This is a genomic window from Caulobacter sp. UNC279MFTsu5.1, from assembly GCF_900114015.1.
Classification (GTDB): Bacteria; Pseudomonadota; Alphaproteobacteria; order Caulobacterales; family Caulobacteraceae; genus Caulobacter.
In genome coordinates this window covers 1-55,384 of sequence record NZ_FORN01000032.1, presented here as the reverse complement: position 1 = coordinate 55,384, position 55,384 = coordinate 1, and the positions used below count along the sequence as shown (strand labels likewise).

The window sequence follows — 55,384 nt, the reverse complement described above, 5'->3', positions numbered from 1 at the left end:
CCCCGCAGCGGCTGGGCCCAGACGATCCACCATTCGTCGCCGCGCCGATAGAGCTCGGCCGCCCCGTTGGCCGCGAAGTCGTCGGCGTCGAGCACGATGCGGTCGCGGCAGGCCGGCGGAACGGCCGGCGCGGCGCCGCGCAGGACGACGATCTCGGCCCCCGCGCACATCGCCGCCAAACCGTCGGCGTCCGGCGCGGCCTTGCTCCACGACAGGGCCAGGGCGACGGGCGCGCCGGCTGCTGGGACGCAGGATCGCCGGTCACAGGCGTAGAGCGGACTGGGCGCGGCGCTCTCCGGCACGCTCAGGCCCCGGCGGCGGCCCCATAGCTCGGCTCCAAACCGGCGGGCGTCCGGACGCAGCAGCACCGCTTCGCGGCCCTGGCGCACGGCCGCCGTGGTCCCATCCGGGGCGATCCAGACGTCGGGCGGCGCCGCGCGCGGCCACAGGGCCACCGCCAGGGCCAGGGGCGCGCCCAGCCAGCGCAGGCGGCCGCGCCACAGGCACAGCAGCATCAGGCCGACGAAGGCCAGGGCCAGGGTGAACGGCGGGCCGCTGGCCACCACCCGCTGGGCGCCGCCGGCGCTGGCGAAGCCGTCGGCGATCCCCATCATCGCCGCGATGCCCCAGCCGGCGATCGCCAGGAACGGTCCGCCCAGGCCGAACGGCTCCAGCGCCGCGCCCAGCGCCAGGAACGGCATGATCACGAACGACGACAGCGGCGCGACCAGGAGGTTGGCCGGCAGCCCCCAGACGGCCACGCGGTTGAAGTGCTGCATGGCGAACGGCCCGGTGGCCATGCCGGCCACGAAGCTGGCGCCGATACTGACCGCCAGCCAGCTCAGCGAACCCTGGATGGCGCGGATCCACCACGGCGCCGAGATCTCGCGCACCGGACGCGGCCAGGCCTCGGACAGCGCCACCAGGGCGGCGGTGGCGGCGAACGACATCTGGAAGCCCGGCGCGCCGGCGGACTCGGGCTGGACCAGCAGGATGATCAGGGCCGCCACCGCCAGGCCGTGCAGGGTGATGGCCTGGCGGTCGAACAGGATGGCGGCGAAGGCCACCGTGGCGGTGATCGCCGCCCGCAGGGCCGGCGGCGGCGCGCCGGAAATGACCAGATAGGTCCCGACGGCGGCCAGGCCGGCCAGGGCCGCGACCTTCTTGCCCGGGACCCGCAGCGCCGCCCACGGCCAGGCGGCGATCAGCAGCCGCACCAGGCCGAACGCGAAGCCGCCGACGATGGCCATGTGCAGGCCCGAGATCGACAGGATGTGGGCCAGGCCCGAGGCGCGCATGGCGTCGGTCTGCTCCGGGGTGATCCAGGCCTCGTGGCCGGTGACCATGGCCGCGGCGATGCCGCCGCGCGCGACGCCCATGTCCTGGACGATGCGACTGGCCAGGGGCCAGCGGAAGGCATTGACCGCCATGGCCGCCCGCAGCCGCCACGGCGGCGGGTCCAGCACGACCGGCTCGGCCCCGCCGATCGCGAAACCGACGCCGCCCACGCCATGGAACCAGGCGTCGCGGGCGAAGTCGTAGGCGCCCGGCGCGGCCGGCGGCGGCGGCGGCCCCAGCATGGCCCGCAGGCGGATCGCCTGGCCCGGCGCGGGCAGGTCCTCGGCCTCGACGGTCACCCGCACCCGCTTGGGCGTGTCCTCCGGCGCCAGGCGGCTGATCCGGACCGGCGCGACCAGCAGGCGCGGCCCGCCGGCCCCGGGGCTGATCACATCGACCACGAAACCGTCGATCGTCATCACCGCCCGCTCGCCCGCCAGGATCGGCGCGGCGACCGCGTGCGAGCGGACCTTGCCGGCCAGCGCCCCCGCCGCCAGGAAGGCCGCCAGGACCAGGAACACCGACAATCCCGCGCCCGAACCCCGGGCCAGGCGCCGCCCGGCCAGGACCGCCAGAATCGCCAGTCCCGCCGCCAGTCCGGCCAGCAGCGCCCAGGACGGTTCGGCCCTCAGCTCCAGGTAACCGGCCGCCCCCAGGCCGAACGCCACCGGCGCCCACAGCATCCAGCGCTCGCGATTGGCGTCGATCTCGCCGATCAGTGAAGCTGTTACCGCTCCCACGCTAGGACGGGCGCGAATCCGCGTGCTAAGACGCGCCGCCCAGCCACCGGATGCGTCCGGTGACGTCCTCGCCACGGCCGTGGCCTCCAGTTCGTCAGCCTTGATCCCGATGACCCAATCCCCCTCGCCCGCTTCCGGCGTCGTCACCCGCTTCGCCCCGTCGCCGACCGGCTTCCTGCACATCGGCGGCGCGCGCACCGCGCTGTTCAACTGGTTATATGCACGCCATACGGGTGGAAAGTTCCTTGTTCGCGTTGAAGACACAGATCGCGAGCGTTCGACCGAGGCCGCCGTCGCCGCCATCTTCGAAGGGCTGGACTGGCTGGGCCTGAAGTCCGACGACGAAGTGGTCTTCCAGTACAGCCGCGCCGACCGCCACCGCGAGGTCGTGCAGCAGATGCTGGCCGCCGGCCGCGCCTATCGCTGCTGGATGACCGTCGAGGAGCTGGCCGCGGCCCGCGAGGCCGCCCGGGCCGGCGGGCCGGCCCTGCGCTCGCCCTGGCGCGACGCCCCGCCGCCCGCCGATCCCAGCCTGCCGCACGTCATCCGCTTCAAGGGGCCGACTGAGGGCACGACCCTGGTCGACGACCTAGTCAAGGGTCCGGTGACCTTCAACAACGCCGACCTGGACGACCTGGTCCTGCTGCGGGCGGACGGGGCGCCGACCTACAACCTGGCCGTGGTGGTCGACGACCACGACATGGGCGTCACCCACGTGATCCGCGGCGACGACCACCTGAACAACGCCGCCCGCCAGACCCTGATCTACCAGGCCAACGACTGGGCCCTGCCGGCCTTCGGCCACATTCCGCTGATCCACGGCCCCGACGGCGCCAAGCTTTCCAAGCGCCACGGCGCCCAGGCCGTCGGCGAGTTCGCCGACATGGGCTACATCCCCGAGGGCATGCGCAACTACCTGGCGCGCCTGGGCTGGGGCCATGGCGACGACGAGGTGTTCACCGACGAGCAGGCGATCAGCTGGTTCGACGTCAAGGACGTGGTCAAGGCGCCCGCCCGCCTGGACTGGGCCAAGCTGAACTTCATCAACGGCCAGCACCTGCGCGTGGCGCAGGACGACCGCCTGGCCGACCTGACCCTGAAGGCCCTGCAGGCCCAGAAGGCGCCGCTGCCGGCCGACGCCGCCGCGCGCCTGCTGGCGGTCGTCCCGCAGGTCAAGGAAGGCGCCAAGACCATCCTGGAGTTGGCCGAGCACTGCGCCTTCGCGCTGAAGGTGCGTCCGCTGGCCCTGGAGGAAAAGACCGTCAAGCAACTGACCGACGAGACCGTGGAACGGCTGTGCCGCCTGCGCGCCCAGCTGGCCGCGGCGCCGGTCTGGGGCGTGTCGGAGCTGGAGACCCTGTTGAAATCCTTCGCCGAATCGGAGGGCGTGGGCTTTGGCAAGTTCGGGCCGTCGCTGCGCGGCATCCTCACCGGCGGCTCCCAGGCGCCGGACCTGAACAAGATCATGGCCGCCCTGGGCCGCGACGAGTCTCTGGGGCGCCTTGACGACGCCCTGGCGTCGCGCGCATGAGGCGCTATAACGCAACCGCGAAATCAAAACTGGACTGATCGTTCCATCATTGAAGGGGTCTCTCGCATGACCGACAAAGCCACGCTGACGATCGGCGACAAGAACTACGATCTGCCGATCCTCAAGGGCAGCACGGGTCCGGACGTCCTCGACGTGCGGAAACTGTACGGCGACTCCGACCACTTCACCTTCGATCCGGGCTTCACCTCGACGGCGTCGTGCGAGAGCAAGATCACCTATATCGACGGCGACGCCGGCATTTTGCTGCACCGCGGCTATCCGATCGACCAGCTGGCCGAGAAGTCCTCGTTCCTGGAAGTCTGCCACCTGCTGCTGAACGGCGAACTGCCGACGGCCGACGAATTCGCCAAGTTCGAACGCAACATCACCTACCACACGATGCTGCACGCCCAGTTCGATAGCTTCTTCCAGGGCTTCCGCCGCGACGCCCACCCGATGGCGGTGATGACCGGCGCGGTCGGCGCCCTGTCGGCCTTCTACGCCGACAGCCTGAACGTCGATGATCCCAAGCAGCGCGAGATCAGCGCCCATCGCCTGATCGCCAAGATGCCGACCATCGCCGCGCGCGCCTTCCAGTACTCGCAGGGCCGTCCGTTCGTGACGCCGCGCAACGAGCTGAGCTACTCGGAAAACTTCCTGCGCATGTGCTTCTCGGTGCCGGCCGAGGACTGGGTCCCCAACCCCGTCCTGACCCGCGCCATGGACCGCATCTTCATCCTGCACGCCGACCACGAGCAGAACGCCTCGACCTCGACCGTCCGCCTGGCCGGCTCGTCGGGCGCCCACCCGTTCGCCTGCATCGCCGCCGGCATCGCCTGCCTCTGGGGCCCGTCGCACGGCGGCGCCAACCAGGAAGCCCTGGAGATGCTGGAGGAGATCGGCTCGGTCGAGAACATCCCCGCCTATGTGCAGGGCGTGAAGGACCGCAAGTACAAGCTGATGGGCTTCGGCCACCGCGTGTACAAGAACTTCGATCCGCGCGCCAAGGTCATGCAGAAGACCTGCTACGAGGTGCTGGAGCAGCTGGGGATCAACGACCCGCTGCTGCACGTGGCCATGGAGCTGGAGAAGGTGGCCCTCAGCGATCCGTTCTTCATCGACCGCAAGCTCTACCCGAACATCGACTTCTATTCGGGCATCACCCTGCGGGCGATGGGCTTCCCGACCAACATGTTCACCGTGCTGTTCGCCCTGGCCCGCACCGTCGGCTGGATCAGCCAGTGGAAGGAAATGTTCGAGGACCCCTCGCGCAAGATCGGCCGCCCGCGCCAGCTCTATACGGGCGCGACGCAACGCGACTACGTGCCCGTCGACAAGCGCGGCTGAGCGCTTCGGCGTCGCTGAACTGGAAGAGGCCTCGCGAAAGCGGGGCCTTTTTCTTTACCGCCCCTCGGCGGACCGCAGGATGAAGCCCAGGATCTCGGCGACGGCGACGTAGAGCGCCTCGGGGATCTCCTCGTCGAGCTCGATGGTCGACAGGGCCTGGGCCAGGGCGGGGTTCTCCTCGATCGGCACGCCGTGCTCGCGGGCGGTCTCGATGATCTTGTCGCCGACCCAGCCGCGGCCGGAGGCGACCACGCGCGGGGCGTTGGGCTCCTCGTACTGCAGGGCCACGGCGATGCGCGGCCCGACGGAGCGGATCGCGCCGGTCATGTGGCCCCTCTCATGTCGCCTGGTCCAGGAACTGTCCCGGCGCGGCGGCGGGGGCGCGCGGCTGGCCGGCGTGGAAGGCGATTTCGGGCTCCAGGGCCGCCTCGCGCAGGGCGCTGCCCAGGCGCTCCTCGCCAACCCGCAGCCGGGCCATGGCGGCCGGGCGCTCGGCCCACAGAGAGACCCGGGCCCGATCGCCGGTCAAGGCCACCTGGGCGTGGACCGGGCCCATGGGCTCGACGTCCAGCGAGAAACGGGCGCGCCAGGTGCGGCCTAGGCCGCGGCCGCCCTCCCCGCCCGAACCGCCCCCGTCGCGATAGATGTCGCGGCTGATCTCGAACTGGGCGGCGGCGGGCCCCTGCGGGGTCATGAACGGCATGTCGAACACCCAGCGCTGACCGTGCTCCTCCACCGGCCGGCCGGCGACCGACGGCTCCGGCAGCGAGGCGATCTGCAGCAGTTCGGTGCGGGCCAGGGCCGCGCCGGTCTCGGCCAGCAGGCGCTGGGCGACGGCGTGGGGTCCCGCGCCGGCCGGCCGGCCCGGCTGGGCGGCGGCCTGGGCGTGGGTCGGGGCGCCGGCATAGGGCGGCGGGGTCTGGGCGGGCGGACCGGGCGCGACCTCGGGTCCGCCATAGGCCATCACCGCCGCGGAGGCCGCGCGCGGGGCCGCCAGGGGCATGGCGGGAAAGTCGTCGGCCACGATGGCCCCGAAGGCCGGCAAGGGCGGCGGTTGCGGCGCGGGGGCCGGACGGGCGGCCTGCGACGGCGCGTTGACGTTCGGCCAGCCGCCGGGCGGCCTGGCGATCGGCGAGCCAGCGTCGCGGGTCGGAACCGCGGCCAGGGGGGGACCTTCCGGATCGACGGCCATGGGGTTGGAAGACGGGCCCGCCGGACTTGGGGTCGATGAGGCCGCAGCGGTCAGGGGCCGCGATGCGCCGTGATCGACCAGTTGAGCCGAGGAGGCCGCCGCCGTGGCCGCCGGGCCCGGCGTCGCGGCGCCGGCCGTGGCGTTCAGTGTAGGACCTGCCTGGGCGGCCATCGGCGGCAGGGCGTCGGCCCAGGATTTCACCACTTCGCGGAACACCAGCAGCGCGGCCTTCAGGTCGCTGTTGGGCGTTGGGGTCGGGACGACCCTGGGCGGCGCGGTCAGGGTGCCGGTCTGCGGGCGCGGCGGCAGGCCGTCGGCGACGGTCGCCAGCCGCGCCTCCAGGAACAGGCCGGAGCGCTGCAAGGCCTGGCGGATCTCCGGACCGCTGATCTGGCCGTCCATCCGCGCGCCCAGGGCCATGACCTGGGCGATGGCCGCCTTGACCTGGCGCGGGGTGTCGGGCTCGGCGGCGGCTTGGACCATGTCGGCCATCAGGGGCGCCAGGCCGGCCTGGCGGGCGGCGGCGCGGCCTGCCGCGACGGCGACCGCGCGAGCGGGGGTTTCGACCTGGGCTTCGGGTCCTGCGGCGACGGCGCGGGCCTCAGCGGCCTTGACGCGCCCCGCCTCGCCCTCGCCCACGGCGTCCTTGGCAAGGTGGGCCAGGTCGCCCTGGGGCTGGGACTGGGATTGGTCAATCATCGCGCCCAGGGTCTCGACCGTCTGGATGACCGCGATCCGGGCGAGCGCCTCGGCCGCCTGGTCGGCCCGACTGACGGGGGCGGACGGCGTCAGGGGCGACAAAGGGGCGACCGAAAAGATCGTCACGCCAGGGCTCCAGCCGGCGACGAGAGGATCGCCAGGAGTCCCAACCTAGCCGAGAGCCGTGAAGCGGATCTTAAAGGCTTGCTTAACGCTCAGGGGATGACACCGCCTAGACGGCCCGGCCGCGCGCCCTCAGGAAGTCCAGCAGCGCCGAAGCCGCCGCCTCGGAAGGATCGGGCATGCCGCGCCCCATCTTGTCCAGGGCGGCGTTCTGGGCGGCGACCTGGGCCGTGCGCAGGGACGGATCGTCCAGCCGCCGGGCGACCTCGGCGGCCAGGGCCTGGCCCGTGCAGGCGTCCTGCAGCAGCTCGGGCGCGACCGTGTCGTCGGCGGCGATGTTGAACAGGGTCACCCAGCGCGGCTTGAACATCGACTTCAGCAGGGCGTAGGTGATCTTGCCGGTGACGTAGCCGACCACCATCGGGCAACCGGCCAGGGCCAGTTCGGTGGTCACCGTGCCGCTGCAGGCCAGGGCGACCGTGCCGGCGACCATGGCGTCGTCCTTCAGCGCCTCGTCCTCAATGACGTGAGCCCGGAACGGCCAGGCCGCGACCCGCGCCTTGACGCTGGCGGCCACCGTCGAGGCGGCGGGCACGACGACGTGCAGATCCGGCCGCTGGGCCTTGAGGCGGCGCACGGCGTCCTCGAACGGCGGCAGGACCCGCTGGATCTCGGACGGGCGGCTGCCCGGCAGCACCAGCAGGATCGGCTCGCCGGGCGCGGCGCCGATCGTGGCGCGCAGCCTGGCCGGGTCGGCCTGGCTGAAGTCGTGGGCCAGGGCCGAATTGCCGACGAACACGCTGGGCAGGTCGACCGCGTCGAAGAACGGCTTGTCCATCGGCTGGATCGACAGCAGCAGGTCCACGGCCCCGGCCAGGTCCTGGGCGCGCTGGGCGCGATAGGCCCAGACCTGGGGGGCGACGTATTTGACCAGCGGCAGGCCGGGGTCCTGCTTCCGCAGCGCCTTGGCCAGGCGAATGTTGAAGCCCCAGCTGTCGATCAGCACCGCCACGTCGGGCTTTTCGCGGGCCGCCAGGGCCAGGGTGTCCTTCAGCCGGGCCATGGCGCGCGGATAGGCCTTCAGGCTCTCCACGATGCCGAGGATGGACAACTGGGCGATGTCGAACGGGCTCTGGACGCCCTCGGCGGCCATCTTGGCGCCGCCCACGCCGACGAAGCGCACCTTGTCGCCGCCCAGCCGCTCGCGCAGCCCCCGGGCCAGCCTGGCGCCCAGGGCGTCGCCCGAGGCCTCGGCCGCCACCAGCATCACGGTCAGCGGCCGGTTCCCCGGGCTCATCCGTCGACCCGTGGTTCGACCCCGTACACGAACAGGCCCAGGTCGTCGGCGCAGGCGATGACCTGCTCGCGATCGACGATCAGCAGGCGACCGGCCTCGCCGACCACCCCGGCCAAACCAGCGCGGGCCGCGCGCTGGATCGTGGCCACGCCGATGGTGGGCAGGTCGACCTTGGTTTCCTGGATCGGCTTTGGGGCCTTGGCCAGCACGCCGCGCGGGGCCTCGGCGTTGCCGCGAATGGCCTGAGGCAGGTCTGCGACCCGGCGCAGCATGGCGTCCGTGCCCTCCTGGGCCTCGACCGCCAGGACCAGGCCATCGCAGACCACGGCGCCCTGCCCCACGTCCAGCGCGCCGATGGCCCGCGCCACGTCGAGGGCGCGATCCATGTCGGCGACATGGATTTCCTTGGGCGCATGCTTGCCCAGGGCGCCGCGCGGCAGGGTCATCTCGCCCCGCACCTCGTGGGCGCCCTCGATCGCGAAGCCTTCCTTTTCGAACTCGTCCAGCAGGCGGCGCAGCAGGGCGTCGTCGCCCTTGCGGGCGGCGCTGATCAGGCCCGGGATCACGGTCAGGCCGCGCAGGTCCGGCTTGATGGTCGAGAAGTCGGGACGATCGACGACGCCGGCGAAGCAGACGGCCTCGCAGCCCTCGGCCCGCAGCGCCTTGAACACCTTGCCGAACTCGCCCAGCCCGACCTCGACACCCGGATAGCGGGCCAGCACCGGCTGGGCGAACGACTTCAGGCGCATCACCGCGAACGGCCGGCCGGCCGCCTCGCAATGAGCCGCCAGCTCCACCGGCAGAGAACCGCCGCCGGCGATCAGACCAAGCTTGCGCACGGCCCCTCCTAGACTTCGCGCTCGGGCAGGCACAGGGGTCTGTTGGCCTCCGAGCGGATGAACTCGACGATCTCCATCACCTCGGGCGTGCCGGCATGGGCCTCGGCCACGTCGTCCAGGCGCTCCTGGAAGGTGCCTTCGTCGGCGAACAGCAGGCGGTAGGCGGCGCGCAGGGCGTTGATCGCCTCGCGGCTGAAGCCCCGCCGCTTGAGGCCGACCAGATTCAGACCCTCCAGGTGGGCATGGTTGCCCCACACCGAGCCGTACGGGATGATGTCCTTGGTCACCACCCCGCCGCCGCCGACGAACGAGTAGCGGCCGATGCGGGTGAACTGGTGGACGGCGCACAACCCGCCCATGAACACGAAGTCACCGATCACCACGTGACCGCCCAGGGTGGCGTTGTTGGCGAAGGTCACGCGGTCACCGACGATGCAGTCGTGGGCCACGTGGGCGCCGACCATATAGAGGCTGTCGGAGCCGACCTTGGTCACGCCGCCGCCGCCCACCGTGCCGGCATGCATGGTGACATGCTCGCGGATGATGTTGCGTTCGCCGATCACCAGGCGGGTGTCCTCGCCCTTATGGGCCAGGTGCTGCGGCGCGCCGCCCAGCACCGCGAACGGATGGACGGTCGTGCCCGCCCCGACCTGGGTCGCGCCCTCGATCACCGCGTGCGAGACCAGCCGCACGCCGTCGCCCAGCTGGACCTGGGGTCCCACGGTGCAGAACGGGCCGATCTCGACGTCCTGTCCCAGCTGGGCGCCGGGCGAAACGATGGCGGTCGGATGGATCTGGGTCATGCCTTGGGCGTCTCCACCACCATGGCCGCGAACTCGGCCTCGGCGGCCACCTTGTCGCCGACCTTGGCCACGCCCTTGAACTTGAAGATGCTGGAGCGGGCGCGGGTCACCTCGACCTCCATGCGGATCACGTCGCCGGGGCGCACGGGCGTGCGGAAGCGGGCGTTGTCGACCGACATGAAGAAGATGGTCTTGCCCTCGGTGTCGACCTCGAGCGACTTGCTCATCAGCACCGCGCCCGTTTGGGCCAGCGCCTCGATGATCAGCACGCCGGGCATCACCGGATTGCCGGGGAAATGGCCCTGGAAGAACGGCTCGTTGATCGTCACGCACTTGATCCCGACGATCGACTGGTGCGGGCGATACGCCTCGGCCCGGTCGACCAGCAGGAACGGATAGCGGTGCGGGATCCGGTTGAGGATCTCGGCGATGTCGATATTGGCCAGGACCTCTTCGACTTTCGATTGGCTCATTCTAGCCCCTTGGTTCCCCGGCCGCCCGCCTTGCGCGACAGCCATGCGGTCTCTCGGAGCCACCGCTTGAGCGGTCGCGCCGGAAACCCAGTCCATGTTTCGCCGGCCGGCACGTCCTTGAAGACCGACGCCGAGGCGCCGATCTGGGCGCCCGCGCCGACCGTCAGGTGATCGGCCACGCCGGCCTTCCCGCCGAACGCGACCCCGTCGCCGACCACGGTGCTGCCGGAAATGCCCGTGAAGGCGGCGGCGACGCAGTTGCGACCGAGCCGGACGTTGTGGGCGACATGGACGAGATTGTCGATCTTGGTGTTCTCGCCGATGGTCGTATCGCCGAAGGCGCCCCGATCCACGCAGCTGTTGGCGCCGATCGTCACCCCGTCCTGCAGAATGACCCGGCCCAGCTGGGGCAGGTCGACGACGCCCGCAGGCCCGCCGGCCGCGCCGAATCCGGCCTCGCCGATCACCGCCCCGGCGTGGATCGACACCCGATCGCCGATCAGGGCGAAACCGATAACGGCGTTGGCCCCGATCCGGCAGTCGCGGCCCACCGTCACGCCCGGTCCGATCGTCACGCCCGGGGCCAGATAGGTTCCCCGACCGATTCGCGCGCCCTGGCCGATGACTACGCCGGGGGACACGGTCACGCCCGCCTCCAGCACGCTGTCGGGATGGACGTGCTGCGACCCGTCGTGACGGCGCGGGGCGTGCAGCCGCCTCGCCGCCGCCGCCCAGGCCGCCTGCGGATGGCTTGTCAGCAGCAGAATGCAGCCGGCCGGGGCTTGCGCCGCCTGTTCGGGCCGCAGAAAACAGGTCGCGCCCTTCAGGCAGGCCAGATCGGCCAGGCGCTTGGGGTCGGACAGGAAGGTGACGGCGCCCGCGCCGGCGCTCTCGAGCGGCGCCACATGCGAGATCAGGTGACGGCCGTCGGCCGGATCGGCCAGCCGAGCACCGCTCAGGCTGGCCAGTTCCGCGAGGGTCGCCGGACCCAGGTCTTCGAAAAAGCGCGGGTCCGGCATCGGTCCTCTCGGGAGCGGCTCGGGCGTCATGCCCGAGCCGACTCGACTACTTCTTGGGAGTCGTCGGCTGGAGAGCTTGAGCCCCCGGAGCCGCTTGGTCCAGACGTTCGCGATCGAAGGTCAGGGTCTTGATGCGGGCGTCCACGGCGGCGACGACGGAGTCGGTGATGTCCATGGCCGGGTTGCCCAGCAGGACCGATTCCCGCTCGATCAGGATCGAGCAGGTCTTGGCCTGGTAGGCCTGGCGGATGGCCGGGTCCAGTTCCTGGTAGACGCGAGCCAGTTGCTTCTGCTCGGTGGCCTCGACCTCGCGCTGGCGCAGCTGGCCCTTACGCTGCCAGGCGTTGGCGCGCACCTGCAGGGCGGCGGCCTGCTGTTCCAGGGCGCTCTGGTCGAGGGTGGCCTTCTTGGCGTCCAGGGCCTTGGCGTCATTGTCCAGGCTGGTGCGCTCGGCGGTCAGCTCGGCGTTGACCTGCGAGATGATGGTCTTCAGGCGGGCGTCGACGGCCTTGCCGACCTGCGAGCGGGCGACGGCGCCCTGGCTCGAGAAGATGCAGACGCCGGCGATCGGCGCGCCGTGGGTGACCGGCGGCGCGGCCGGAGCCGTCGGAGGCGTGGCCTGGGCGAAGGCGCCCGACGCCGTGGCGAGAGCGGCCAGACCCGAAACGGTCGCGGCTAGGAACTTGGAGGTCATGCTGATTAGAACCTTGTGGAGGTGGAGAACCGGAAGGTTTCGGTCCTGTCGTAGCTGTCTTTAGCGAGAATATGGCTGAAATCGAACCGGATGGGGCCCATGGGCGATTTCCAGTCGATGCTCAGACCCGCCGAGGCCCGCAGGCCCAGGTCGTCCTTGATGTTCGGATTGACGCTGCCGCCCGCGGTCAGACGATCGACGTCGTCCAACTGGCCGGCCGTGCCGAAGTCGCTGAACAGCGCCGCCTTGATCCCGTATTGCTCGGGCAGGAAGGTCGGAACCGTCAATTCGAACGTGCCGATCGCATACAGCTTGGCGCCCAGGGCGCTGCTCTGCGTGGTGGTGTCGCGCGGGCCGATACCGGCGATCTCGAAGCCGCGGAACGACGAACCGCCCTTATAGAAGCGGTCGTTGATGCGGATGTTGTCGCCGCCCCACCCTTCGATATAGCCCGCCGAGCCGGTGGCGCTGAAGATGAAGTCCTTGTTGAAGCCCCAATACCAACCGGCGTCGGTCTCGGTCTTCAGGTACTTCACGTCGCCGCCGAAGCCGGCCAGATCCTGGCTCAGGTCGGCGAACCAGCCGCGGGTCGGCTGGATCGGGTCGTTGCGCTTGTCGATCCGCAGGTTGTAGCCGAACAGCGAGGTCATGTAGGAGCCGCGCTGCAAGCAGAGGATGTCGGACACCGAACCACTGGCGCAGAGGTTGTCCGCCACGCTCACCTTGTCCTGCCGGAGCTGGTAGCGCAGACCCATCGAGGCGTTCTGAGTCAGCGGGAAGCCCAGGCGCAGCGTGCCGCCGGTCGATTCCGTGTCGTAGGCGGCGTAGTCGCTCAGGTCATAGCGATAGGAGTACAGGTCCAGGCCCGCGCGCAGATCGCGGCCCAGGAAACGCGGCTCGGTGAAGCCGAAGTCGATCTGCTGGCGCAGCGAACCGACAGAGACTCGGGCCCGCAGGTTCTGGCCGCGACCGCGGAAGTTGCGCTCGGTGATCCCGACGTCCAGCACCACCTTGTCGACCGAGCTGTAGCCGGCGCTGAACGACAGCTCGCCCGTCGGCTGCTCCTCGGTCTTGACCCGCAGGGTCGTGCGGTCGGGCTGGGCGCCGGGCACTTCCTCGATGTTGACGTCCTTGAAGAAGCCCAGGGCGCGGACACGGTTCTTCGAACGGTCGACCAGGACGCGGTTGTAGGCGTCGCCCTCGGCCACTTCCAGTTCGCGGCGCACCACATAGTCCAGCGTGCGGGTGTTGCCGACGATGTCGATCCGGTCGACATAGACCCGCGGGCCTTCACGCACCGAGAACACCACGTCCACGGTGTTGTTCTCGTGGTTGGGCACGTAGCGCGGGCGCACGTCGACGAAGGCGAAGCCGGCCGCGCCCGCCGCGAAGGTCAGGGCGTCGGTGGCCTGCTCGATCTTCTCGTCTTCGTACAGCTGGCCGGCGCGGATCGGCAGGATCTGGGCCAGCAGGTTGCCGTCCAGCTTCTTCAGCTCGGTTTCGACCGTGACCTTGCCGAACTTGTACTTGGGGCCTTCGTCGATCGTGTAGGTGACCGCGAAGCCGTTCTTGTCGGTGGCCAGCTCGGCCACCGAGGCCACGACACGGAAGTCGAAATAGCCGCGGTTGCGGTAGAACTTGCGCAGCTGCTCGCGGTCGTACTCGATCCGGTCGGGATCGTAGTTGTCGTTGCTGGTCAGGAATTTGTACCAGTGCGACTCCTTGGTGACGATGACGTCCTTCAGGTCGTTGTCCGAATATTCGACGTTGCCCAGGAAGTTGACGCCCAGCACGCCGCTCTTGGGGCCTTCGTTGATCTCGAACACCAGGTCGACGCGCTTTTGCGGCAGCTCGACCACCTTGGGCGTCACGGTCGCCGAGATGCGGCCCGAACGGCGATACAGCTCGATGATGCGCTGGACGTCGGCCTGGACCTTGGCGCGGGTGAAGATGCCGCGCGGACGGATCTGGACCTCGTCCTTCAGCTTGTCTTCCTTGAGGGCCGAGTTCCCCTCGAAGACCACCTGGTTGATGATCGGGTTCTCGACGACCTTGACGATCAGGTCGCCGCCCTGCAGCTCGATCTTCACGTCGGCGAACAGGTCGGTGCGCGCCAGGGTCTTCAGCGCCAGGTCGAGGCGCTGAGGATCGACCGTCTCGCCCGGCTGGATCGGCAGATAGGACAGCACGGTCCCCTGCTCGATCCGCTCGTTGCCCTGCACCACGATGCGCTGGACCACGCCCGTGGTCTGGGCCTGGGCGAGGGCGGCCTGCGGCGCGGTCAGCGCCGTGGAACCAAGAAGGAGCGCAACGCCGGTGGCGAACGCGGCGCTATGGGCGCGGATTTTGCTCATGGGACCAATCATGGACGGACGGCTCGGCTCACGAGAACAGGTCACGAGAACAGGCCGCCAATGAATTTGAACACGTCGTAGCGGTGAAGATCGTTCCAGGCCGCGAACAGCATGAAACCAAGGATCAAGGCAAGCCCCGCTCTGAAGCCGGCCGCCTGGAACTCGGCCTTCAGCGGTCGCTTGGCGATCGCCTCATAGGCGTACATCAGCAGATGGCCGCCATCGAGAACCGGGATGGGCAGCAGGTTCATGAAACCGATGCTGACCGACAGGGTGGCGACCAGCAGCATCATGCTGACGAAGAAGCGCAGCGCCATGGTGGGGATGTTCGGCGCGTCGGCCGTGCTGGCCTTGGCCACCGCGCCGACCGTATGGCCGATGCCGATCACGCCGCTGATCTGGTCGGGCGAGATCTGGCCGGTGACCAGACGGCCCAGATAGAAGCCGATCGTGCTGATCTGATCCCAGACCTCGACCGTCGCGTCGGGAATGGCGCGCCAGACGGTCGAGCGGTAGCGGGTCGGGGTGCTGCGCCCCTCGATGCCCAGGCGGCCGATCTTCATGCGACCGTTGATCGCGTCCTGGATCTCGACCTCGCGAGGAGCGCCGGTCAGATGCAGCGTCGCCGCGCCGCGCTGGACCGTGAAATCGATCGGCAGCTTGGCGCGCAGGGCGATATAGCCGTTCAGATCCTGGAAAGTCTCGATCTTGCGGCCGTCGGCCTTCAGGATAACGTCGCCAGCCTTGAACCCCGCCGCCTCGGCGGCGCTGGCGGGACTGACGGCATAGACGCGGGCCGGATTGCGGGTCTCGCCGATCGTGGCCATGAAGACCGCCAGCACGGCGATCGCCAGCAGGAAATTGGCCACGGGTCCGGCCGCGGCGATGATCGCGCGCTGCCAGACCGGCTTGAAATGATAGTAGCGGGAAACGGCCGCCTCGCCCTCGCGCGCGGCGATCTCCTGCTTGAGAATCGCCAGGTCGCCGCCGTCGGGCACGCTGGCGGCGTTGTCGTCGCCGGAGAATCGCACGTAGCCGCCCAGGGGAATTGCGGCGATCCGCCATTCCACGCCGGTCTTGTCGCGCCACGCCACGATCTTGGGGCCGAAGCCGATCGAGAAGCAGTCGATCGCGACGCCACAAGCGCGCGCGGCCCAGAAATGGCCGAGTTCGTGCACTGTCACCACGATGGACAGCACGAGCACGAACGCGAACGCTTGCGTCAGGAACACGATCATAAGGTGGCGCCCAACTCCCCGGTCAGTCTCTAGGTACGCTTCTGGCCGACAACCTCGGCCGCAATGCGGCGGGCCGAAGCGTCGGTCATCATCGCGCTGTCGAGGGCGTCGCCGTGGCTGTCGGCGAGCTCGCCTAGGCCGTTCATGCGCTCAAGAGTCCCCGCCACCGCGCCGGCAATATCCAGAAAGCCGATCTGGCGGTCAAGGAAGGCCGCGACGGCCACCTCGTTGGCGGCGTTCATCGCGGCCGGCGCGCCGCCGCCCAGGCGCAAAGCCTCGCGGGCGATGGCGATCGACGGGAAGCGGTCCAGGTCCGGCGCTTCGAAGGTCAGGCTGGCGTACGCGGCCAGATCCAGGGGCTTGGCGGGCCACGACAGGCGCTGGGGCCAGGAGAAGGCGCAGGATATCGGGCTGCGCATGTCCGGCGGCCCCAGCTGGGCCAGCGTCGAGCCGTCGGCGTACTCGACCAGGCTGTGGATCACGGACTGCGGGTGGATCACGACGTCGATGCGCTCTTGCGGGGTCTCGAACAGGTAGGACGCCTCGATCATCTCAAGGCCCTTGTTCATCATCGTCGCGGAATCGACCGAAATCTTGGCGCCCATCGACCAGTTGGGGTGGGCCACCGCCTGCTCCGGCGTGGCTTGGGCCATGGCGGCCTTGTCCCAGGTGCGGAAGGGGCCGCCCGAAGCCGTCAGGATCAGGCGCGACACCCGGTCGATACAATCGCGCTGCAGCACCTGGAAGATCGCCGAATGCTCGGAATCGACGGGAATCACCGAGCCGCCGGCCTGGCAGGCGATGGCCAGCAAGGCCGGGCCGGCGCAGACCAGGCTTTCCTTGTTGGCCAGGGCGATGACCGCTCCGGTGCGGGCCGCGGCCAGGGTCGGGGCTAGGCCCGCCGCGCCGACGATCGCCGACATCACCCAGTCCGCGCCCATGGCGGCGGCCTCGGAGACCGCGGCGGCGCCGGCGGCGGCCCGCACGCCGGAACCGGCCAGGCGTTCGCGCAGTTCGGCCAGACAGGTCTCGTCGTCGATGACGGCGACCTGGGGCTTCCAGCGCAGGGCCTGCTCGGCCAGCTTGGCGACGTTGCGGCCGGCCGTCAGGGCCAGGATCTCGACGGCGACGCCCGCCTGTTCGAACAGGTCCAGGGTGGAGACGCCGATGGATCCGGTGGAGCCCAGCACCACGACCTTGCGGGCGGCGGTCAAGGCAGCCATCCCCACTGGTCCAGCAGCCGCGCGCCGGCGACCACGATCGCCGCGAACATCAGGCCGTCGACCCGGTCCAGCATGCCGCCGTGGCCGGGGATCAGGTCGCCCGAATCCTTCACGCCGAACCGGCGCTTGAGCATCGATTCCCAGAGGTCGCCGGCCATGGTGGCCAGGCCGCCCAGCAGGCCGATCGCGGCGGCCACGGGCCAGGCCAGGTGCAGGTCCGGCAGGGCGGGCAGAAGCTGGGACAGCGCCACGATGCCGATCGCGCCCAGCGAGGCGGCGACCAGCCCGCCGAAGAAGCCCGACCAGGTCTTGTTGGGCGAATAGCGCGGCCACAGCTTGGGGCCCTTCAGCAGGCTGCCGACAGCGAAGGCGAAGATGTCGGCGAACCAGGTGACGGTGAACATCAGCAGGGTCCACGAGAGGCCGGCGTCCATCCGGCGCAGCCAGATCATCGCGATCACCGCCGGGGCGATATAGATCACGCCATAGGCCGCGTCGGCTCGCCGCTCGACCGCACCGCGCGCCATCAGCGCCGCGGCCACGGCCCCGACGACCACGACCGGCCAGGTGATGTAGTAATGGCCGCGGAAGGCGACGATCACCGAGATCGCCACGGCCGCGCCGATCGCCAGGGCAACGCCTAGCACGGACCGCCGGGCGCTCATCTCGGCCCATTCGCGGGCCAGCAATGCGACGCCCACCAGGATCAGGCCCAGGTACCAGACATCGCCGAACCACACGGCGGCCACGACCGTAGGCACCAGCACCGTGGCCGAGGCGACACGGATCCGCAGGTTGCTCCAGTTGAAACGTTTAGCCGGCGACGGCGACGTCATCGACGGCGATACCTCCATAGCGACGGTCGCGGCTGCGATACTCCGTCAACGCGGCGGCCAGATGTTCGGGCCCATAGTCCGGCCAAAGAACATCCTGATACACGAGTTCGGCGTAGGCGCATTCCCAAAGCAGGAAATTCGAGATCCGCTGCTCGCCGCTGGTGCGCACGATCACGTCGGGCGCCGGGGCTCCGGCCGTCGACAGGCGCTGTTCGAACAGCGCCTCGTCCAGGTCGGCCGCCCGGGCCTCGCCCCGCTCCACCGCCTCGGCGAAGGCGCGCGCGGCGTCGGCGATGTCGGCCCGGCCGCCATAGTTGAACGCCACCTGCAGCAGGAAGGCGTCGTTATGGGCGGTCCGGCGCTCGGCCCGCTCGATGACGTCCAGCACGTCGGGGGCCAGGCCGGTCCGACGGCCGATGATCCGCACCCTCACGCCCTCGCGGGCCAGGCGCTCGAGGTCGGACTCCAGATAGGCCTTCAGCAGGCCCATCAGTTCCGACACCTCCTGCGGCGGACGGCTCCAGTTCTCGGTGGAGAAGCCGAACACGGTCATCACGCCCACGCCCAGCGGCGCGGCGCCTTCGACGGTCCGCTTCAGGGCGTTGACGCCGGCGCGATGACCCAGGACGCGCGGCAGGTTGCGCCGCTTCGCCCAACGGCCGTTGCCGTCCATGATGATGGCCACATGCAGGGATTGGCCCGACTTCGCGCCCCCGGCGCGCGTCGTGACATCCTGCAGGCCGGTCGTCGGCGCCATGCGCTTCAGCCTTCCCTCATCGTCCCCCACACACAGGTCGATGCTAAACCTGCATGATCTCTTGTTCTTTGGTTTTCAAGGCCTCGTCGACGCGCTTGATGGCCTCGTCGGTCATCTTCTGGACCTCCGTCTCCATCTTCTTCAGCTCGTCTTCGCTGATGACGGAAGCCTTTTCGGCCTTCTTGAGGTCGTCGTTGGCGTCGCGGCGGATGTTGCGGACCGCGACCTTTTGTTGCTCGGCGTATTTGCCGGCGACCTTGACCAGTTCCTTGCGGCGCTCCTCGGTCAGCGGCGGGATCGGGATGCGCAGGTTCTGGCCCTCGACCACCGGGTTCAGGCCCAGGCCCGCATTGCGGATCGCCTTTTCGACGGAGACGACGACGCCCTTGTCCCAGACGTTGACATTGATCTGGCGCGGCTCGGGTACGCTGATCGAGGCCACCGCGTTCAGCGGGGTCGACGAGCCGTAGGCCTCGACCATCACCTGGTCCAGCAGGCTGGCGGAGGCGCGGCCCGTGCGCAGGGAGGCGAACTCCTCCTTCAGGGCGACGACGGACTTGTCCATGCGGTCCTTGTAGCGGGACAGGACGGGCTTTTCGGCGGTGGCCATGGCTTGGGCTCTCTTCGCTGGGAAATTAGGCGGCGCGGGCGCCGGAGACGACGGTGTGCGTTCCCTGCCCCTTGAGGACGTTCAGCAGGTTGCCGCGTCCCTTGATGGAGAAGACCACGATCGGGATGTTGTTGTCGCGCATCAGAGCCACGGCCGAGGCGTCCATGACCCGCAGGTCCTTGGCCAGCACGTCCATGTAGTTGAGCGTGTCGTAGCGCTTGGCCTCAGGGTCCTTCTTGGGATCGGCGCTGTAGATGCCGTCGACGCTGGTGCCCTTGAACAGGGCGTCGCACTGCATCTCGGCGGCGCGCAGGGCGGCGGCGGTGTCGGTGGTGAAGAACGGGTTGCCTGTGCCGGCGGCGAAGATCACCACCCTGCCCTTCTCCAGGTGCCGCTGGGCGCGGCGGCGGATGTAGGGTTCGCAGACGGTGGCCATCGGGATGGCCGACTGCACGCGGGTGGAGACGCCGATGCGCTCCAGGGCGTCCTGCATGGCCAGGGCGTTCATCACCGTGGCCAACATGCCCATGTAGTCGGCGCTGGAGCGTTCCATGCCCTTGGCCGCGCCGGCCATGCCGCGGAAGATGTTGCCGCCGCCGATCACCAGGCACAGCTCGACGCCGGACTGGACGATCTCGCGGATATCCTCGGCCACCGATTCGACGGTCTTGGTGTCGATGCCGTAGGGCGTGTCGCCCATCAACACCTCGCCCGAAACCTTCAGAAGCACGCGGCGATAGGGTCTGTGCTGGGGTTCGGACATGCGGAGGCTCTTCCTGAGTCGACGGGACGCAACATAGTGCGCGTTCCGGAAAAGTGGGATCGGTTTTCCGGGCTGAAACCGGCCAGATCGCGTGCAGAACGCGACCCGCGCGCAAAAAAGGCGCGGCGCGCGCTCAATGCGCGCCGCGCCTTCGATAGGCGGTCTGGTCCGCCGCCCCCTTTTTCCGAAGACTGGGAAGGCGGCGGAGAAGACTTAGGCTTGGCCGGCCATGGCGGCGACCTCGGCGGCGAAATCGCCTTCCGGAGCCTTCTCGACGCCTTCACCCAGGGCCAGGCGAACGAAGCCCTTCACGGTGAGCGGCGAGCCCAGTTCCTTGCCGGCCTCGGCGACCAGCTGCTCGACGGTCTGGTCCGGGTTCATGACGAAGGCCTGCTTCAGCAGCACGACTTCTTCCAGGAACTTGCGGATGCGGCCTTCGACCATCTTCTCGACGACGGCGGCGGGCTTGCCCGACTCCAGCGCCTGCTCGGTGAAGATCTGGCGCTCCTTCTCGATGGCGGCCTGGTCCAGGTCGTCCGGCGACAGCGACAGCGGGGCGGTGGCGGCCACGTGCATGGCGATCTTGCGGCCCAGCTCCAGGATCTTGGCCTGGTCGCCAGCGCCTTCGATGGCCACGAGCACGCCGATACGGCCCAGGTCCGGAGCGGTCGCATTGTGGATGTAGGACGACACCGCGCCCTGGGCGACGCTGAACTTGGCCGAGCGGCGCAGGACCATGTTCTCGCCGATGGTGGCGATCAGGTTGGTCAGTACGTCCGACACGACGTCGCCGTCGGCGGTCTTGGCCGCGTTGATGGCGTCCACGCCGTCGTTGTCCAGGCCGACGGCCGCGATCTTGCGGACGGCGTTCTGGAACAGGTCGTTACGGCCCAGGAAGTCGGTCTCGGCGTTCACCTCGACGGCCGCGGCGGTCATGCCGGCGCCGTCGTTGCGGACGGCGATGCCGACCAGGCCTTCGGCCGCGACGCGGTCGGCCTTCTTGGCGGCCTTGGACAGGCCCTTGGCGCGCAGCCAGTCGATGGAGGCGTCGATGTCGCCGCCGTTCTCTTGCAGGGCCTTCTTGCAGTCCATCATGCCGACGCCGGACTTTTCGCGCAGTTCTTTCACCAGCGCTGCCGTGATCTCAGCCATGAAATCCTCCAGATTCAAACGTTTAGCGACCGAGCTTGATAGCTCGGTCGCATGACAGGGTCACGAAGACCGGGTCAGGACCGAAATCCCGACCCGGCGATCGGAAAATCAGCTCGCGGCCGGCTCGTCGGCGACGGCGTCCAGGGCTTCGGTCGTCGCGTCCTGAGCGGCTTCCGGAGCCGCTTCGGCGGCGGCGGCTTCAGCCACCGGCTCCGGGGTCAGTTCGCGGGCCAGGGTCGGCTCGACCGGAGCCACCGAGGCGCCCAGGTCGACGCCCGAAGCGGCTTGGCCGGCGGCCAGACCGTCCAGGACGGCGTCGGCGATCAGGTCGCAGTACAGCTGCAGGGCGCGGGCGGCGTCGTCGTTGCCCGGGATCGGATAGGTGATGCCGTCCGGATCGCAGTTGGTGTCGAGGATGGCGACGACCGGGATGTTCAGCTTGCGGGCTTCCAGGATCGCGATCGCTTCCTTGTTGGTGTCGATCACGAACATGATGTCGGGGATGCCGCCCATGTCCTTGATGCCGCCCAGCGACAGCTCCAGCTTGTCGCGCTCGCGGGTCAGCTGCAGCAGTTCCTTCTTGGAACGGCCGGCGCCTTCGCCCGACAGAACGCCTTCCAGCTCGCGCAGGCGCGCGATCGAGCCCGAGACGGTGCGCCAGTTGGTCAGGGTGCCGCCGAGCCAGCGGTGGTTGACATAGTACTGGGCGCAGCGCTTGGCGGCCGTGGCGACCGGGTCGCTGGCCTGGCGCTTGGTGCCGACGAACAGCACGCGGCCGCCGGCGGCGGCGACTTCACGCACCTTCACCAGGGCCTGGTGCAGCAGCGGGATCGACTGCGACAGGTCGATGATGTGGATGTTCGAACGCGAACCAAAGATGTAGCGGTCCATCTTCGGGTTCCAGCGGTGGGTCTGGTGGCCGAAGTGGGCGCCAGCTTCCAAGAGCTGACGCATGGAGAATTCGGGAAGCGCCATGATAGGTCTCCTTCTTCCGGTTGAACCTCCGTGGACACCCCCGCTCCGACGATTCGGACCGGGACCGGAACGGTAACGACGGGATGTCTCCCCGGCGTCGCCGCACGTCCACGTGTGGAATGGCCGCGCAGATAGGCGCGAACGGACCAAAAAGCAAGCCCTTAGAGGCCGAAACCTCGCCGCTCCCGCCGCCGGCCCGGCAAGGTCATGCCAGGATCCCCTCCCCGGCCGATCGGCTCAGGCGATAGAGCGCGCACGGTTCTCCCGCGCGGAGGACATCGCGGTCGAACGCGAACCCGCTCGATCCAGCACTCGACGGGAAGCCCGGTGTTCGATCATGACCACCCCGACCGGAGACGGCAGGACAGGCCCACAAAAGAACCCGATCTGTCCACAGCTGAACCTCAATCGTCACGCGTTTCTGACATAGAGCGCGTGTCTGATGGTTCGCGCCCGATCGGCCGGGATTCCTCCTCCCTCCGGCGGGCCGTAACGGGTGGAGGTTGCTCATGCTCGCGGTGTTCGATCTCGACGGCACCCTGCTGGACGGCGATTCCACGGCGCTGTGGCTGTGGGACCGGGCGCGCCGTTCCGTTCCCCGTTTCCTGGCCACGCTACTGGCCGCCCCGATCGCCGTTCCGATGGTGCTCGCGCCGCGCACCCGGCGGGCCGGGGCGTCGATCCTGCTGTGGATCGCCACGGTCGGGCTGGACGAGCGGGCCCTGCGCGAGTCCTGCGCCGACTTCGCCGCCCGCTTCCAGGCGGGGGCCCTCCCCCTGCGCTGGCGGGGCCAAGGGGTCCGGACCCTGGACGCCCACTTCGCCGGCGGCGACGAGGTGGTGGTGGTCACCGCCGCCCCGACCGTCCTGGCCCAGGCCCTGATCGCGCCCCTGGACCGGCCGATCGTCGTGCTGGGCACCTCGCTCAAGCGCCGGGCCGGCGGCTGGGTCGCCGACGTCCACTGCCGCCACCAGCGCAAGTGCCAGGCCCTGGCCGAGGCGGGTCATGGCCAGCGCTGGGCCTACGCCTATACCGACAGCCTCGACGACCTGCCTCTGCTGCGCGGGGCCGACGCGCCGATGATCGTCGGCTGCGGCAAGGCGGCCAAGCGCCGCCTCGGCCGCGCCCGCCTGCCCAACGGCCGCGCCTCGGCCTGGTAGGCCGCCGCCCCCGCCCGCTCGCTCGCTCAGGCCTCAGAACGACGGTTTGGCGATCATCAGCCACAGGATGCCGGTCACGGCGGCGAAGGCGGGAAAGCCCAGTACGAACCAAACGCGGAACAGCTTGAAATAGCGCGTGGGCAGAGCGGCGCCGTCGCGGGTCGCCGCCGTGGCCAAGTCGCGCAGCTTCAGCTGGATCCATACCACCGGCAGCCAGCACAGACCGGTGACGACGTAGAGCGCCAGGCTCAGCCCGATCCAGCCGCTCAGGATCGGATAGCCGGCCATATGGGCCAGGGCCGCGCCGGTGGTCGGCTGGGCGATGACGGCGGTGGCGGTGAACACGGTGTCGGCCAACACCACGATCCCGGCGGTGTGGGCGATCAGGGCCGGGTCGCGGGTGCGATGGGCCATCAGCATGAAGAAGGCGATGCCCGCCCCCGTGCCCAACAGCACCGTCGAGCCGATCACATGGGCGACCTTGACCAGGGTGTAGAGGTCCACCTGGGCGCTCCCGTCTCAGCGTTCGTCCAGCAGCGCCAGGGCCGCCAGGGCCAGCACCGCGGCGGGAACGCTCTTGAGAAACGGCCCCAGCGGGTCCAGCCACAAGTCGGGTCTGACAAGGGCGCCGCCGACCAGATAGCCGGCGGTCAGCGCCAGCATGCCCAGCAGGGCCGCGCCGGCGGTCCTGCGGAAGGCCAGCAGCAGGGCCAGGGCGATGTCGGCGACGCCGCCGCCGATCACCGCCGCCTTGGCCGGACCCAGTCCGACCCCGGCCGTGGTCAGCACCGACACGGCCTGGTCGAAGCCGGCGGTCAGGCCGATCAGGCCCGACAGGAACCAGAAGCCGAACAGGGTGAACAGGATCGTCGGCTTGAGGAAATAGCTCTTGGAGAACCAGCGCTCCTGCACGCCGGACGGCCAACCGTCGAGCATGGCGCGCAGCGAGCGGGGCGCGAAGCCCAGCAGCCTCTGGGCCTGGTCGGCGTCGCCGGGCACGCCGGCGCGCAGTTGTTCCAGCGAGGCCGTGCGCATCGGGCTGCGCCAGCCCAGCCAGGCCAGGGCGTCGACGGCCGCGGCGGTCATGCGGGCCAGGATCGGCGGCACGGCGACCACCCGGGCGGGCGGCAAGCCCAGCCAGCCGCGCAGCGTCGTCACCAGTTCGGCCAGGGTCACCGCCTTGGCGTGGACCAGGTCGACGCTGATCCGCCGCCGCGCGCCCAGCGCCACCGCCCGCTGCACGGCGATGGCCACGTCCTCGGCCGAGGTGGTGTGGATCAGGCTGTCGGGATAGGCGATGGGCACGACCAGTGGAAACCCCGCCAAGCCGCGCAGCAGGGCCGTGCCTCCATAGGCCGCCGGAGCCAGCACCAGGCCCGGCCGCAGGATCGTCCAGTCCAGCGCGCTGGCGCGCAACAGGGCCTCGGCCGCCTGCTTGGTGGTGTTGAAGACCGTGGGCCGGCCGGAACCGACGCCGGCCGCCGAGACGTGGACGAAACGCGTGACCCCAGCCTTGCCGCAGGCCTCGACCAGCCGCGCGACACCGTCGATGTGCACCGCCTTCAGGTTGTCGCGCGGGCTGTCCTGCAGGGCGCCGGCGCAATTGACCACGGCGTCGACGCCCTGGAGCATCGCGGCCCAGTCGGCGACCGTGGCGATCCGCAGGTCGGCGGCGCGCCAGTCGACGGCGGGGAAGCGCCGGCGAGCCGCGGCGATGTCGCGTCCGACCCCGATCACGGCGTGGTCCTCGGCCAGCAGTCGCGCGCAGACATAGCCGCCGATCAGGCCGTAGGCGCCGAGCACTAGGATTCGCATGGTTCGTCGTCCCCCGGGGACGAGGTCTAGCCCGGACGGGATCGCGGAACCAGTCGGAGCGGGTTAGAGCAAGTCGCGCGATGCAGGAATCGCACGGCCCGCTCTAACCTTTTGTTTTCGCAGCGTTTTCGCGGAAAACCGGTCTCCACTTTTCCGCACGATGCTCTAGGCGGCGCGGGCGGCTGCGTCCGCCCCGACACGCCCTAGCGCGACTTGCCGTCAAACTTGCGGGGCTCCAGGGCGAAGACGTCCACGTCGTCCAGGCAGCGGACATTGATCGCCGCCGTCTCGGCTCCGTCCGGTCCGACCCCGCGGCCAAAGGATTGGATGCCGCAGGTCCGGCAGAACAGGTGCGAGATCCTGTGGGTGTTGAAGCGGAATTCGGTCAGGGCGTCCTGGCCCTGCTTCAACTCGAACGCCGAGGCCGGCGCGAAGGCCAGCACCGAGCCCAGCTTGCCGCACCGCGAGCAGTTGCAGGTGATCAGATTGTCCAGTTCGACATCCACCGCATAGCGCACCGCGCCGCACTGGCAGCCGCCTTCATGTCTGGCCATGGGGTTTCCTCTCCTAACTCACAGGATCGCCGCGCCTTGCGCGTCCGACCGACGACACGATGGCGTGGGCGTACTCCAAGTCCGACGCGATCCACCGGTTTCAGATCCGCTCGACCACCCGGCCCGTCGCCGACAAACCGGCTTTCACTTCAAACGCGCAATACGGCCATGGGGGTGTCAGTCCGCCTTCACGCCCCTTCCGCCTCTCCGTTCGGACGAGGGGGAAATCATCTCGTCGTTGAAACGTTCGGCCAGCGCGTCCAGCAGGTTCTCTCGGGATCCCATGCCTTCGGCGCTCAGCGCGTCGGCGACGTGTCCCGCCAGGTCGGCCAGGACGACGCCCCAGGCCGCCGTCTCCCGGGACACGCCGTCGCCGGCATAAAGCCCCACCCGCAGGGAACAGTGCAGCCCCTGCTCGGCGATCCAGACGCGGGCCAGCTCCAGCGCGTCGGTGTCGCGCAACGCCGCCGGCGGAACACCAAGCGCGTCCATCATCTCCCTCCCCTGCGGGCAAGCCCAAGATCAAACCGACCGCCTGCCCCCTACACGGCGGGCGCAGTTCTGTGTCCGGAACACGCCCCTCAGAATCCCATCGGCGACCATCTCCCCGCGCCGCTCGGCCCACCGCCCCGCCGCCATGACCGCGTGGGTTGGCGGGGGCCGTCCGCATCAGACGTCTTCCAACAACGCCACGCCGGGCGCGGTCTTCAGGGCGCCGCGCAGGGCGGCGTCGAGGGTGTAGCGGCCGGGCAGCTTCATCTCGATCTCACGGCCGCCGCCCAGGGCGGCGATCAGGCTGACCTCGCCGCCGCGCGGCGAGGCGGCCGGCTCCAGCCGCTTCTTCAGGGCCTCGATCTCGGTGGCCGAGGGCGACAGGTGCAGGCGCAGGCCCGCCACCATGTTCTCGATGGCCTTCTCAATCGGCTCGGCGTCGTCGCCGAAGAACCGCACCTCGCCGTCGCGGGCCTTGGCGCGGACCTTGATCGACACCGCCTTGCCCGGCTCGAGCACCTCGCGGCACTTGCGCAGGGCTTCAGGCGGAAACAGCACCTCGTACTCGCCGCTGGGATCCGACAGCGAGACGAAGGCGAAGCGCTCGCCGCTCTGCGAGGCGCGCTCCTGGCGGCGACGAACCACGCCGCACATGCGGAAGGCCTCCATGCCCGCCTCCGCCCGGGGGATGACCTCGGTCAACATGGCCGTGCGGCGACGGCGCAGCACCCCGACCATGTCGTCCAGCGGGTGGCCGGTCAGGTAGAAGCCGACCGCGGCCAGCTCCTCGTCCAGCAGGTCGACCTGCGTCCAGGGCTCGGTCTTCTTCAGGCGCGGCCGGCCGGCGGCCGGATCGCCGCCGAACAGGGCGTGCTGGCCGCCCTGGCGGTCGGCGGCGATGCTCTGGCCGTGGGCGATCAACACGTCGGCCGAGGCGAAAATCTGGGCGCGGTTCTTATGGATGGAGTCGAAGGCCCCGGCCCGGGCCAGGTTCTCGATCGCCCGCTTGTTGACCAGCTTGGGATCGACCCGCTCGACGAAGTCGAAGATGTCGCGAAACGGCCCGCCCTCCTCGCGCACAGCGACCAAGTGCTTCATGGCTTCGAGACCGACGTTGCGCACGGCGCCCAGGGCGTACAGCACCTCGCCGTTCTCGACCTCGAAGTCGGCGCCCGAGCGGTTGACGTCCGGCGGGCGCACGGTGATGTCGAAGCGCCGGGCGTCCTGGTGGAAGACCGCCAGCTTGTCGGTGTTGGACAGATCCAGGCTCATCGAAGCGGCCAGGAACTCGACCGGCGTATTGGCCTTCAGCCAGCCCGTCTGGTACGAAATCAGGGCGTAGGCGGCGGCGTGCGACTTGTTGAAGCCGTAGCCGGCGAACTTGGCCACCAGTTCGAAGATCGAGCCGGACTGATCCTCCGGGACGCCCTTTTCCTTGGCCCCGGCGACGAAACGGATCTTCTGGAGATCCATCTCCTCTTTCTTCTTCTTGCCCATGGCCCGGCGCAGGAGGTCGGCCTCGCCCAGGCTGTAGCCGGCCAGGATCTGGGCGATCTGCATCACCTGTTCCTGGTAGACGATGACGCCGTAGGTCTCCTTCAGCACCTTCTCCAGCGAGGGGTGCAGGTTGTCGACGGGCTTGCGGCCGAACTTGCAGTCCACGAAGGTGTCGATGTTGTCCATCGGCCCCGGGCGGTACAGCGAGATCAGCGCGGTGATCTCCTCGATCGAGCTGCAGCGCATCTTGCGCAGGGTGTCGCGCATGCCCTGGCTTTCCAGCTGGAACACGCCGACCGTCTGGCCGGAGGCGAGAAGCTCGTAGGTCTTGGCGTCGTCGAACGGCAGCTGGCCCAGGTCGACAACCATGCCACGCTTGGCCAGATGCTTCACCGCCCGATCCAGCACCGTCAGGGTCTTCAGGCCCAGAAAGTCGAACTTCACCAGGCCGGCGCTCTCGACCCACTTCATGTTGAACTGGGTGGCCGGCAGGTCCGAGCGCGGATCCTTGTAGAGGGGGGTCAGCTGCGTCAGGGGCCGGTCGCCGATCACCACGCCGGCGGCGTGGGTCGAGGCGTTGCGGAACAGACCCTCCAGCTGCAGGGCCACGTCCAGGCAGGCCTTGACGTTGGCGTCCTCGTCACGGGCCTGCTTCAGGCGCGGCTCGATGTCGATGGCCTGGGCCAGGGTCACCGGCGCGGCCGGGTTGTTGGGCACCATCTTGCAGAGCCGGTCGACCAGGCCCAGCGGCAGCTGCATCACCCGGCCGACGTCGCGCAGCACGGCGCGGGCCTGCAGCGAGCCGAAGGTGATGATCTGGGCCACGCGGTCGCGGCCGTACTTCTCCTGCACATAGGAGATCACCTCTTCGCGGCGCTCCTGGCAGAAGTCGACGTCGAAGTCGGGCATCGACACCCGCTCCGGATTGAGGAAGCGCTCGAACAGCAGGCCGAAGCGCAGCGGGTCCAGGTCGGTGATGGTCAGCACCCAGGCCACCAGCGAGCCGGCGCCCGAACCCCGTCCCGGCCCCACCGGAATGCCGTGCTCCTTGCCCCACTTGATGAAGTCGGACACGATCAGGAAGTAGCCCGGGAAGCCCATCTTGATGATGATGCCGAGCTCGAACCTCAGCCGTTCCCAGTACTCCTCCTCCGGCGCGGCCAGTTCGGACAGCGCCGCCAGGCGCCTGCGCAGCCCTTCCTCGGCCTGGTGGGTCAGCTCCTCCGGCTCGCTGCGGCCGTCGCCGGTGGGGAAGCTGGGCAGGATCGGATCGCGCTTGTGCACCATGAAGGCGCAGCGGCGGGCGATGTCGAGGGTGTTGTCGCAGGCCTCCGGCAGGTCGGCGAACAGCTTGCGCATATCCTCGGCCGGCTTGAACCAGTGCTCGGGCGTCACGCGCCGCCGCTCGTCCTGGCCGACGAAGGCGCCGTCGGAGATGCACAGCAGGGCGTCGTGGGCGTCGTACAGGGCGGGCTTGGCGTAATAGACGTCGTTGGTGGCGACCAGCGGCGCGTCGTTCTCGTAGGCCCAGTGGACCAGGCCCGGCTCGGCGGCGGCCTGGCGCGGCAGGCCGTGGCGCTGCAGCTCGACATAGAAGCGGTCGCCGAACACCCGCTGCATCTCGGCCAGGGCGGCCTCGCCCTCGGCGGTCTTGCCGGCGGCCAGCAGGGCGTCGACCGGGCCGTCCGTGCCGCCCGACAGCAGGATCAGCCCCTCGGCGTGCTCGACCACCTTGGCCCACGGCACGACCGGCTCGGCCATCTCGCCGCTTTCCAGATAGGCCAGGGACGACAGTTCCGAGAGGTTTAGATAGCCCCGCTCGTTCTGGACCAGCAGGGTGATGGTCGGCGTGCGGGCCCAGCGCTCGGTCGGCCCAGCCCCCACGCCCGACACCGCCAGGGCGCAGCCGATGATCGGCTGGACCCCGTAGTCCTTGGAGTAGATGGAATATTCGAGCGCCCCGAACAGGTTGTTGCGGTCCACCAGCCCCGCCGCCGGCATGCCGGCCGCCGCGGCCATGCCGGGAATCTTGTCGGCCTTGATGGCGCCTTCCAGCAGCGAATAGGCCGAACGCACGCGAAGGTGGACGAAACCCTGACCTTCACTGCCCGACATCACCGCACCTCATGCTTTCGCGACTCAGGCCACCAGCTGGGCGACCTGGCACATCATCCAGACGAAGCTGACGACAGATACAAGCGCCAAAGACTCACGCGCGATACGGACCATGGGAACCCTCCTGCGGTCGTTGCTTGTTTGTTCTATATTCCACTTTTGTTCCCATCCGCAAGAGACCCGTGTTCGATCGCGCGCTTTTTTGTCGCGCGATCTGCGCCGATGGGTCGCGGCCCGCTTTTCCGGTGGATTTGGCGCGCGGATCGGCGCAGATCGCCGCCATGCGCCTGATCATCGACACCGACACCGCCGGGGACGACGTGTTCTCCCTGATGCTCGCCCTGCGCCGTCCGGGCGTGACGGTCGAGGCCATCACCATCGCCCACGGCAATGTCGGTTTCGAGCAGCACGCCGAGAACGCCCTGGCGACCCTGGAAGCCTGCGGGCGCGGCGGCGAGGTTCCGGTCTATCTGGGCGCCCAGCGACCGTTCACGCGCGCGCCGCTGGACGCGGCCTATGTGTTCGGGGCCGACGGCATGAGCGACAGCGGCCTTCCGAAAGCCGTCCAACGCCCCTCCCCCGGCCACGCGGCCGACGAGATCGTGCGGCGGGTGATGGCCGCGCCCGGCGAGATCACCCTGATCGCCCAGGCCGCCCTGACCAACATCGCCCTGGCCTATCTGCGCGAGCCGCGCATCGCCCAGGCCGTCAAGCATCTGTGGATCATGGGCGGAACCGACAACGGCGTGGGCAACGTCACCCCGGCGGCCGAGTACAATCTCTATGTCGACCCGGAAGCAGCCAAGATCGTGATCAACGCCGGCTTCCCGACCAGCCTCGTCACCTGGACCGAAACCTTGCGGGACGGCCTGCTGACCGTGGAGCAGCTGGCGGCGCTGGACGCCCTGGGCACGCCGCGCGCGGCGTTCTTCACCAAGGTCAACCGCACGTCCCTGGCCTTCGCCCAGCAGACGCAGGGCCTCGACGGCAGCCTGCATCCCGACGCCCTGACCTGCGCCGTGGCGCTGGACGAGGGCCTGATCCTGGAGTCGGAAATGGCCGCGGTCGACGTCGAGACGATGGGCGAGCTGACGCGCGGCTATCTCAGCGTCTCGCACCCCATCCTGCCCGACATCGAGGTGGCGGATCCGGCCCTGAAGCGCCGCCTCCCGAACGCGCGGGTGATCAAGAAGATCGACCAGGCCGGGTTCTACGCGGCGATGCGCGACGCTCTGCTTTAGAAGGACTGCGCCACCAGGTGGCCGTCCTTCAGGGCGAAGACCCGGTCCATGTAGCGGGCCAGCTCCATGTTGTGGGTGGCGATCAAGGCCGCCACGCCCCGGCGCCGGGCCTGGTCGTACAGGGCCTGGAACACCGCCGCCGAATTGGCCGGGTCGAGGTTGCCGGTCGGCTCGTCGGCCAGCAAAAGCTTCGGATGGTTGGCCAGGGCGCGGGCGATGGCCACCCGCTGCTGCTCGCCGCCCGACATCTGGCCCGGCTGATGCTCGATGCGCTCGGCCAGGCCCAGCTGCTCCAGCATCACCTCGGCGGCGGCGCGCGCCTCGCCCCGGCCCTTGCCAGCGATCATGGCCGGCATGGCCACGTTGTCCAGGGCGCTGAACTCGGGCAGCAGATGGTGGAACTGGTAGACGAAGCCGACCGTCGACAGCCGCGCCTTGGTGCGCTGGCGCTCGGACAGCTTGGAGCAGTCGCGGCCGTCCAGGGCGATGATCCCGGCGTTCGGCCGCTCCAGCAGGCCGGCCGCGTGCAGCAGCGACGACTTGCCCGAGCCGGACGGACCGATCAGCCCGACCACCTCGCCGGGATAGACGTCCAGGTCGACGCCGCGCAGCACGTTCAGGGCGCCGGCCTCGGTGACATAGGTGCGCTCGACGCCGCGCAGGGCCAGGACGGGGCTACTCATAGCGAAGGGCCTCGACGGGATCGAGCCGAGAGGCCCAGAGCGCCGGCAACAGGGCGGCCAACACGCTGAGCAGGGTCGTTATGGCGACGATCACCCCGACCTCGGCCCAGTCGATCTTGGCCGGGATGTGGGCCAGGAAGTAGACGTCCGCACTGAACACCGCCGTACCGCTCACCCACTCCACGAAATTCTGGATGGCGGCGATGTTGGCGCAGAACAACACCCCGAGCAGCAGCCCCGCCAGGGTGCCCGACAGGCCGATCGCGGCGCCGGCCATGACGAAGATCCGCAGGATCGCGGCCTGGCTGGCGCCGATGGTGCGCAGGATGGCGATGTCGCGGCTCTTGTTCTTCACCAACATGACCAGGGCCGAGATGATATTCAGGGTGGCGATGGCCACGACGATGAACAGGATCAGCCGCATCACCTTGCGCTCGACCTGCAGGGCGTTGAAGTAGCTGGCGTTCTTGTCCATCCAGTCCTGGACGAAGGTGCCCGGGCCGCTGGCCTGCTCGATGATCGGCTTGATCTCCTTGGCCTTGTCCGGATCGGCGACCTTGATCTCGACATAGTCGATCGAGGTGTCCCTGCCGAAGAACAGCTGGGCCTGAGGCAGCGCCATGTAGACGAAGCTCTCGTCGAACTGACTCATGCCGACGCTGAAGATGCCGCCGACCGTATAGTCCTTCTCGCGCGTCGAGGTCCCGAACGCCGTGGCCGGGCCGGAGGGCGAGATCAGGGTGATGGCGTCGCCCACCGACAGGCCGAGATTACGGGCCATGCGGTCGCCGATCAGCACCATGTCGCCGCCGTACTCGCCCTCGCCGAACCCGGCCAGAGAGCCGCGCTTGATATTGGACGAGATCATCTTCATGCCCCGCAGGTCGGCCGGGGTCACGCCGCGCACGATGGCGCCGGACACCTGGCTGGGGCCGATGACCATGGCCTGGGCCTCGACCATCGGCGCGGCCTGGGTGACGCCGCGCACGGCCTTGATGCGGCCGATGACGCCGTCGCGGTCGGGTCCGTTCAGCAGCGGTCCCTGGGCGTAGACGTGACCGTTGAAGCCCAGCAGTCGGCCCAGAAGCTCGGCGCGAAAACCGTTCATGACGCTCATCACGGTGATCAGGGCGAAGACCGCCAGCATCACCGCCGTGAACGAAATGATGGTGATCACCGCCGCGCCGCCGTTCTTGCGCTTGTTGCGCAGGTACCGCCAGGCGACGGTGCGCTCCCAGGTTCCGAACGGACCCGCGCCGAGGGCCATCAGGCGGCCTTGCCCGAGAGTTGGGCGATGACATCGGCCAGCGGCGCGGAATGGCGTTCGCCGGTCTTGCGGTTCTTGAGCTCGACCACGCCCTCGGCCAGGCCCTTGGGGCCGACGATCAGCTGCCAGGGCACGCCGATCAGGTCCATGGTCGCGAACTTGGCGCCGCCGCGGGTGTCGGTGTCGTCGTACAGCGGATCGCGGCCGGCGGCCTTCAGCGCCTCGTAGGCGGTCTGACAGGCCTCGTCGCAGGCGGCGTCGCCTTGGCGCATGTTGATGATCCCGACGCCGAACGGGGCGACGGCTTCCGGCCAGATGATGCCGCCCTCGTCGTGGCTGGCCTCGATGATCGCGCCCAGCAGGCGCGAGACGCCGACGCCATAGCTGCCCATCTGCACCGGCACGTCCTTGCCGTCCGGCCCGGTGACCAGGGCCTTCATCGGCTCGGAATACTTGGTCCCGAACGAGAAGATGTGGCCGACCTCGATGCCGCGCGCCGACAGGCGGTCGCCCTCGGGCAGGGCGGCGAAGGCCGCCTCGTCGTGCATTTCCTCGGTGGCGGCGTAGAGCGCCGTGCGCTGGTTCACCAGCGGCTGCAGGTCGCCGTACCAGTCGACATCCGGACCGGGCGCGGGCATCTCGACCAGATCCTTGTGGCAGAACACGGCGCTCTCGCCGGTGTCGGCCAGGACGATGAATTCGTGGCTGAGGTCGCCGCCGATCGGGCCGGTGTCGGCGCGCATCGGCACGGCCTTCAGGCCCATGCGCGAGAACAGGTTCAGATAGGCCACGAACATGCGGTTGTAGGCCTTGCGCGCGCCCTCGGCGTCGAGGTCGAAGCTGTAGGCGTCCTTCATCAGGAACTCGCGGCCGCGCATCACGCCGAAGCGCGGACGGCGCTCGTCGCGGAACTTCCACTGCACGTGGTAGAGGTTCTTGGGAACGTCCTTGTAGCTCTTCACATAGGCCCGGAAGATCTCGGTGACCATTTCCTCGTTGGTGGGCCCGTACAGCAGCTCGCGCTCGTGGCGGTCGACGATGCGCAGCATCTCGGGGCCGTAGGCGTCATAGCGGCCCGACTCGCGCCACAGGTCGGCCAGTTGCAGGGTCGGCATCAGCAGCTCGATGGCCCCGGCCCGGTCCATCTCCTCGCGGACGATCTGCTCGACCTTGTTGAGCACCTTCAGGCCCAGCGGCAGCCAGGCGTAGATCCCCGCCGCCTCCTGGCGGATCATGCCCGCGCGCAGCATCAGCTGGTGCGAAACGATCTGGGCGTCGGAGGGAGCTTCTTTCAGAACGGGCAGGAAATAGCGCGACAGGCGCATGGACGAGACGTCTCCGGGGAATTCGAGGCGTTGAGATAGCCGCTTGGGCGTCAGCTTGGCAACGCGCGCGGCGAAAAGATGGCTGCGGACGCCCGGATCATGGAAAAGAAGGCCGCGCGATCCTCGCGCGGCCTTTCAAGTCATCGTCGGGGAAGACGCCACAGAGCAAGGTCGGAAAAGCCGGCCTCGTGAGTCTGAGACTAGGCCCCGAACGGTTGTTCGGGGCGCCCGATTGCGTCTGGCCTGACCACTTGGCGAACTTCGCCCACGAATTGGGCGAATGCCGGCAAATATGTCGTCGCCCGCCCAAGGCTTGGGCGCCCTTCCCAGGATCAATAGGTGGCGGGCAGCGCCGGCAGGTCGATCAGGTGGAAATGGATGGTCAGCAGCAGCCCGGCCATCACCAGGGCGGAGACCCAGGTGGTGGTGAAGAACTTGCGCTTGAGGTTCGGATTGACCGGCGCGCCCGGATCCGCGCCCGGCGGCGGCTCGATCCCCATCTCCTTGAAGGTGCGGTTGCCCAGCGGCAGCACGGCGAACAGCGTGGTCCACCAGATGGTCAGATAGACGGCGATGCAGGTGACGGGACCCATCAGTGGGAATCCTTGGGGGTTTCCATGAGCTCGACAAGCATGCCGCCCATGTCCTTGGGGTGAACGAAGATGATCAGCGTGCCATGGGCGCCGATCCGCGGCTCGCCCAGCACGGTGGCGCCCTTGGCGACCAGGCTGTCGCGGGCTTCGTAGATGTTCTCCACCTCGAAGCAGATGTGATGCTGGCCGCCCCGGGGGTTCTTGGCCAGGAAGCCGTGGATCGGCGAGGCCTCGCCATAGGGTTCGATCAGCTCGATCTGGCTGTTGGGCAGGTTGACGAAGCAGACCCACACGCCCTGCTCGGGCATGGCCCACTTGTCGGTGTGCGAGGTCGCCCCCAGCAGGTCGCGATACATCTTCAGCGACTCGTCGATGGAAGGGGTGGCGACGCCGACGTGGTTGAGCTTGCCGATCATGAGCGTTCGTCCGTCCTGCGGGATGAGGGTGCGAGCCTCTCTCGTCATTTGTCGAGCCTATAGACGACTTCATGCGGCCACGGCGAGGCGTTTCGAAGGCGTGATCGCGCCGATCACACCGGCCAGCTCACCTCGGCTGGCGAAGCCACCAGTACCGCGCCGGAAACATCTCGACCAGGAACAGCCCGGCGATAAAGCCGCCGACGTGGCATTCCCAGGCGATCATCAGACCGCCCTCCCCCGACGCCCTGCCGATGCCGAAGCCGATGGCGATCAGCACCAGGTTCATGACGACGAACGACCATGTCTGCTTGCCGACCTGGCGTGAGAAGACCGGCGCCAGCTCGCCGTTCTCGGTCAGTCGCGCCACCGCGCCCCACAGGCCGCAGATCGCGCCGGAAGCGCCGACGGCCGAGACCTCGGCGTTCCAGTGGAGGCCCAGGAACAGCAGCCCGCCCGCCACGCCGCAGATCAGGAAGAACGCCCAGAACAATAGGCCGCCCTTCAGGTCGCTCCCCAGGCGCACGGCGATGGCCGGTCCCAGGCTGACCAGGGCGGTGGTGTTCATGAAGATGTGCAGCAGACCGCCGTGCAGGAAGATGTGCGTCAGTGGCGTCCACAAGAACCCCTGCCGGAAATACGGCGGATAGAGGCTGCCAAGGGCGAACATGGCCTCCTCCCAGCCTTGGGTCTTGGCCAGGAACTGGACGCCGGAGACGATCCAGAGGACGAGGGTCAGCGCGCCCAGCGCCCAGGCCGGACCGGTCAGCAGACGCAGGGTCCGCCGCCAGCCGGGCTCGGGCGTGGGCTCTATCGGCCGCGTGGTCTCGTCCATGGGAATGTCAGATCCGCAGGACCGTGGTCTCGACCACGGGCTTGCGTTCCCAGATGCGGAAGGCGGCCTTCTTCACGGCCTTCGAGAGCGCGCTCTCGATAGCCTCGTCGATCTCGCACTGGTCGCCGCTCAGGCGCTTGAAGGCGGTCTCGGCCTCTTCCGCCAGATCATCCAACGCGTCGTCCAGCGGATATTCGGCGTCGCCGGCCAGGCCCAGGCCGCGGACCTGCGGGCCGGAGACGATCTTGTTGCGGCCGTCCAGCACGACCGAAACGGCCAGCATGCCGTTGAACGCCGCATGGCGGCGCTCGCGCAGGGCCTCGCCGTTCTCGGGCGTCACCACCCCGCCGTCGACATAGAGGCGGCCCGACGGGACCTCGTCGATGATCTGGGGATGGCCGGGGGCCAGCAGCACCATGTCGCCGTTGCGCGGGCTGACCGCGTGCGGCACCTGCAGGTCCTTGGCGAAGGCGGCGTGCTCGATCAGGTGGCGGCGCTCGCCATGGGTCGGCACCGCGATCGTGGGCCGGGCCCACTGGTACATCTGCTTGAGTTCGTCGCGGCACGGGTGGCCGCTGACGTGGATGCCGGGGGTGTCGCGCTCGGTGTGCAGGCGCACGCCGCGGTCGGCCAGCTTGTTCTGCAGGTTGCGGATCGGGATCTCATTGCCCGGGATCACCCGCGAGCTGAAGATCACGTGGTCGCCCTGCGAGAGCTTGACGTGCGGGTGGGTTCCCTCGGCGATCCGGGCCAGGGCCGCTCGGGCCTCGCCCTGGCTGCCGGTGCACAGGAACAAGACCTCGTTCTCGGGTAGGTACTTGGCCTGGTCGTCGGTGATGAAGGGCTCCAGGCCCTCCAGCAGGCCGACATGGCGGGCGGCGGCGCTCATCCGGTGCATCGAGCGGCCGGCCAGGCAGACCTTGCGGCCGGCGGCCTGGGCGGCGCGGATCACGGTGTCCATCCGGGCCACGTTCGAGGCGAAGCAGGCCACGGCGATCTTGCCGGTCAGGCCGGCGATCAGCTTGTTCATCGCCTCGCGCACGCCGGCTTCCGAGCCGGCCTCGCCGTCGACGAAGACGTTGGTGCTGTCGCACACCATGGCCAGCACGCCCTCGTCGCCCAGCTTGCGGATGGCGTCGATGTCGGTGGGGCCGCCCAGCTGGGGATCGGGATCGATCTTCCAGTCGCCGGTGTGCAGGATCGTGCCCAGCGGGGTCTTGATCGCCAGGCCGTTCGGCTCGGGGATCGAGTGGGTCAGGGTCACCATTTCCAGGTGGAACGGCCCCAGGTCAAAGCTGCCGCTCAGCGGGATCTCGGTGATCGACACCTCGCCCAGCAGGCCGGCGTCGCGCAGTTTCTCGCGCAGCAGGAAGGCGGTGAACGGCGTGGCGAACACCGGCGCCTTCAGGCGCGGCCACAGCCAGTGCACGGCGCCCAGATGATCCTCGTGGGCATGGGTCAAGACAATGCCGAGGATGTCGTCGGCATAGGCCTCGATGAATTCGGGATCGGGCAGGATGATCTCGACGCCGGGCGTCGTCTGGTCGCCGAACGTCACGCCCAGGTCGACGACGATCCATTTGCGGTCGTCGGCCGGGCCGAAGCCGTAGAGATTGAAGTTCATGCCGATCTCGTTCGACCCGCCCAGGGGCAGGAAGACGAGCTCGTCCTCGGGGGAAGGCTTGTCGGTATATTTGGTCATTAGGTCTCTAGATGGGTGTTACGGCGATGAATTTCGAGGAGACCACGGATGGTCAGATCTGAATCGAAGTGGTCGATGCTGTCGGTGGCGCCCTCGAACAGCGAGGCGACGCCGCCGGTGGCGACCACGGTCATGGGTTCGGCGCGTTCGGCCTTGATGCGGGCCACCAGGCCCTCGATCAGCGAAATATAGCCCCAAAACACGCCCGACTGCATGGCGCTGACGGTGTCGGTCCCGACCACGCGGTTGCCGGCAGGCCGCTGGATGGCGATGCGAGGCAGCTTGGCGGCGGCCTCGTGCAGAGCCTGCATGGACAGGTTGATGCCGGGTGCGATGATGCCGCCCTCGAACGCCCCGTCGGCGCCGACGATGTCGAAGGTGGTGGCGGTGCCGCTGTCGATGACGATCAGCGGGCCGGGATAGACCATGTGCGCGCCCACGGCGTTGACCAGGCGGTCGGCCCCGGCCTCGGACGGCTTGTCGATCCGCACATCGACGCCCAGCTTGGCGTTCTCGCCGATCACCAGCGGCTCGACGCCGAAATAGCGGCGCGACAGGTTGCGCAGGTTGAAGATCGACTGCGGCACGACGCTGGAGATGATCACCGAGTCGATGGCCCGGAAGCCCAGGCCCTGCATCGACAGCAGTTGCGACAGCCAGACCACGTATTCGTCGGCCGTGCGCGTGCTCTCGGTGGCGGCGCGCCACTGGGCGATCCAGGCCTCGCCGTCGTGGATGGCGAAGAGGGTGTTGGTGTTGCCCTGTTCGATGGCCAGCAGCATCAGGAGGCCCCTCCGAAAAAGACGTCGCCGGCGGTGACCCGCCGAAGTTGGCCGTCGGCCAGACGAAGACGCAGAGCGCCGTCGCCGTCCAGCCCTTCCGCGATCCCCTCCAGGGTTTCGGTTCCCAGACGGGCGACGCACGGCTCGCCCAGGCCGTGGGCCCGAGCCGTCCAGGCGTCGGCGATGGCGGGGAAGCCCAGGCGCAGCCAGACGTCCTCCCAGCGCGCGAAGGCGGCGGCCAGGACCTCGATCGCCTCGACCGGCGACGGCGGCGGGGCGTCGCGATAGGTGCTCAGGGCGGTGGCCGGGCGTTCGCTGTCGATCGGCTTGCGAGCCAGGTTGACGCCCACCCCGACGGCGATCCACAGGCCGCCGGTCGGCCGGGTCCCGGACTCGACGAGAATGCCGCTGACCTTCAGCCCGCCCAGCAGCGGGTCGTTGGGCCATTTGAGGCTGACCAGGCTGGCGGGCACGTAGGCCGCCAGCAGATCGGCGACGGCCAGGGCGGCGACGAACGACACCTGGGCGGCCTCGGCCGGCGGCTTGTCGGTGCTGAACAGCAGGGTGGCGGCCAGGTTGCCGACCCCGGTCTCCCAGGCGCGGCCGCGTCGGCCCCGGCCGGCGGTCTGGCGCAGGCCGACGATCCAGACCGGGCCCGCCTCCCCCGCTTCCGCGCGGCGACGGGCCTCGGCGTTGGTCGAGTCGATCTCGTCCAGGACGACGACGGGCGGCCCTTTAAAACTCGGGCCCTTAAGCGTCGGGCCGGGGCCCGTCACCTCACGCGTGGCCAAAGGCCGCCGCGGCGGCCCGGGCCGCCGGGTCGAGCCAGATCAGCGCGACCAGCACGACCGGGAACGAGAAGGCGGCGGCCACGAAGCCGACCGCGCGGGCGATCGGTTGCGGCTTGTCCACCCCGCCTTCGGCCGCGTCGAACCACATCGCCTTGATCAGGCGCAGATAGTAGAACGCCGCGACCACGCTGCCAACCAGGCCCAGAACCGCCGCCCACTGCAGCAGCACGTCGCCCGAGCCCATGGCCGCGCCGAAGACGTAGAACTTGGCCCAGAAGCCCGAGAACGGCGGCATGCCCAGGGCCGACAGCGAGAACGCGGTCATGGCCACGGCGACGCCCGGACGGTGCTTCACCAGGCCGGCCATGTCCTCGATGGTCTCCATGGGCTTGCCGTCGCGCGACAGGGCCTGGAGACAGGCGAAGAAGCCGGTGACGTCGACCATGTACAGGGTCATGAACAGCAGCATCGAGTGCAGGCCAGTCTCGCCGCCGGTCGCCACGCCCAGCAGGGCGTAGCCGACATTGGCGATCGAGCTGTAGGCCCACAGGCGCTTGAGGTTGTTCTGGGCCAGGCCGGCGAAGGCGCCGACGAAGACCGAGGCCAGCGAGGTGATGACCAGGATCTGGCGCCACTGGGCCACCGAGTCCGGGAAGGCGTCGCCCAGCACGCGGGCGAACATCATCATGGCCGCCAGCTTGGGCGCGGCGGCGAAGAAACCGACGACCGGGGTCGGGGCGCCTTCGTAGACGTCCGGCGTCCACATGTGGAAGGGCGCGGCCGAAACCTTGAACGCCAGGCCGCACAGCAGGAACACCAGGCCGAACAGCAGGCCCACGCCGTGCGTGCCGTGGGCCGCGGCGGCGATGTCCTCGAAGCGGGTCGAGCCGGCGAAGCCGTAGATCAGCGAAGCGCCGTACAGCAGCAGGCCCGATGACAGCGCGCCCAGCACGAAGTACTTCAGGCCCGCCTCCGACGACTTGGCGTCGTCGCGGCGGAAGGCGGCCAGGACATACAGGGCCAGCGACTGCAGCTCGACGCCGACATAGAGGCTGATCAGGTCGCCGGCCGAGGCGGTGACGCCCATGCCCAGCGCCGACAGGACCACCAGCACGGCGTATTCGAACTTCTGGTCGCCGCGGGCGGCCAGCCAGCGGTCGCCCAGCACGATGGCCAGGGCGCTGAAGCCGTAGATCGCCACCTTGGCGTAGGTGGCGGCGGCGTCGGCGGCGTAGACGCCGTTGAAGGCGTGGCCGTGCGGTCCAACCACGGCGGCCGCGGCCGCGGCCAGCAGGGCCAGGACGGCCGCGCCGGTGTACAGCGGGGTCACCTTGCCGTGGAACGCGCCCCAGACCAGCAACACCAGGGCCGAGGCCCCGAGGATGACTTCGGGAAGAACGAGGGAGAAGTTGGCGGCGAACGTCATGGGGTCCCTCACCCGCCCACGGCGGCGCGCCAGGCGCCGACGAGCCCGTCGACGGACGACGCGGTCAGGTTGAACACAAGATTGGGATAAACGCCGAGCACCAGGGTGCCAATGATCAGCGGGGCGAAGATCAGGATCTCGCGCTTGTCGAGGTCGGTGATGGTCTTGAGCTCGGGATTGACGATCTCGCCGAACATCACGCGGCGGTACAGCGTCAGGGCGTACATGGCCGAGAAGATCACGCCCGTGGCGGCGAACAGGGCCGTCCAGGTCGAGGCCTTGTAGGTCCCCGTCATGGTCAGGATTTCGCCGACGAAGCCCGAGGTGCCCGGCAGGCCGACGTTGCCCATGGTGAAGAGCATGAAGACGGCCGCGTACCAGGGCATGCGGTTGGTGAGGCCGCCGTAGAAGGCGATCTCGCGGGTGTGCATGCGGTCATAGACCACGCCGACGCAGAGGAAGAGCGCGCCCGAGATCAGGCCGTGGCTCAGCATCTGGAACAGAGCGCCCTGCTCGCCCGCGGTGTTGCCCGAGAAGATGCCCATGGTCACGAAGCCCATGTGCGCGACCGACGAATAGGCGATCAGCTTCTTGATGTCGGTCTGACGGAAGGCGACCAGCGAAGTGTAGACGATAGCGATGGCCGACATCGCGAACACTAGCGGCTGGAACAGTTCCGAGGCGTTGGGGAACATCGGCAGGCTGAAGCGCATGAAGCCATAGCCGCCGAGCTTCAGCAGGATGCCCGCCAGGATCACCGAACCGGCCGTCGGGGCTTCGACGTGGGCGTCGGGCAGCCAGGTGTGCACCGGCCACATCGGCATCTTGACCGCGAAGCTGGCGAAAAAGGCCAGCCACAGCCAGGTCTGCAGCCACGGGGCGAACTTGAAGCTCATCAGCGCCGGGATCGACGAGGTGTGGGCGATGGCGATCATCGACAGGATGGCCGCCAGCATCAGCACCGAGCCGAGCAGCGTGTAGAGGAAGAACTTGTAGGCCGCGTAGACCCGGCGCTTGCCGCCCCAGATGCCGATGATCAGGAACATCGGAACCAGGCCGCCCTCGAAGAAGAGGTAGAACAGGATCAGGTCCAGGGCGCAGAATACGCCGATCACCAGGGTCTCGAGGACCAGGAAGCAGATCAGGTATTCGACCACGCGCTTCTCGACCGACTTCCAGCCGGCGATGATGCAGATAGGCAGCAGAAACGTGGTCAGCAGCACGAACAGGATCGAGATCCCGTCGACGCCCATGCGGTAGTGCAGGCCCGCGAACCAGTTGAAGTCTTCCACGAACTGGAAGCCGGGGTTCTTGGCGTCGAACTGGGCGACCAGCACGACCGACAGGGCGAAGGTGACCAGGGTGGTCGCCAGGGCGATCCACTTGGCCAGGGCGTCCGTCCTGGCGCTGTCGCCGTGCAGGGCGCGCGCGCCCAGCAGCAGGACCACGCCGACGAGCGGGGCGAAGGTGGTGAGGCTAAGCAGGCCGGTCATCGATCCGTCCTCAACGGAATGCGTAAAGGGCGAACGTCAGCAGGCCGGCGACGCCGAGCAGCATGACGAAGGCGTAGTGGTACAGGTAGCCGGACTGCAGCTTGCCGGTCCGGCGGCCGACTTCGTAGCTGACGGCGCTGACGCCGTCAGGTCCGAAGCCGTCGATCAGCTTCTGGTCGCCGCCCTTCCAGAACAGGTCGCCGAGGAACTTGGCCGCGCGCACGAATGTGGCGGCGTACAGCTCGTCGAAGAACCACTTGTTGTAGAAGAACACGTACAGCGGGCCCTGGCGGTCGGCCAGCTTCTGGCCCAGCCGCTCGTTACCCTTGAGCAGGTAGACGTAGACCGCGATCAGCAGGCCGATGATCGAAGCGATCAGCGGGCTCCACTTCACCCACTCGGCCACTTCGTGGGCCTCGTGCAGCACGTGGTTGGTCGGGGCGTTGAAGATCGCGCCGCGCCAGAACTCCTGCTGGTGGTGACCGACGAAGAAGTCGGTGAACACCAAGCCGGCGAAGATCGCGCCGATCGACAGCACGATCAGCGGGAACCGCATCACCCAGGGGCTTTCGTGCGGCTGGTGATCATGGCCGTGGCCATGGTCGTCGTGCGCATCGGGCAGCGGCTCATCGTGGGTCTCGTGCGCGGCGCCATGGTCGTCATGAGCATGCGCGTCATGGCCGTGAGCGTCGTGCGCATGATGGTCGTCGTGGCCCCAGCGGGCCTGGCCGTTGAAGGTGAAGAAGGCCAGGCGCCAGGAGTAGAACGAGGTCAGGCCGGCCACCAGTACGCCGATCACCCAGGCGAACATGGCCACGCCATTGTGCGTGCCCGCCGCGTAGGCGGCCTCGATGATGGTGTCCTTCGAATAGAAGCCGGCGAAGCCCAGGTGCAGCGGCGGCAGGCCCAGGCCGGTGATGGCGATCGTGCCGACGGTCATGGCCCCGAAGGTCCAGGGCAGCAGCTTGGCCAGACCGCCGTACTTCCGCATGTCCTGCTCGTGGTGCATGCCGTGGATCACCGAACCGGCGCCGAGGAACAGCAGCGCCTTGAAGAAGGCGTGGGTGAACAGGTGGAACATCGCCGCCTGGTAGGCGCCGACGCCGGCCGCGAAGAACATGTAGCCCAGCTGCGAACAGGTCGAGTAGGCGATCACCCGCTTGATGTCGTTCTGGGTCAGGCCGACCGTGGCCGCGAACAGGGCCGTGATCGCGCCGATCACCGTGACGATGTTCTTGGCGACGGGCGCGTATTCGAACATCGGCGACAGCAGGCACAGCATGTAGACGCCAGCGGTGACCATGGTCGCCGCGTGGATCAGGGCCGAGACCGGGGTCGGGCCTTCCATGGCGTCCGGCAACCAGGTGTGCAGGAAGAACTGCGCCGACTTGCCCATCGCGCCGATGAACAGCAGGAAGCAGGCGATGTCGACCAGCGGGAAGGTGTGGCCCGCGAACTGCCAGGTGCGCGCCGCGCCCGAGGCGATCTGCGGGAAGATTTCGGCGAACTGGATCGAGCCGAACGCCCAGTAGGTGGTCATGATGCCCAGGGCGAAGCCGAAGTCGCCCACGCGGTTGACGACGAACGCCTTGATCGCCGCGGCGCTGGCGGTCGACTTCCTGAACCAGAAACCGATCAGCAGGTACGAGGCCAAGCCCACCCCTTCCCAGCCGAAGAACAGCTGCATGAAGTCGGCGGCGGTGACCAGGGCCAGCATGGCGAAGGTGAACAGCGACAGGTACGCGAAGAAGCGCGGCTTGCTGTCGTCCTCGGCCATGTAGCCCCAGGAATAGATGTGCACAAGGGCCGAGACCGTCGTCACCACGATCAACATCACGCACGACAGGGCGTCGATGCGGACCGACCAGTTGGAGACGAAGTTCCCCACGTGGATGAAGGGCAGCAGGTTGACCGTGAAGGCCTCCATGTGCCCCCAGGTCCACTGGCTGAACGTGTACCAGCCCAGGGCGCAGCTGAGGATGAGCGCGCCCGTGGTGACCGCCTGCGAGGCGACATTGCCGATGCGACGGCCGAACAGGCCGGCGATGATCGCGGCGACCAGCGGCGCGAGGACGAGGATGGTGACGAGACTCTGCACTGCGATCAGCCCTTCATCACGCTGGCGTCGTCGACGGCGATGTCGCCGCGGTTACGGAAGAACGTCACCAGGATGGCCAGGCCGACGGCCGCTTCGGCCGCGGCGACGGTCAGCACGAACATGGCGAAGATCTGTCCCACCACGTCGTGCAGGAAGACCGAGAAGGCCACCAGGTTGATGTTCACCGCCAGCAGGATCAGCTCGATCGACATCAGGATGACGATGATGTTCTTGCGGTTCACGAAGATGCCGAAGACACCGATCGTGAACAGGATGGCGGCGACGACGAGATAGTGCGACAGGCCGATCATTCGCTGATCCCCTCGCCCGGCTTGATCTGCACGAGTTCCATTCCGGTCTTTGGCGTGCGGGCGATCTGCTTGCCGATGTCCTGGCGCTTGACGCCAGGCTTGTGGCGCAGGGTCAGGACGATGGCGCCGATCATGGCCACCAGCAGCACCAGGCCCGCCAGTTGGAAGAAGAAGATGTAGTCGGTGTAGAGCACCCGGCCGATCGCCTCGGTGTTCGACACGCCGACGGGAGAGGCCATCGGGGCGGCGTTCTTGCCGGCCGCGCCGTTGGTGGCCACCGTCGCGGCGACGAAGATCATCTCCAGCGTCAGGATGCCCCCGACCAGACCGCCGATCGGCAGATACTGGGCGAAGCCCTGCCGCAGCTCGGCGAAGTCCACGTCGAGCATCATCACGACGAACAGGAACAGCACCGCGACCGCGCCGACATAGACGACGATCAGCAGCATCGCCAGGAACTCCGCGCCCATCAGGACGAAGAGACCCGCGGCCGAGAAGAAGGCGGTGATCAGGAAGAGCACCGAGTGCACGGGGTTCTTGGCCGAGACGACGAGAAGACCCGCCACCACGGTCGCTACCGCGAGCAAATAGAAAGCTATCGCCGGCAAGGCCATTGGCCCAGGTGCTCCCTGAAGAAAACCATAAAACAACGACAGGTCGGAGGACCGGTCGCCTACCCCTCGGAATCGCGCCCCGTCCTTTAGCGGTAGGGCGCGTCCAACTCCAGATTCTTCGCGATCAGCCGCTCCCAACGGTCGCCGTTGTCGAGCAGCTTTTCCTTGTCGTAGTAGAGCTCTTCGCGCGTCTCGACGGCGAACTCGATGTTCGGCCCCTCGACGATGGCGTCCACCGGGCAGGCCTCCTGGCACAGGCCGCAGTAGATGCACTTGACCATGTCGATGTCGTAGCGGGTCGTGCGGCGGCTGCCGTCGTCGCGCGGTTCGGCCTCGATGGTGATGGCCTGGGCCGGGCAGATGGCTTCGCACAGCTTGCAGGCGATGCAGCGCTCTTCGCCCGACGGATAGCGGCGCAGGGCGTGCTCGCCGCGGAAACGGGGCGACTGCGGGCCGCGCTCGTTCGGATAGATCACGGTCTTCTTGGGCGCGAGCATGTACTTCATGCCCAGGCCGAAGGCGCCCGCGAAGTCGAGCAGGGCCACGCCCTTGACCGCCTGTGTGATGCGCTGGAACACCAGAGCTCTCCTAACACTTCTCTTTTGGGAAGGGACGCACGTCCCTGCCCGCTTCGATCTGTTCCCGGCGGATGGACTGCCGGATCACGCATTCCTTGGTCTTGGCCTCGGCCTGCCGGCGCGCCTCGACCTGTTCGTCCAGGGAACCGGTCCGCGGCGGCGGGAGGCCGCGCGGGTGTTCCCAGGCGGCGCAGCCGGACAGGGCGATCGTCGCGATCAATCCGGTCCAGAGCGCCTTCCGCGTCATTTTCCACCCTTCGGAATGACGCAGCTGTAGTTCCCAAGCTGGGTGGGGTCGCCCCCGTCCTGCTTGGCCTCGATCTTGCCGCCGTCGGCGGCGCATTTCTCGCTGTCGCGACGCAGCTGGTCGTAGCTGGCCGTGCCGCGCCCCAGCGAATAGGACGACTTGGCCGGAGCGACGCCGTCGGTCGCGCAACCGGCCAGGGCCAGTCCGAGGCCGGCCAGGGCCAGGTATGTCGTCCCGCCGATCACGCCTGCAGTCCGAAGACGCGCCAGGCCGAGACCAGCATCACCAGCACCAGCGACATCGGCAGGAAGACCTTCCAGCCCAGGCGCATCAACTGGTCGTAGCGGTAGCGGGGCACGATGGCCTTGGCCATGGCGATCATGAAGAACCAGAAGACGATCTTGGCGAAGAACACCAGGGCCAGGAACAGGTTGGCCAGGAACAGTGGCCAGCTCGCCAGGAAGTCCGTCGGGAAGCCGGGGTTCCAGCCGCCGAAGAACAGCACGCTGATCATCGCGCACATCAGCACGATGTTGGAATATTCGGCGACCATGAACAGCAGGTACGGGGTCGAGCTGTATTCGACCTGGTAGCCGGCCACGAGTTCGGATTCGGCTTCCGGCAGGTCGAACGGCGGGCGGTTGGTCTCGGCCAGGGCCGAGATGAAGAACATGCCCATGGCGATGACCATCACCGGCATCAGGATCAGGTTCTTCAGGCCGTGGCCGCCGAACACGTTCCAGTTCCAGATCCAGCCGCCCTGCTGCGACACGATCGAAGTCAGGTTCATGGTGCCGGCCAGCAGGATCACCGTGATGATGATCAGGCCGATCGACACCTCGTACGACACCATCTGCGCCGCCGAGCGCAGCGCGCCCAGGAACGGGTACTTCGAGTTCGAAGCCCAGCCGCCCATGATGATGCCGTAGACGCCCAGCGAGCTCATCGCCAGCAGGTACAGGATGCCGACGTTCAGGTTGGAGACCACCCAGCCGGGCGCGAACGGCACCACGGCCCAGCCGACGAAGGCCAGGACCAGGCTCAGCAGCGGGGCCAGAAGGAAGATCACCTTGTCGGCGCCGGCCGGGATGATGATCTCCTTCAGCACGAATTTGAAGAAGTCGGCGAAGGACTGCAGCAGGCCGAACGGCCCCACCACGTTGGGCCCTTTGCGCATCTGCACGCCGGCCCAGATCTTGCGGTCGGCCAGCAGCAGGAAGGCCAGGCTCAGCAGGACCCAGATCACGACCAGCAGGATCCCGCCGGTGGTCAGGAGGGTCCAGGTCACGGCGGGGTTGGAGAAGAATTCGCTCACCGGCCTACTCCGCCGCGATCTTGGCGGCGCCGGAAGCCATGGCCGCGCATTCGGCCATGGTCACGCTGGCGCGCGCGATGGGGTTGGTCAGGTGGAAGGCCTTGATCGGGCTTTCGAACGGGGCGTCCGACAGCTCGCCGGCGCCGCCCAGGCCCGACAGGTCGAACGACGCGGCCACCGAGCCCGGGGCGTAGTCGATCTGGCCGAAGGTCGGGTGCTCGGCGAACAGCTTGGCGCGCAGCTGGTCCAGGCTGTCGTAGGGCAACTTGGCGCCCAGGTGTTCGGACAGGGCCCGCAGGATCGACCAGTCTTCCTTGGCCTCGCCCTTGGGGAACACCGCCCGCTCGCCCATCTGGACGCGGCCTTCGGTGTTCACATAGAGGCCATTCTTCTCGGTGTAGGCCGCGCCGGGCAGGATGACGTCGGCCTTGTGGGCGCCGGCGTCGCCGTGGGTGCCGAGATAGACCTTGAAGGCGTCCGAGGCGGCGGTCTCGCACTCGTCGGCGCCCAGCAGGAACAGCACGTCCAGCGCGCCCGGCTTCAGCATCTCGGCCGCCGACAGGCCGCCCTCGCCCGGAACGAAGCCCAGGTCCAGACCGGCCACGCGGGCGGCGGCGGTGTGCAGCACGTTCCAGCCGTTCCAGCCGTCGCGCACGACCTTGAAGGTCTTGGCCGCCGCAGCGGCGGCCTTCAGCACGGCGGCGCCGTCGGCCCGCGACAGCGCGCCCTGGCCGATGATGATCGCCGGCCGTTCGGCGTTCTTGAGGGCGGCGACGAAGTCGCTCTTGCTCTTGGCCAGGCCCGACAGGGTCTTGGTCCCGGCGCCGAGATAGTCGTAGTCGAAGGTCAGGTCGGCCTGCTCGCCGATCACGCCGAAGCGGGTCTTGCCGGCGATCCACTGCTTGCGGAAGCGGGCGTTCAGGACCGGGGCCTCGAGGCGCGGATTGGCGCCGACGAACAGCACCACGTCGGCGTTCTCGATGCCGGCGATCGTCGAGTTGAACAGCCAGCTTTCGCGCGGACCCGCGCCCAGGGCAGAACCGTCCTGGCGGGCGTCGAGGTTCTTCACGCCCAGGGCGGTGAACAGGTCCTTGGTCGCCTTCAGGCTTTCGGCGTCCTGCAGGTCGCCAGCGATCACGCCGACGCGCTCGGGCTTGGCGGCCTTGATCTTGGCGGCGACGGCGGCGAAGGCCTGGGCCCACGAGGCCGGCTGCAGCTTGCCGCCAACGCGGACATACGGGCGATCCAGACGCTGGCGCTGCAGGCCGTCCACGGCGTAGCGCGTCTTGTCGCTGATCCACTCCTCGTTGACGTCCTCGTTGACGCGCGGCAGCACGCGCAGGACGGCGGCGCCGCGGGCGTCGACCCGGATGGCCGAGCCCAGGGCGTCCATGACATCGACGCTCTCGGTCTTCTTCAGCTCCCACGGACGAGCCTCGAAGGCGTAGGGCTTGGAGGTCAGGGCGCCGACCGGGCACAGGTCGATGACGTTGGCGCTGAGCTCCGACGTCACCGCCGCGCCCAGATAGGTCGTGATTTCAACGTCTTCGCCGCGCGAGATCAGGCCGATCTCCGGCGAGCCGGCGACTTCGGTGATGAAGCGGACGCAGCGCGTGCACTGGATGCAGCGGGTCATCACGGTCTTGATGAGCGGGCCCATGGCCTTTTCTTCGACCGCGCGCTTGTTTTCCTCGTAGCGGCTGTCGTCGCGGCCATAGCCCATGGCCTGGTCCTGCAGGTCGCACTCGCCGCCCTGGTCGCAGATCGGGCAGTCCAGCGGGTGGTTGATGAGCAGGAACTCCATCACCCCTTCGCGAGCCTTCTTGACCATCGGGGTCTTGGTGAAGATCTCCTGACCCTCGGCGGCCGGCAGGGCGCACGACGCCTGCGGCTTGGGCGGACCGGGCTTCACCTCGACCAGGCACATGCGGCAGTTGCCGGCGATGCTCAGGCGTTCGTGATAGCAGAAGCGCGGGATCTCTTCCCCGGCCAGTTCCGCGACCTGCAGAACCGTCATGCCGGGCTCGAACTCGACCTCGACGCCATTGACCTTGGCGATTGCCATAATCGTTTACTCCGCCGCGATCAGCTTGGCGCCCTGCACGTGCAGGCGACCGCTACGATAGGATGCGATCCGCTCCTCCACTTCGTGGCGGAAGTGACGGAACAGGCCCTGGATCGGCCAGGCGGCCGCGTCGCCCAGGGCGCAGATGGTGTGACCCTCGACCTGGGTCGTGACGTCCAGCAGGGTGTCGATCTCCTTCGGATCGGCCTCGCCGGTCGCCATGCGCTCCATGACCCGCCACATCCAGCCGGTGCCTTCGCGGCACGGCGTGCACTGGCCGCAGCTTTCGTGCTTGTAGAAGTAGCTCAGGCGGGCGATGGCGCGGACCAGATCGGTGGACTTGTCCATGACGATCACGGCGGCCGTGCCCAGGCCCGAGCGCAGGTTGCGCAGGGCGTCGAAGTCCATCGGCAGGTCTTCGCACTGCTCGGCCGGGATCATCGGCACGGACGAGCCGCCCGGGATCACGGCCTTCAGATTGCCCCAGCCGCCGCGGATCCCGCCGCAATGGTCTTCCATCAGCTGACGGAAGGGGATGCTCATGGCTTCTTCGACGTTGCAGGGCAGGTTCACGTGGCCCGAGACGCAGAACAGTTTGGTGCCGGCGTTGTTGGGACGGCCGAAGCCCGCGAACCAGGCCGCGCCGCGCCGCAGGATCGTGCCGGCGACGGCGATGCTCTCGACGTTGTTGACCGTGGTCGGCATGCCGTAGAGGCCCGCGCCGGCCGGGAACGGCGGCTTCAGGCGCGGCTGGCCCTTCTTGCCTTCCAGGCTTTCCAGCAGGGCCGTCTCTTCGCCGCAGATATAGGCGCCGGCGCCGTGGTGGACGTAGAGGTCGAAGTCCCAGCCGTGAACGTTGTTCTTGCCGATCAGCTTGGCCTCGTAGGCCTGCTTGATGGCGGCTTCCAGCACCTCGCGCTCACGGACGTATTCGCCGCGGATGTAGATGTAGCAGGCGTGGGCCAGCATGGCGCGCGAGGCGATCAGGCAGCCTTCGATCAGGAGGTGCGGGTCATGCCGCATGATCTCCCGATCCTTGCAGGTGCCCGGCTCGGACTCGTCGGCGTTGACCACCAGGTAGTGCGGACGGCCGTCCTTCACTTCCTTGGGCATGAACGACCACTTCAGGCCGGTGCCAAAGCCCGCCCCGCCCCGACCGCGCAGGCCGGAGTTCTTCATGTTGTCGATGATCCAGTCGCGCCCGGCGTCCAGGATGTCCTTGGTGCCATTCCAGCAGCCGCGCTTCTTCGCGCCCTCGAGGCCCCAATCTTGGAGACCGTAGAGGTTCGTGAAGATGCGGTCCTTGTCTTCGAGGATACCGACCATGACTCAGCTTTGCGGATCGAATGGATGGGCGCGCACATAGCGCGTCCGACGAATGATGACATAGGCGAAAAGCGCCCAGGCGGCGCCTATCACCAGGAAAGCGACGGGAACAGCCCAGGCGGGCGCCCCCTGGCCCATCCGCCCCCAGATCAGGAGCAGGGCCCCGATCAGCGAGCCGACCAGGCCGGCGATGCGCTCGTTGCGGTAAAGACCCCGGATGGTCTTCACATAGGCCACCCGCTTGGCGATGAGTTGCGGATCGTCGGTCACGACGCCCTGCCCTCCTCGTCCCGCTTGGCGGCCTTCATCCAGCCCAGGATGAACCAGATCTGCGCGCCCAGCCCGACGGCGATCGCGCCGATGAACACCGGCGCCAGCCAGCCGATCCCGGCCGCGACGTAACCGATGACCGCCGCGCCGGCCAGCACGAAGCAGACCACGTCGATGGCGAACATCGTGGTCAGGCGCTTCTTCTGGATGGCGTCGGCGTGGTTCATCAGGCCGCCGGCTCCGTCTTCGGGGCCTTTTTCGGCTTTTCGGGCAGGTTCGGGATCTTGATCTTCTTGGCCGCCGAGCCGTCGTACAGCTTCGGATCGGTCAGGGTCTGGATCTTGCCCTTCGGTTCCGACGCGCCGCGGCCTTCATAGCTGCCCGGCTTGGGCGACTTGCCGGCGGCGAAGTCGTCGAGGATCTGGGCCAGACTCTCCGGCGTCAGGTCCTCGTAGTAATAGTCGTTGATGGCGGCCATCGGCGCGTTGCAGCAGGCGCCCAGGCACTCGACCTCTTCCCAGCTGAACTTGCCGTCGGCCGAGACCTCGTGGGCCTCGCCGATCTTGGCCTTCAGCACGGCCTTCAGGTCCAGCGCGCCGCGCAGCTGGCACGGCGTGGTGCCGCAGAGCTGGACGAAGGCGACCTTGCCGACCGGCTGCAGCTGGAACATCACGTAGAAGGTGGCGACCTCCAGCACGCGGATGACCGGCATCTGCAGTTGCCTGGCGATCTCCTGGATGGCGGGTTCGGAGACCCAGCCTTCCTGCTTCTGGGCCAGCCACAGCATCGGGATCACCGCCGACTGCTTGCGGTCGGCGGGGTATTTGGCTTTCCACCAGTCGGCCTTGGCCTGGCTATCCTTCGAGAAGGCGAAACTGGCCGGCTGTTCCTTGGCGAGGCGACGAACACTCATCGTGCGAAATCCACGCGGGCGATCTTGTCGCCCCTGAAGGTGTAGATGGCGGCGACCTGGAAAGGGGCGTCGCCGTTGCCGCGGTCGACGTGCTCGTGATCGATCACGTTGGCGCCCACCACGATGCGGTTGAGAAGCTTGGCCTTGTTGTTCGGAAACTGCGCGAACGCGGCCGCGTACCAGGCGCGATAGGCCTCGATGCCCGTGCGCGCCACCTCGCCGTTCAGGCCGGCGACCACGACGTCGTCGGTGAAATGGGCGCAGTGGGCGTCCAGGTCCTGGGCGTTGTAGGCGTCCAGCTGGGCCTGAGCGATGGATTCGAGGCTCACCGGTCGACCTCGCCGAACACGATGTCGAGCGAGCCCAGGATGGCCGAGACATCGGCCAACTGGTGGCCCCGGTTCATCCAGTCCATGGCCGCCAGGTGCGAGAAGCCCGGCGCCTTGATCTTGCAGCGGTACGGCTTGTTGGTGCCGTTCGACACCACGTAGACGCCGAACTCGCCCTTGGGGGCTTCGACCGCGGCGTAGACCTCGCCCTCCGGCGTGCGGAAACCTTCGGTGTAGAGCTTGAAGTGGTGGATCAGGGCTTCCATCGACCGCTTCATCTCGGCGCGGCGCGGCGGGCTGACCTTGTTATCCTCGGTCATCACCGGCCCCGGCGTGACCCGCAGCTTTTCGATGGCTTGCAGGATGATCTTGGTCGACTCGCGCATCTCCTGCATGCGGCACAGGTAGCGATCGTAGCAGTCGCCGTTCTTGCCCAGCGGGATGTCGAATTCGAAGTCGTTGTAGCACTCGTAGGGTTGGTTACGGCGCAGGTCCCAGGCGATGCCCGAGCCGCGCACCATCACGCCGGAGAAGCCCCAGGCCAGCGCGTCTTCCTTGCTGACCACGCCGATGTCGACGTTGCGCTGCTTGAAGATGCGGTTGTCGGTGATCAGGCCCTCGATGTCGTCGCAGATCTTCGGGAAGGCCTTGGCCCACTTTTCGATGTCGTCGATCAGGGCCGGGGTCAGGTCCTGGTGGACGCCGCCCGGACGGAAGTAGTTGGCGTGCAGGCGAGCGCCGCAGGCGCGCTCGTAGAACACCATCAGCTTCTCACGCTCCTCGAAGCCCCAGAGCGGCGGTGTCAGGGCGCCGACGTCCATGGCCTGGGTCGTCACGTTCAGCAGATGGTTCAGCACCCGGCCGATCTCGCAGAACAGCACGCGGATCAGGCTGCCGCGCAGCGGCACGTCCACGCCCAGCAGCTTCTCGATGGCCAGGCAGAACGCATGTTCCTGGTTCATCGGCGCCACGTAGTCGAGGCGGTCGAAATAGGGGATATTCTGGAGGTAGGTGCGCGCCTCCATCAGCTTCTCGGTGCCGCGGTGCAGCAGGCCGATGTGCGGATCGACGCGTTCGACGATCTCACCGTCCAGCTCCAGCACCAGGCGCAGCACGCCGTGCGCGGCCGGGTGCTGCGGGCCGAAGTTGATGTTGAACTTGCGCACCGGGGTTTCCGGCACGATCGGCAGCGACGGCGCGTCGTGGAAGAAGTCGGTCGCGGCGGCGGGGGAATTGGAACCAGTCATGACTTACTTCCCAGCCTTCTCGTCGCCCGGCAGGGCGTACTTGGCGCCCTCCCACGGAGACATGAAGTCGAACGCCCGGAACTCGGTGATCTTCACGGGCTCGTAGACCACGCGCTTGAGCTCGTCGTCGTAGCGGACCTCGACATAGCCCGTCATCGGGAAGTCCTTCCGCAGCGGGTGGCCGTGGAAGCCGTAGTCGGTCAGGATCCGGCGCAGATCGGGGTGACCGTCGAAGAAGATCCCGTACATGTCGAAGGCTTCGCGCTCGAACCAGTCGGCGACCGGGAACACCGGCGTGGCGCTGGGGACGGCGGTGTCCTCGTCGGTCTGCACCTTGAGGCGGACGCGATGGTTCTTCACCAGCGATAGCAGGTGATAGACCACGTCGAACCGGCGCTCGCGCTCCGGATAGTCCACGCCCGTCAGGTCCACCAGCTGGTGGAACCGGTAGTCGGGATGGTCGCGCAGATAGGTCAGCGCCTGGACCACGCGGTTGGCCGGACCCAACAGGTTCAGCTCGCCGAACGCCACGTGATAGGCCGTGATCGCGCCGGCCGAATTGGCGACGATCGCCTGACCCAGCGCCTCGAGCGGCGAGAGGGCCGTTTCTTGGGCCGCCTCGGTGGAAACAACGTCGGTCATCGCTCGATCGTCCCCGTGCGACGGATCTTCTTCTGCAGCTGCAGCACGCCGTAGACCAGGGCCTCGGCGGTGGGCGGGCAGCCGGGGACATAGATGTCGATCGGCACCACGCGGTCGCAGCCGCGCACGACGCTGTAGCTGTAATAATAGTAGCCGCCGCCGTTGGCGCAGCTGCCCATCGAGATGACGTAGCGGGGCTCGGGCATCTGGTCGTAGACCTTGCGCAGAGCCGGGGCCATCTTGTTGGTCAGGGTGCCCGCGACGATCATCACGTCCGACTGGCGCGGGCTGGCGCGCGGCGCGAAGCCGTAGCGCTCCAGGTCATAGCGCGGCATGGCCGAGTGCATCATCTCGACGGCGCAGCAGGCCAGGCCGAACGTCATCCACATCAGGCTGCCGGTGCGGGCCCAGGTGATCAGGTCGTCGGCGGCCGCCGTGACGAAGCCCTTGTCAGCCAGCTGGCCCGACAGGCCGTCGAAATAGGGGTCGTGCAGCTTGGGGTCATAGCCCTGCACCGTCGACCGCGCGGCCGAACCCGCGGGAACCAGGGGCGAGCTAGCGGGGGGAACGATCACTCCCATTCGAGGGCGCCCTTCTTCCATTCGTAGATGAAGCCGACGGTCAGAACGCCCAAGAAAACCATCATCGACCAGAAGGCGAAGGCGGCCACGTCGTGCGGCAGCTTCATCAGCGAGACGGCCCACGGGAACAGGAAGGCCACTTCCAGGTCGAAGATGATGAACAGGATCGAGACCAGGTAGAACCGGACGTCGAACTTCATGCGCGCGTCGTCGAAAGCATTGAAGCCGCATTCGTAGGCGGACAGCTTTTCCGGGTCCGGCGCCTTGGGGGCGAGCACCGCGGCGGCGAGGATGAAGGCGATGCCGATGACCGCCGCGATCCCTAGAAAGATCACGATCGGCAGATACTGGAGAAGGAAGGCGTTCATGACAGCCCTTGGCTTGAATCGAGCGGGTTGTAGCTCAGTGTCGCCGACGCTTCAAACGCCTGCGACACATTGAGAAACGGTCGCAACTGGCATTCGCTCACAGCTTCCGCGACATGGCCGTTGACACGCACATCGGCCCGACATATCAGACGCCCCTCGCCGCACGGCGGGTCGCACTTCGCTTCGGCGGAGCCTGATGCGGATGTAGCTCAGTTGGTTAGAGCGCCGGCCTGTCACGCCGGAGGTCGCGGGTTCAAGTCCCGTCATTCGCGCCACCTTCCCTGAAGTTG

56 protein-coding genes and 1 tRNA gene (1 of these 57 cut by a window edge) are annotated in these 55,384 nt (G+C 68.4%); 5 read left to right on the top strand and 52 right to left on the bottom strand.

The window, feature by feature from the left end; translation table 11 throughout:
* A protein-coding gene (locus BM066_RS17225) for a ComEC/Rec2 family competence protein (RefSeq protein ID WP_369823251.1) crosses the window boundary here: on the bottom strand, positions 1-2,078 show its 5' portion. The gene continues 34 nt to the left of window position 1, outside the view; only the first 2,078 of its 2,112 coding nucleotides appear in the window; it begins with the start codon at positions 2,076-2,078; its stop codon lies off the left edge, out of view.
* Between the two features lie 109 nt (positions 2,079-2,187).
* On the opposite strand from BM066_RS17225, the gene gltX reads away from it, so the two are divergent.
* Both gltX and gltA read left to right on the top strand, forming a co-directional pair.
* The gene (gltX, locus tag BM066_RS17220; RefSeq protein ID WP_089929677.1) at positions 2,188-3,609 is read left to right on the top strand and encodes a glutamate--tRNA ligase; all 1,422 of its coding nucleotides are present in this window, start codon (positions 2,188-2,190) and stop codon (positions 3,607-3,609) included.
* A 66-nt stretch (positions 3,610-3,675) separates the two neighbouring features.
* The gene (gene gltA, locus BM066_RS17215; RefSeq protein ID WP_089929676.1) at positions 3,676-4,956 is read left to right on the top strand and encodes a citrate synthase; all 1,281 of its coding nucleotides are present in this window, start codon (positions 3,676-3,678) and stop codon (positions 4,954-4,956) included.
* A gap of 54 nt (positions 4,957-5,010) precedes the next feature.
* Here gltA and BM066_RS17210 read toward each other — a convergent pair whose 3' ends face one another.
* From BM066_RS17210 to rpsB, 17 genes are all read right to left on the bottom strand, one after another.
* Positions 5,011-5,283 carry an EscU/YscU/HrcU family type III secretion system export apparatus switch protein gene (locus tag BM066_RS17210; RefSeq protein ID WP_089929675.1) on the bottom strand — a complete coding sequence of 91 codons (273 nt, stop codon included), beginning with the start codon at positions 5,281-5,283 and terminating at the stop codon, positions 5,011-5,013.
* 10 nt (positions 5,284-5,293) lie between these two features.
* Entirely contained in the window at positions 5,294-6,973 is a 1,680-nt protein-coding gene (locus BM066_RS17205) for a flagellar hook-length control protein FliK (RefSeq protein WP_089929674.1), read from the bottom strand.
* A gap of 106 nt (positions 6,974-7,079) precedes the next feature.
* Complete coding sequence (lpxB, locus tag BM066_RS17200; protein WP_089929673.1) at positions 7,080-8,267, bottom strand: lipid-A-disaccharide synthase; 1,188 nt, start codon at positions 8,265-8,267, stop codon at positions 7,080-7,082.
* Positions 8,264-9,106 (bottom strand): UDP-2,3-diacylglucosamine diphosphatase, encoded by an 843-nt coding sequence (locus tag BM066_RS17195; protein WP_089929672.1) that lies wholly within the window; start codon positions 9,104-9,106, stop codon positions 8,264-8,266. Before BM066_RS17195 ends, lpxB begins: the two co-directional genes overlap by 4 nt.
* Positions 9,107-9,114: 8 nt before the next feature.
* Positions 9,115-9,909 carry an acyl-ACP--UDP-N-acetylglucosamine O-acyltransferase gene (gene lpxA / locus BM066_RS17190; RefSeq protein WP_089929671.1) on the bottom strand — a complete coding sequence of 265 codons (795 nt, stop codon included), beginning with the start codon at positions 9,907-9,909 and terminating at the stop codon, positions 9,115-9,117.
* The gene (gene fabZ, locus BM066_RS17185) at positions 9,906-10,382 is read right to left on the bottom strand and encodes a 3-hydroxyacyl-ACP dehydratase FabZ (protein WP_089929670.1); all 477 of its coding nucleotides are present in this window, start codon (positions 10,380-10,382) and stop codon (positions 9,906-9,908) included. The genes lpxA and fabZ overlap by 4 nt, the downstream gene beginning before the upstream one ends.
* Positions 10,379-11,401, bottom strand: coding sequence for a UDP-3-O-(3-hydroxymyristoyl)glucosamine N-acyltransferase (gene lpxD / locus BM066_RS17180; protein WP_089929669.1), 1,023 nt, complete (start codon positions 11,399-11,401; stop codon positions 10,379-10,381). Before lpxD ends, fabZ begins: the two co-directional genes overlap by 4 nt.
* Before the next feature lie 46 nt (positions 11,402-11,447).
* Positions 11,448-12,095, bottom strand: a complete 648-nt coding sequence (locus BM066_RS17175; RefSeq protein ID WP_089929668.1) for an OmpH family outer membrane protein — start codon at positions 12,093-12,095, stop codon at positions 11,448-11,450.
* 5 nt (positions 12,096-12,100) lie between these two features.
* Positions 12,101-14,461, bottom strand: coding sequence for an outer membrane protein assembly factor BamA (gene bamA, locus BM066_RS17170; RefSeq protein WP_089929667.1), 2,361 nt, complete (start codon positions 14,459-14,461; stop codon positions 12,101-12,103).
* A 29-nt stretch (positions 14,462-14,490) separates the two neighbouring features.
* A complete protein-coding gene (locus BM066_RS17165) occupies positions 14,491-15,687 on the bottom strand; it encodes a M50 family metallopeptidase (protein ID WP_089929666.1) in 1,197 nt (398 codons plus the stop codon).
* A 29-nt stretch (positions 15,688-15,716) separates the two neighbouring features.
* On the bottom strand, positions 15,717-16,910 hold the full coding sequence (locus tag BM066_RS17160) for a 1-deoxy-D-xylulose-5-phosphate reductoisomerase (RefSeq protein ID WP_089929665.1): 1,194 nt from the start codon (positions 16,908-16,910) through the stop codon (positions 15,717-15,719).
* Positions 16,898-17,746 carry a phosphatidate cytidylyltransferase gene (locus tag BM066_RS17155; protein ID WP_089929664.1) on the bottom strand — a complete coding sequence of 283 codons (849 nt, stop codon included), beginning with the start codon at positions 17,744-17,746 and terminating at the stop codon, positions 16,898-16,900. Before BM066_RS17155 ends, BM066_RS17160 begins: the two co-directional genes overlap by 13 nt.
* A complete protein-coding gene (gene uppS / locus BM066_RS17150; protein WP_089929663.1) occupies positions 17,724-18,503 on the bottom strand; it encodes a polyprenyl diphosphate synthase in 780 nt (259 codons plus the stop codon). Before uppS ends, BM066_RS17155 begins: the two co-directional genes overlap by 23 nt.
* Before the next feature lie 43 nt (positions 18,504-18,546).
* The gene (gene frr, locus BM066_RS17145; RefSeq protein WP_089929662.1) at positions 18,547-19,113 is read right to left on the bottom strand and encodes a ribosome recycling factor; all 567 of its coding nucleotides are present in this window, start codon (positions 19,111-19,113) and stop codon (positions 18,547-18,549) included.
* 25 nt (positions 19,114-19,138) lie between these two features.
* On the bottom strand, positions 19,139-19,876 hold the full coding sequence (gene pyrH, locus BM066_RS17140; protein WP_057184071.1) for a UMP kinase: 738 nt from the start codon (positions 19,874-19,876) through the stop codon (positions 19,139-19,141).
* Positions 19,877-20,089: 213 nt separating this feature from the next.
* A complete protein-coding gene (gene tsf / locus BM066_RS17135; protein ID WP_089929693.1) occupies positions 20,090-21,028 on the bottom strand; it encodes a translation elongation factor Ts in 939 nt (312 codons plus the stop codon).
* 108 nt (positions 21,029-21,136) lie between these two features.
* Complete coding sequence (gene rpsB / locus BM066_RS17130; protein WP_089929661.1) at positions 21,137-22,003, bottom strand: 30S ribosomal protein S2; 867 nt, start codon at positions 22,001-22,003, stop codon at positions 21,137-21,139.
* A gap of 509 nt (positions 22,004-22,512) precedes the next feature.
* Between rpsB and BM066_RS17120 the strand changes: the two genes are divergently transcribed.
* Complete coding sequence (locus tag BM066_RS17120; RefSeq protein WP_089929660.1) at positions 22,513-23,163, top strand: haloacid dehalogenase-like hydrolase; 651 nt, start codon at positions 22,513-22,515, stop codon at positions 23,161-23,163.
* A 33-nt stretch (positions 23,164-23,196) separates the two neighbouring features.
* On the opposite strand, the gene BM066_RS17115 is transcribed toward BM066_RS17120, so the two are convergent.
* The 6 genes from BM066_RS17115 to sidA form a co-directional block, all read right to left on the bottom strand.
* Positions 23,197-23,667 carry a DUF2269 family protein gene (locus BM066_RS17115; protein WP_089929659.1) on the bottom strand — a complete coding sequence of 157 codons (471 nt, stop codon included), beginning with the start codon at positions 23,665-23,667 and terminating at the stop codon, positions 23,197-23,199.
* 15 nt (positions 23,668-23,682) lie between these two features.
* The gene (locus BM066_RS17110) at positions 23,683-24,978 is read right to left on the bottom strand and encodes an SDR family oxidoreductase (protein WP_089929658.1); all 1,296 of its coding nucleotides are present in this window, start codon (positions 24,976-24,978) and stop codon (positions 23,683-23,685) included.
* Between the two features lie 203 nt (positions 24,979-25,181).
* Positions 25,182-25,532 carry a GFA family protein gene (locus tag BM066_RS17105; protein WP_089929657.1) on the bottom strand — a complete coding sequence of 117 codons (351 nt, stop codon included), beginning with the start codon at positions 25,530-25,532 and terminating at the stop codon, positions 25,182-25,184.
* A gap of 177 nt (positions 25,533-25,709) precedes the next feature.
* A complete protein-coding gene (locus BM066_RS17100) occupies positions 25,710-26,027 on the bottom strand; it encodes a DUF5076 domain-containing protein (RefSeq protein WP_089929656.1) in 318 nt (105 codons plus the stop codon).
* 174 nt (positions 26,028-26,201) lie between these two features.
* On the bottom strand, positions 26,202-29,636 hold the full coding sequence (gene dnaE / locus BM066_RS17095) for a DNA polymerase III subunit alpha (protein WP_089929655.1): 3,435 nt from the start codon (positions 29,634-29,636) through the stop codon (positions 26,202-26,204).
* A 24-nt stretch (positions 29,637-29,660) separates the two neighbouring features.
* Complete coding sequence (gene sidA / locus BM066_RS17090; RefSeq protein WP_035074860.1) at positions 29,661-29,750, bottom strand: cell division inhibitor SidA; 90 nt, start codon at positions 29,748-29,750, stop codon at positions 29,661-29,663.
* A gap of 167 nt (positions 29,751-29,917) precedes the next feature.
* Here sidA and BM066_RS17085 point away from each other — a divergent pair, with 167 nt between their 5' ends.
* Entirely contained in the window at positions 29,918-30,877 is a 960-nt protein-coding gene (locus BM066_RS17085) for a nucleoside hydrolase (RefSeq protein ID WP_089929692.1), read from the top strand.
* On the opposite strand, the gene BM066_RS17080 is transcribed toward BM066_RS17085, so the two are convergent.
* From BM066_RS17080 to BM066_RS16945, 28 genes are all read right to left on the bottom strand, one after another.
* Entirely contained in the window at positions 30,874-31,560 is a 687-nt protein-coding gene (locus BM066_RS17080) for an ABC transporter ATP-binding protein (RefSeq protein WP_089929654.1), read from the bottom strand. The two genes, BM066_RS17085 and BM066_RS17080, sit on opposite strands and share 4 nt — an antisense overlap.
* Positions 31,553-32,827, bottom strand: coding sequence for a lipoprotein-releasing ABC transporter permease subunit (locus BM066_RS17075; protein WP_089929653.1), 1,275 nt, complete (start codon positions 32,825-32,827; stop codon positions 31,553-31,555). Before BM066_RS17075 ends, BM066_RS17080 begins: the two co-directional genes overlap by 8 nt.
* The gene (gene proS, locus BM066_RS17070; RefSeq protein WP_089929652.1) at positions 32,827-34,152 is read right to left on the bottom strand and encodes a proline--tRNA ligase; all 1,326 of its coding nucleotides are present in this window, start codon (positions 34,150-34,152) and stop codon (positions 32,827-32,829) included. Before proS ends, BM066_RS17075 begins: the two co-directional genes overlap by 1 nt.
* A gap of 332 nt (positions 34,153-34,484) precedes the next feature.
* Entirely contained in the window at positions 34,485-34,745 is a 261-nt protein-coding gene (locus BM066_RS17065; RefSeq protein WP_028037620.1) for a DUF1467 family protein, read from the bottom strand.
* On the bottom strand, positions 34,745-35,161 hold the full coding sequence (mce, locus tag BM066_RS17060; RefSeq protein ID WP_089929651.1) for a methylmalonyl-CoA epimerase: 417 nt from the start codon (positions 35,159-35,161) through the stop codon (positions 34,745-34,747). Before mce ends, BM066_RS17065 begins: the two co-directional genes overlap by 1 nt.
* 127 nt (positions 35,162-35,288) lie before the next feature.
* Positions 35,289-35,996, bottom strand: coding sequence for a rhomboid family intramembrane serine protease (locus tag BM066_RS17055; protein ID WP_089929650.1), 708 nt, complete (start codon positions 35,994-35,996; stop codon positions 35,289-35,291).
* 7 nt (positions 35,997-36,003) lie between these two features.
* A complete protein-coding gene (locus tag BM066_RS17050) occupies positions 36,004-37,698 on the bottom strand; it encodes a ribonuclease J (protein ID WP_089929649.1) in 1,695 nt (564 codons plus the stop codon).
* Positions 37,698-38,483: a type III pantothenate kinase gene (locus BM066_RS17045; RefSeq protein WP_089929691.1), complete on the bottom strand. Its 786-nt coding sequence runs from the start codon at positions 38,481-38,483 to the stop codon at positions 37,698-37,700. Before BM066_RS17045 ends, BM066_RS17050 begins: the two co-directional genes overlap by 1 nt.
* On the bottom strand, positions 38,480-39,256 hold the full coding sequence (locus BM066_RS17040) for a biotin--[acetyl-CoA-carboxylase] ligase (RefSeq protein ID WP_089929690.1): 777 nt from the start codon (positions 39,254-39,256) through the stop codon (positions 38,480-38,482). The genes BM066_RS17045 and BM066_RS17040 overlap by 4 nt, the downstream gene beginning before the upstream one ends.
* Before the next feature lies 1 nt (position 39,257).
* Entirely contained in the window at positions 39,258-40,697 is a 1,440-nt protein-coding gene (gene nuoN, locus BM066_RS17035) for an NADH-quinone oxidoreductase subunit NuoN (protein WP_089929648.1), read from the bottom strand.
* Between the two features lie 8 nt (positions 40,698-40,705).
* Positions 40,706-42,190, bottom strand: coding sequence for an NADH-quinone oxidoreductase subunit M (locus tag BM066_RS17030; protein ID WP_089929647.1), 1,485 nt, complete (start codon positions 42,188-42,190; stop codon positions 40,706-40,708).
* A gap of 10 nt (positions 42,191-42,200) precedes the next feature.
* The gene (gene nuoL / locus BM066_RS17025) at positions 42,201-44,288 is read right to left on the bottom strand and encodes an NADH-quinone oxidoreductase subunit L (RefSeq protein ID WP_089929646.1); all 2,088 of its coding nucleotides are present in this window, start codon (positions 44,286-44,288) and stop codon (positions 42,201-42,203) included.
* 5 nt (positions 44,289-44,293) lie between these two features.
* Positions 44,294-44,599: an NADH-quinone oxidoreductase subunit NuoK gene (nuoK, locus tag BM066_RS17020; protein ID WP_089929645.1), complete on the bottom strand. Its 306-nt coding sequence runs from the start codon at positions 44,597-44,599 to the stop codon at positions 44,294-44,296.
* Positions 44,596-45,213 (bottom strand): NADH-quinone oxidoreductase subunit J, encoded by a 618-nt coding sequence (locus BM066_RS17015; protein WP_089929644.1) that lies wholly within the window; start codon positions 45,211-45,213, stop codon positions 44,596-44,598. The genes nuoK and BM066_RS17015 overlap by 4 nt, the downstream gene beginning before the upstream one ends.
* A gap of 86 nt (positions 45,214-45,299) precedes the next feature.
* A complete protein-coding gene (gene nuoI, locus BM066_RS17010; protein WP_019847591.1) occupies positions 45,300-45,791 on the bottom strand; it encodes an NADH-quinone oxidoreductase subunit NuoI in 492 nt (163 codons plus the stop codon).
* Positions 45,792-45,801: 10 nt separating this feature from the next.
* Positions 45,802-46,038, bottom strand: a complete 237-nt coding sequence (locus tag BM066_RS17005) for a hypothetical protein (RefSeq protein ID WP_255367631.1) — start codon at positions 46,036-46,038, stop codon at positions 45,802-45,804.
* Entirely contained in the window at positions 46,035-46,283 is a 249-nt protein-coding gene (locus tag BM066_RS17000) for a hypothetical protein (RefSeq protein ID WP_089929643.1), read from the bottom strand. Before BM066_RS17000 ends, BM066_RS17005 begins: the two co-directional genes overlap by 4 nt.
* On the bottom strand, positions 46,280-47,353 hold the full coding sequence (gene nuoH / locus BM066_RS16995) for an NADH-quinone oxidoreductase subunit NuoH (RefSeq protein WP_089929642.1): 1,074 nt from the start codon (positions 47,351-47,353) through the stop codon (positions 46,280-46,282). Before nuoH ends, BM066_RS17000 begins: the two co-directional genes overlap by 4 nt.
* A gap of 4 nt (positions 47,354-47,357) precedes the next feature.
* Complete coding sequence (gene nuoG / locus BM066_RS16990; RefSeq protein WP_089929641.1) at positions 47,358-49,418, bottom strand: NADH-quinone oxidoreductase subunit NuoG; 2,061 nt, start codon at positions 49,416-49,418, stop codon at positions 47,358-47,360.
* A gap of 6 nt (positions 49,419-49,424) precedes the next feature.
* Entirely contained in the window at positions 49,425-50,744 is a 1,320-nt protein-coding gene (gene nuoF / locus BM066_RS16985) for an NADH-quinone oxidoreductase subunit NuoF (RefSeq protein ID WP_089929640.1), read from the bottom strand.
* Between the two features lie 3 nt (positions 50,745-50,747).
* Positions 50,748-51,014, bottom strand: coding sequence for a hypothetical protein (locus BM066_RS16980; protein WP_177218486.1), 267 nt, complete (start codon positions 51,012-51,014; stop codon positions 50,748-50,750).
* Positions 51,011-51,241, bottom strand: coding sequence for a hypothetical protein (locus BM066_RS16975; RefSeq protein ID WP_089929639.1), 231 nt, complete (start codon positions 51,239-51,241; stop codon positions 51,011-51,013). Before BM066_RS16975 ends, BM066_RS16980 begins: the two co-directional genes overlap by 4 nt.
* Complete coding sequence (gene nuoE / locus BM066_RS16970; protein WP_089929638.1) at positions 51,241-51,927, bottom strand: NADH-quinone oxidoreductase subunit NuoE; 687 nt, start codon at positions 51,925-51,927, stop codon at positions 51,241-51,243. The genes BM066_RS16975 and nuoE overlap by 1 nt, the downstream gene beginning before the upstream one ends.
* Positions 51,924-52,256, bottom strand: a complete 333-nt coding sequence (locus tag BM066_RS16965; protein ID WP_089929637.1) for a nuclear transport factor 2 family protein — start codon at positions 52,254-52,256, stop codon at positions 51,924-51,926. The genes nuoE and BM066_RS16965 overlap by 4 nt, the downstream gene beginning before the upstream one ends.
* Positions 52,253-53,503 (bottom strand): NADH-quinone oxidoreductase subunit D, encoded by a 1,251-nt coding sequence (locus tag BM066_RS16960; protein WP_089929636.1) that lies wholly within the window; start codon positions 53,501-53,503, stop codon positions 52,253-52,255. The genes BM066_RS16965 and BM066_RS16960 overlap by 4 nt, the downstream gene beginning before the upstream one ends.
* A 3-nt stretch (positions 53,504-53,506) precedes the next feature.
* A complete protein-coding gene (locus tag BM066_RS16955; RefSeq protein ID WP_089929635.1) occupies positions 53,507-54,145 on the bottom strand; it encodes an NADH-quinone oxidoreductase subunit C in 639 nt (212 codons plus the stop codon).
* The gene (locus BM066_RS16950; protein WP_089929634.1) at positions 54,142-54,747 is read right to left on the bottom strand and encodes a NuoB/complex I 20 kDa subunit family protein; all 606 of its coding nucleotides are present in this window, start codon (positions 54,745-54,747) and stop codon (positions 54,142-54,144) included. The genes BM066_RS16955 and BM066_RS16950 overlap by 4 nt, the downstream gene beginning before the upstream one ends.
* Positions 54,717-55,094 carry an NADH-quinone oxidoreductase subunit A gene (locus tag BM066_RS16945; RefSeq protein ID WP_035074791.1) on the bottom strand — a complete coding sequence of 126 codons (378 nt, stop codon included), beginning with the start codon at positions 55,092-55,094 and terminating at the stop codon, positions 54,717-54,719. The genes BM066_RS16950 and BM066_RS16945 overlap by 31 nt, the downstream gene beginning before the upstream one ends.
* Positions 55,095-55,292: 198 nt before the next feature.
* Here BM066_RS16945 and BM066_RS16940 point away from each other — a divergent pair.
* Positions 55,293-55,369 (top strand) — tRNA-Asp (locus BM066_RS16940).
* Positions 55,370-55,384: the final 15 nt, after the last annotated feature.

What these genes read in the sequence shown, in the direction of transcription:
- BM066_RS17165 (WP_089929666.1), bottom strand. Translation starts at nt 15,687, where the DNA reads ATGATCGTGTTCCTGACGCAAGCGTTCGCGTTCGTGCTCGTGCTGTCC.
- lpxA (WP_089929671.1), bottom strand. Translation starts at nt 9,909, where the DNA reads ATGACCCAGATCCATCCGACCGCCATCGTTTCGCCCGGCGCCCAGCTG.
- BM066_RS17015 (WP_089929644.1), bottom strand. Translation starts at nt 45,213, where the DNA reads ATGGCCTTGCCGGCGATAGCTTTCTATTTGCTCGCGGTAGCGACCGTG.
- BM066_RS17055 (WP_089929650.1), bottom strand. Translation starts at nt 35,996, where the DNA reads ATGGACGAGACCACGCGGCCGATAGAGCCCACGCCCGAGCCCGGCTGG.
- gltA (WP_089929676.1), top strand. Translation starts at nt 3,676, where the DNA reads ATGACCGACAAAGCCACGCTGACGATCGGCGACAAGAACTACGATCTG.
- BM066_RS17120 (WP_089929660.1), top strand. Translation starts at nt 22,513, where the DNA reads ATGCTCGCGGTGTTCGATCTCGACGGCACCCTGCTGGACGGCGATTCC.
- BM066_RS17155 (WP_089929664.1), bottom strand. Translation starts at nt 17,746, where the DNA reads ATGACGTCGCCGTCGCCGGCTAAACGTTTCAACTGGAGCAACCTGCGG.
- BM066_RS16945 (WP_035074791.1), bottom strand. Translation starts at nt 55,094, where the DNA reads ATGAACGCCTTCCTTCTCCAGTATCTGCCGATCGTGATCTTTCTAGGG.
- dnaE (WP_089929655.1), bottom strand. Translation starts at nt 29,636, where the DNA reads ATGTCGGGCAGTGAAGGTCAGGGTTTCGTCCACCTTCGCGTGCGTTCG.
- nuoG (WP_089929641.1), bottom strand. Translation starts at nt 49,418, where the DNA reads ATGGCAATCGCCAAGGTCAATGGCGTCGAGGTCGAGTTCGAGCCCGGC.
- nuoF (WP_089929640.1), bottom strand. Translation starts at nt 50,744, where the DNA reads ATGGTCGGTATCCTCGAAGACAAGGACCGCATCTTCACGAACCTCTAC.
- BM066_RS16955 (WP_089929635.1), bottom strand. Translation starts at nt 54,145, where the DNA reads ATGACCGACGTTGTTTCCACCGAGGCGGCCCAAGAAACGGCCCTCTCG.
- nuoN (WP_089929648.1), bottom strand. Translation starts at nt 40,697, where the DNA reads ATGACGTTCGCCGCCAACTTCTCCCTCGTTCTTCCCGAAGTCATCCTC.
- sidA (WP_035074860.1), bottom strand. Translation starts at nt 29,750, where the DNA reads ATGGTCCGTATCGCGCGTGAGTCTTTGGCGCTTGTATCTGTCGTCAGC.
- BM066_RS17030 (WP_089929647.1), bottom strand. Translation starts at nt 42,190, where the DNA reads ATGACCGGCCTGCTTAGCCTCACCACCTTCGCCCCGCTCGTCGGCGTG.
- BM066_RS17210 (WP_089929675.1), bottom strand. Translation starts at nt 5,283, where the DNA reads ATGACCGGCGCGATCCGCTCCGTCGGGCCGCGCATCGCCGTGGCCCTG.
- BM066_RS17100 (WP_089929656.1), bottom strand. Translation starts at nt 26,027, where the DNA reads ATGATGGACGCGCTTGGTGTTCCGCCGGCGGCGTTGCGCGACACCGAC.
- lpxB (WP_089929673.1), bottom strand. Translation starts at nt 8,267, where the DNA reads ATGAGCCCGGGGAACCGGCCGCTGACCGTGATGCTGGTGGCGGCCGAG.
- BM066_RS17160 (WP_089929665.1), bottom strand. Translation starts at nt 16,910, where the DNA reads ATGGCTGCCTTGACCGCCGCCCGCAAGGTCGTGGTGCTGGGCTCCACC.
- BM066_RS16975 (WP_089929639.1), bottom strand. Translation starts at nt 51,241, where the DNA reads ATGAACCACGCCGACGCCATCCAGAAGAAGCGCCTGACCACGATGTTC.
- BM066_RS17065 (WP_028037620.1), bottom strand. Translation starts at nt 34,745, where the DNA reads ATGGGTCCCGTCACCTGCATCGCCGTCTATCTGACCATCTGGTGGACC.
- lpxD (WP_089929669.1), bottom strand. Translation starts at nt 11,401, where the DNA reads ATGCCGGACCCGCGCTTTTTCGAAGACCTGGGTCCGGCGACCCTCGCG.
- pyrH (WP_057184071.1), bottom strand. Translation starts at nt 19,876, where the DNA reads ATGTCCGAACCCCAGCACAGACCCTATCGCCGCGTGCTTCTGAAGGTT.
- BM066_RS17110 (WP_089929658.1), bottom strand. Translation starts at nt 24,978, where the DNA reads ATGCGAATCCTAGTGCTCGGCGCCTACGGCCTGATCGGCGGCTATGTC.
- BM066_RS16960 (WP_089929636.1), bottom strand. Translation starts at nt 53,503, where the DNA reads ATGACTGGTTCCAATTCCCCCGCCGCCGCGACCGACTTCTTCCACGAC.
- BM066_RS17080 (WP_089929654.1), bottom strand. Translation starts at nt 31,560, where the DNA reads ATGAGTAGCCCCGTCCTGGCCCTGCGCGGCGTCGAGCGCACCTATGTC.
- bamA (WP_089929667.1), bottom strand. Translation starts at nt 14,461, where the DNA reads ATGATTGGTCCCATGAGCAAAATCCGCGCCCATAGCGCCGCGTTCGCC.
- BM066_RS17005 (WP_255367631.1), bottom strand. Translation starts at nt 46,038, where the DNA reads ATGACGCGGAAGGCGCTCTGGACCGGATTGATCGCGACGATCGCCCTG.
- nuoK (WP_089929645.1), bottom strand. Translation starts at nt 44,599, where the DNA reads ATGATCGGCCTGTCGCACTATCTCGTCGTCGCCGCCATCCTGTTCACG.
- BM066_RS17050 (WP_089929649.1), bottom strand. Translation starts at nt 37,698, where the DNA reads ATGACCAAATATACCGACAAGCCTTCCCCCGAGGACGAGCTCGTCTTC.
- fabZ (WP_089929670.1), bottom strand. Translation starts at nt 10,382, where the DNA reads ATGAGCCAATCGAAAGTCGAAGAGGTCCTGGCCAATATCGACATCGCC.
- BM066_RS17175 (WP_089929668.1), bottom strand. Translation starts at nt 12,095, where the DNA reads ATGACCTCCAAGTTCCTAGCCGCGACCGTTTCGGGTCTGGCCGCTCTC.
- uppS (WP_089929663.1), bottom strand. Translation starts at nt 18,503, where the DNA reads ATGGCGCCGACGACCGGCCTGCAGGATGTCACGACGCGCGCCGGGGGC.
- nuoE (WP_089929638.1), bottom strand. Translation starts at nt 51,927, where the DNA reads ATGAGTGTTCGTCGCCTCGCCAAGGAACAGCCGGCCAGTTTCGCCTTC.
- rpsB (WP_089929661.1), bottom strand. Translation starts at nt 22,003, where the DNA reads ATGGCGCTTCCCGAATTCTCCATGCGTCAGCTCTTGGAAGCTGGCGCC.
- frr (WP_089929662.1), bottom strand. Translation starts at nt 19,113, where the DNA reads ATGGCCACCGCCGAAAAGCCCGTCCTGTCCCGCTACAAGGACCGCATG.
- proS (WP_089929652.1), bottom strand. Translation starts at nt 34,152, where the DNA reads ATGCGCCTGTCGCGCTATTTCCTGCCCGTTCTGAAAGAAGCTCCCTCC.
- BM066_RS17085 (WP_089929692.1), top strand. Translation starts at nt 29,918, where the DNA reads ATGCGCCTGATCATCGACACCGACACCGCCGGGGACGACGTGTTCTCC.
- BM066_RS16950 (WP_089929634.1), bottom strand. Translation starts at nt 54,747, where the DNA reads ATGGAAGAAGGGCGCCCTCGAATGGGAGTGATCGTTCCCCCCGCTAGC.
- BM066_RS17075 (WP_089929653.1), bottom strand. Translation starts at nt 32,827, where the DNA reads ATGGCCCTCGGCGCGGGTCCGTTCGGAACCTGGGAGCGCACCGTCGCC.
- BM066_RS17105 (WP_089929657.1), bottom strand. Translation starts at nt 25,532, where the DNA reads ATGGCCAGACATGAAGGCGGCTGCCAGTGCGGCGCGGTGCGCTATGCG.
- gltX (WP_089929677.1), top strand. Translation starts at nt 2,188, where the DNA reads ATGACCCAATCCCCCTCGCCCGCTTCCGGCGTCGTCACCCGCTTCGCC.
- mce (WP_089929651.1), bottom strand. Translation starts at nt 35,161, where the DNA reads ATGATCGGCAAGCTCAACCACGTCGGCGTCGCCACCCCTTCCATCGAC.
- tsf (WP_089929693.1), bottom strand. Translation starts at nt 21,028, where the DNA reads ATGGCTGAGATCACGGCAGCGCTGGTGAAAGAACTGCGCGAAAAGTCC.